43 protein-coding genes and 1 pseudogene (1 of these 44 cut by a window edge) are annotated in these 48,417 nt (G+C 73.3%); 32 read left to right on the forward strand and 12 right to left on the reverse strand.

Going from position 1 to position 48,417, the window contains the following annotated elements:
- Both ACFY2K_RS17695 and ACFY2K_RS17700 read left to right on the forward strand, forming a co-directional pair.
- On the forward strand, positions 1-1,064 hold the 3' portion of the coding sequence (locus ACFY2K_RS17695; RefSeq protein WP_380644885.1) for a GDSL-type esterase/lipase family protein. It extends 79 nt beyond the left edge of the window; 1,064 of the gene's 1,143 nt are visible here — the last part of the coding sequence; its start codon lies beyond the left edge, outside the window; it ends in the stop codon at positions 1,062-1,064.
- Positions 1,065-1,136: 72 nt separating this feature from the next.
- Positions 1,137-2,000: an LLM class flavin-dependent oxidoreductase gene (locus ACFY2K_RS17700; protein ID WP_380594934.1), complete on the forward strand. Its 864-nt coding sequence runs from the start codon at positions 1,137-1,139 to the stop codon at positions 1,998-2,000.
- Between the two features lie 42 nt (positions 2,001-2,042).
- Here the strand turns inward: ACFY2K_RS17700 and ACFY2K_RS17705 are convergent, their stop codons facing one another.
- From ACFY2K_RS17705 to tpx, 3 genes are all read right to left on the reverse strand, one after another.
- Entirely contained in the window at positions 2,043-3,164 is a 1,122-nt protein-coding gene (locus ACFY2K_RS17705) for an NADAR family protein (protein ID WP_380644886.1), read from the reverse strand.
- A gap of 154 nt (positions 3,165-3,318) precedes the next feature.
- Entirely contained in the window at positions 3,319-3,972 is a 654-nt protein-coding gene (locus ACFY2K_RS17710; protein ID WP_387712311.1) for a GNAT family N-acetyltransferase, read from the reverse strand.
- Between the two features lie 163 nt (positions 3,973-4,135).
- The gene (gene tpx / locus ACFY2K_RS17715) at positions 4,136-4,636 is read right to left on the reverse strand and encodes a thiol peroxidase (RefSeq protein WP_387712314.1); all 501 of its coding nucleotides are present in this window, start codon (positions 4,634-4,636) and stop codon (positions 4,136-4,138) included.
- 212 nt (positions 4,637-4,848) lie between these two features.
- On the opposite strand from tpx, the gene ACFY2K_RS17720 reads away from it, so the two are divergent.
- The 3 genes from ACFY2K_RS17720 (at position 4,849) to ACFY2K_RS17730 (ending at position 7,585) form a co-directional block, all read left to right on the forward strand.
- Positions 4,849-5,400 (forward strand): DivIVA domain-containing protein, encoded by a 552-nt coding sequence (locus ACFY2K_RS17720; RefSeq protein WP_387712317.1) that lies wholly within the window; start codon positions 4,849-4,851, stop codon positions 5,398-5,400.
- Positions 5,401-6,054: 654 nt separating this feature from the next.
- Positions 6,055-6,939 (forward strand): hypothetical protein, encoded by an 885-nt coding sequence (locus tag ACFY2K_RS17725; RefSeq protein ID WP_380595156.1) that lies wholly within the window; start codon positions 6,055-6,057, stop codon positions 6,937-6,939.
- A gap of 67 nt (positions 6,940-7,006) precedes the next feature.
- The gene (locus tag ACFY2K_RS17730; RefSeq protein ID WP_380522790.1) at positions 7,007-7,585 is read left to right on the forward strand and encodes a hypothetical protein; all 579 of its coding nucleotides are present in this window, start codon (positions 7,007-7,009) and stop codon (positions 7,583-7,585) included.
- Between the two features lie 63 nt (positions 7,586-7,648).
- On the opposite strand, the gene ACFY2K_RS17735 is transcribed toward ACFY2K_RS17730, so the two are convergent.
- On the reverse strand, positions 7,649-8,254 hold the full coding sequence (locus tag ACFY2K_RS17735) for a hypothetical protein (protein WP_387712320.1): 606 nt from the start codon (positions 8,252-8,254) through the stop codon (positions 7,649-7,651).
- Positions 8,255-8,511: 257 nt separating this feature from the next.
- On the opposite strand from ACFY2K_RS17735, the gene ACFY2K_RS17740 reads away from it, so the two are divergent.
- Both ACFY2K_RS17740 and ACFY2K_RS17745 read left to right on the forward strand, forming a co-directional pair.
- Positions 8,512-8,952 (forward strand): hypothetical protein, encoded by a 441-nt coding sequence (locus ACFY2K_RS17740; RefSeq protein ID WP_380595162.1) that lies wholly within the window; start codon positions 8,512-8,514, stop codon positions 8,950-8,952.
- A 393-nt stretch (positions 8,953-9,345) separates the two neighbouring features.
- A complete protein-coding gene (locus tag ACFY2K_RS17745) occupies positions 9,346-10,440 on the forward strand; it encodes a hypothetical protein (RefSeq protein WP_380522793.1) in 1,095 nt (364 codons plus the stop codon).
- A 32-nt stretch (positions 10,441-10,472) separates the two neighbouring features.
- On the opposite strand, the gene ACFY2K_RS17750 is transcribed toward ACFY2K_RS17745, so the two are convergent.
- Both ACFY2K_RS17750 and ACFY2K_RS17755 read right to left on the reverse strand, forming a co-directional pair.
- Entirely contained in the window at positions 10,473-11,660 is a 1,188-nt protein-coding gene (locus tag ACFY2K_RS17750; RefSeq protein WP_387712323.1) for a protein-L-isoaspartate O-methyltransferase, read from the reverse strand.
- Positions 11,661-11,931: 271 nt separating this feature from the next.
- Positions 11,932-12,396, reverse strand: a complete 465-nt coding sequence (locus tag ACFY2K_RS17755) for a DUF6924 domain-containing protein (protein WP_387712326.1) — start codon at positions 12,394-12,396, stop codon at positions 11,932-11,934.
- 176 nt (positions 12,397-12,572) lie between these two features.
- Between ACFY2K_RS17755 and ACFY2K_RS17760 the strand changes: the two genes are divergently transcribed.
- Positions 12,573-13,007: a hypothetical protein gene (locus tag ACFY2K_RS17760; protein ID WP_387712329.1), complete on the forward strand. Its 435-nt coding sequence runs from the start codon at positions 12,573-12,575 to the stop codon at positions 13,005-13,007.
- Between the two features lie 230 nt (positions 13,008-13,237).
- On the opposite strand, the gene ACFY2K_RS17765 is transcribed toward ACFY2K_RS17760, so the two are convergent.
- The gene (locus tag ACFY2K_RS17765) at positions 13,238-13,411 is read right to left on the reverse strand and encodes a hypothetical protein (RefSeq protein WP_380522797.1); all 174 of its coding nucleotides are present in this window, start codon (positions 13,409-13,411) and stop codon (positions 13,238-13,240) included.
- Positions 13,412-13,674: 263 nt separating this feature from the next.
- Here ACFY2K_RS17765 and ACFY2K_RS17770 point away from each other — a divergent pair.
- The 6 genes and pseudogenes from ACFY2K_RS17770 to ACFY2K_RS17795 form a co-directional block, all read left to right on the forward strand.
- Positions 13,675-13,950: pseudogene (locus ACFY2K_RS17770) on the forward strand (PIG-L deacetylase family protein); the annotation flags it as partial.
- A gap of 247 nt (positions 13,951-14,197) precedes the next feature.
- On the forward strand, positions 14,198-14,701 hold the full coding sequence (locus tag ACFY2K_RS17775; RefSeq protein WP_380522859.1) for a hypothetical protein: 504 nt from the start codon (positions 14,198-14,200) through the stop codon (positions 14,699-14,701).
- Positions 14,671-16,089: a hypothetical protein gene (locus ACFY2K_RS17780; protein WP_387712391.1), complete on the forward strand. Its 1,419-nt coding sequence runs from the start codon at positions 14,671-14,673 to the stop codon at positions 16,087-16,089. The genes ACFY2K_RS17775 and ACFY2K_RS17780 overlap by 31 nt, the downstream gene beginning before the upstream one ends.
- 8 nt (positions 16,090-16,097) lie before the next feature.
- Complete coding sequence (locus ACFY2K_RS17785; RefSeq protein WP_387712332.1) at positions 16,098-17,636, forward strand: VWA domain-containing protein; 1,539 nt, start codon at positions 16,098-16,100, stop codon at positions 17,634-17,636.
- A gap of 62 nt (positions 17,637-17,698) precedes the next feature.
- Positions 17,699-18,814 carry an AAA family ATPase gene (locus ACFY2K_RS17790; RefSeq protein WP_387712335.1) on the forward strand — a complete coding sequence of 372 codons (1,116 nt, stop codon included), beginning with the start codon at positions 17,699-17,701 and terminating at the stop codon, positions 18,812-18,814.
- A complete protein-coding gene (locus ACFY2K_RS17795; RefSeq protein WP_387712337.1) occupies positions 18,811-21,678 on the forward strand; it encodes a hypothetical protein in 2,868 nt (955 codons plus the stop codon). Before ACFY2K_RS17790 ends, ACFY2K_RS17795 begins: the two co-directional genes overlap by 4 nt.
- 111 nt (positions 21,679-21,789) lie before the next feature.
- Here the strand turns inward: ACFY2K_RS17795 and ACFY2K_RS17800 are convergent, their stop codons facing one another.
- Positions 21,790-22,878, reverse strand: coding sequence for an alcohol dehydrogenase catalytic domain-containing protein (locus ACFY2K_RS17800; RefSeq protein WP_387712340.1), 1,089 nt, complete (start codon positions 22,876-22,878; stop codon positions 21,790-21,792).
- 140 nt (positions 22,879-23,018) lie between these two features.
- Here ACFY2K_RS17800 and ACFY2K_RS17805 point away from each other — a divergent pair, with 140 nt between their 5' ends.
- The 5 genes from ACFY2K_RS17805 to ACFY2K_RS17825 all read left to right on the forward strand — a co-directional run bounded on the left by ACFY2K_RS17805 (position 23,019) and on the right by ACFY2K_RS17825 (position 30,094).
- A complete protein-coding gene (locus tag ACFY2K_RS17805; protein WP_387712343.1) occupies positions 23,019-23,912 on the forward strand; it encodes a LysR family transcriptional regulator in 894 nt (297 codons plus the stop codon).
- 292 nt (positions 23,913-24,204) lie between these two features.
- Positions 24,205-25,188: an ABC transporter permease gene (locus ACFY2K_RS17810; protein ID WP_375893758.1), complete on the forward strand. Its 984-nt coding sequence runs from the start codon at positions 24,205-24,207 to the stop codon at positions 25,186-25,188.
- Between the two features lies 1 nt (position 25,189).
- Positions 25,190-26,158, forward strand: a complete 969-nt coding sequence (locus ACFY2K_RS17815; RefSeq protein ID WP_387712346.1) for an ABC transporter permease — start codon at positions 25,190-25,192, stop codon at positions 26,156-26,158.
- The gene (locus tag ACFY2K_RS17820) at positions 26,155-28,326 is read left to right on the forward strand and encodes a dipeptide ABC transporter ATP-binding protein (protein ID WP_387712349.1); all 2,172 of its coding nucleotides are present in this window, start codon (positions 26,155-26,157) and stop codon (positions 28,324-28,326) included. Before ACFY2K_RS17815 ends, ACFY2K_RS17820 begins: the two co-directional genes overlap by 4 nt.
- Before the next feature lie 67 nt (positions 28,327-28,393).
- The gene (locus ACFY2K_RS17825) at positions 28,394-30,094 is read left to right on the forward strand and encodes an ABC transporter family substrate-binding protein (protein ID WP_375893765.1); all 1,701 of its coding nucleotides are present in this window, start codon (positions 28,394-28,396) and stop codon (positions 30,092-30,094) included.
- Positions 30,095-30,228: 134 nt separating this feature from the next.
- On the opposite strand, the gene ACFY2K_RS17830 is transcribed toward ACFY2K_RS17825, so the two are convergent.
- Positions 30,229-30,897 carry a hypothetical protein gene (locus tag ACFY2K_RS17830; RefSeq protein WP_380643913.1) on the reverse strand — a complete coding sequence of 223 codons (669 nt, stop codon included), beginning with the start codon at positions 30,895-30,897 and terminating at the stop codon, positions 30,229-30,231.
- 275 nt (positions 30,898-31,172) lie between these two features.
- Here ACFY2K_RS17830 and ACFY2K_RS17835 point away from each other — a divergent pair, with 275 nt between their 5' ends.
- The 4 genes from ACFY2K_RS17835 (at position 31,173) to ACFY2K_RS17850 (ending at position 35,004) form a co-directional block, all read left to right on the forward strand.
- Positions 31,173-31,826: a restriction endonuclease gene (locus ACFY2K_RS17835; protein WP_380593277.1), complete on the forward strand. Its 654-nt coding sequence runs from the start codon at positions 31,173-31,175 to the stop codon at positions 31,824-31,826.
- A gap of 102 nt (positions 31,827-31,928) precedes the next feature.
- Positions 31,929-32,663: a hypothetical protein gene (locus tag ACFY2K_RS17840; protein WP_387712354.1), complete on the forward strand. Its 735-nt coding sequence runs from the start codon at positions 31,929-31,931 to the stop codon at positions 32,661-32,663.
- Positions 32,660-33,964, forward strand: a complete 1,305-nt coding sequence (locus ACFY2K_RS17845; protein ID WP_387712356.1) for a nucleotidyl transferase AbiEii/AbiGii toxin family protein — start codon at positions 32,660-32,662, stop codon at positions 33,962-33,964. The genes ACFY2K_RS17840 and ACFY2K_RS17845 overlap by 4 nt, the downstream gene beginning before the upstream one ends.
- 65 nt (positions 33,965-34,029) lie before the next feature.
- A complete protein-coding gene (locus ACFY2K_RS17850) occupies positions 34,030-35,004 on the forward strand; it encodes a hypothetical protein (RefSeq protein WP_387712359.1) in 975 nt (324 codons plus the stop codon).
- 70 nt (positions 35,005-35,074) lie between these two features.
- On the opposite strand, the gene ACFY2K_RS17855 is transcribed toward ACFY2K_RS17850, so the two are convergent.
- Complete coding sequence (locus ACFY2K_RS17855) at positions 35,075-35,824, reverse strand: FadR/GntR family transcriptional regulator (protein ID WP_375893777.1); 750 nt, start codon at positions 35,822-35,824, stop codon at positions 35,075-35,077.
- Between the two features lie 399 nt (positions 35,825-36,223).
- Between ACFY2K_RS17855 and ACFY2K_RS17860 the strand changes: the two genes are divergently transcribed.
- The 8 genes from ACFY2K_RS17860 to ACFY2K_RS17895 all read left to right on the forward strand — a co-directional run bounded on the left by ACFY2K_RS17860 (position 36,224) and on the right by ACFY2K_RS17895 (position 45,524).
- Complete coding sequence (locus tag ACFY2K_RS17860) at positions 36,224-37,762, forward strand: amino acid permease (protein WP_387712394.1); 1,539 nt, start codon at positions 36,224-36,226, stop codon at positions 37,760-37,762.
- Entirely contained in the window at positions 37,759-39,117 is a 1,359-nt protein-coding gene (locus ACFY2K_RS17865) for a glutamine synthetase family protein (protein WP_375893782.1), read from the forward strand. Before ACFY2K_RS17860 ends, ACFY2K_RS17865 begins: the two co-directional genes overlap by 4 nt.
- Positions 39,114-39,899, forward strand: coding sequence for a gamma-glutamyl-gamma-aminobutyrate hydrolase family protein (locus ACFY2K_RS17870; RefSeq protein WP_387712363.1), 786 nt, complete (start codon positions 39,114-39,116; stop codon positions 39,897-39,899). The genes ACFY2K_RS17865 and ACFY2K_RS17870 overlap by 4 nt, the downstream gene beginning before the upstream one ends.
- Positions 39,896-41,269, forward strand: a complete 1,374-nt coding sequence (locus tag ACFY2K_RS17875; protein ID WP_375893787.1) for an aldehyde dehydrogenase family protein — start codon at positions 39,896-39,898, stop codon at positions 41,267-41,269. Before ACFY2K_RS17870 ends, ACFY2K_RS17875 begins: the two co-directional genes overlap by 4 nt.
- A gap of 5 nt (positions 41,270-41,274) precedes the next feature.
- Positions 41,275-42,042, forward strand: coding sequence for a 3-oxoacyl-ACP reductase (locus ACFY2K_RS17880; RefSeq protein WP_375893790.1), 768 nt, complete (start codon positions 41,275-41,277; stop codon positions 42,040-42,042).
- Between the two features lie 232 nt (positions 42,043-42,274).
- Complete coding sequence (locus ACFY2K_RS17885; protein WP_387712367.1) at positions 42,275-43,471, forward strand: hypothetical protein; 1,197 nt, start codon at positions 42,275-42,277, stop codon at positions 43,469-43,471.
- A 104-nt stretch (positions 43,472-43,575) separates the two neighbouring features.
- Positions 43,576-44,187 carry a winged helix-turn-helix domain-containing protein gene (locus ACFY2K_RS17890; RefSeq protein ID WP_380522811.1) on the forward strand — a complete coding sequence of 204 codons (612 nt, stop codon included), beginning with the start codon at positions 43,576-43,578 and terminating at the stop codon, positions 44,185-44,187.
- Positions 44,184-45,524, forward strand: a complete 1,341-nt coding sequence (locus ACFY2K_RS17895) for an MFS transporter (protein ID WP_387712370.1) — start codon at positions 44,184-44,186, stop codon at positions 45,522-45,524. The genes ACFY2K_RS17890 and ACFY2K_RS17895 overlap by 4 nt, the downstream gene beginning before the upstream one ends.
- A 43-nt stretch (positions 45,525-45,567) precedes the next feature.
- Here ACFY2K_RS17895 and ACFY2K_RS17900 read toward each other — a convergent pair whose 3' ends face one another.
- Positions 45,568-47,595 carry a HelD family protein gene (locus ACFY2K_RS17900; RefSeq protein WP_380643920.1) on the reverse strand — a complete coding sequence of 676 codons (2,028 nt, stop codon included), beginning with the start codon at positions 47,593-47,595 and terminating at the stop codon, positions 45,568-45,570.
- A gap of 366 nt (positions 47,596-47,961) precedes the next feature.
- Between ACFY2K_RS17900 and ACFY2K_RS17905 the strand changes: the two genes are divergently transcribed.
- Positions 47,962-48,099 carry a hypothetical protein gene (locus ACFY2K_RS17905; protein ID WP_380522814.1) on the forward strand — a complete coding sequence of 46 codons (138 nt, stop codon included), beginning with the start codon at positions 47,962-47,964 and terminating at the stop codon, positions 48,097-48,099.
- Positions 48,100-48,139: 40 nt separating this feature from the next.
- On the opposite strand, the gene ACFY2K_RS17910 is transcribed toward ACFY2K_RS17905, so the two are convergent.
- Entirely contained in the window at positions 48,140-48,415 is a 276-nt protein-coding gene (locus ACFY2K_RS17910; protein ID WP_387712375.1) for an ArsR/SmtB family transcription factor, read from the reverse strand.
- Positions 48,416-48,417: the final 2 nt, after the last annotated feature.

Genomic DNA, 48,417 nt, shown 5'->3' on the forward strand with positions numbered 1-48,417 from the left:
ACCGACTGCCCGCCCGCGCCCGCCGCCAGATCCCCGACGAACAGCTCGCGATGGCCCAGTCCCAGCCCTCCGGCGTCCGGCTCACCTTTCGAACCCGCGCCACCACGCTGGCACTGCACACCGTCCCCACCAAGCGCGCCTACCCCGGCGTGCCCGACCTGCCCGACGGTGTCTACGACCTCCTCGTCGACGGCCGGCAGACCGCCGAGACGACCGTCCCCGGCGGCAACCTGCGCACCATCGACCTCGCCACCGGCCGCACCACCTTCACCGAAGGCCCGCCCGGTACCGCCCACTTCACCGGCCTGCCGGCCCGCGACAAGACCGTCGAGATCTGGCTCCCGCACACCGAGACCACCGAACTCATCGCCCTCGACTCCGACGCGCCCCTCACCCCCGTGGCCGCCGGAACCCGCAACCGCTGGCTGCACCACGGCAGTTCCATCAGCCACGGCTCCAACGCCACCCACCCCACCGGGACCTGGCCCGCCCTCGTGGCCCTCGCCGCCGGCCTCGACCTCACCAACCTCGGCTTCGGCGGCAGCGCCCTGCTCGACCTCTTCACCGCCCGTGCCATCCGCGACACCCCCGCCGACCTGATCAGCCTCAAGCTCGGCATCAACGTGGTCAACGCCGACGCGATGCGCCTGCGCGCCTTCACCCCGGCCGTCCACGGCTTCCTCGACACCATCCGCGACGGCCACCCCACCACCCCCCTCCTGGTCGTCTCCCCGATCCTCTGCCCCGTCCAGGAGCACACCCCCGGCCCGCTCGCCCCCGACTTCACCGGCGGCACCCTCCGCTTCCGCGCCACCGGCGAGCCCGGCCCCGGCCGCCTCACCCTCACCGTGGTCCGCGACGAACTGGCCCGCATCGTCGAAGCCCGGGTCGCGGACGGCGACCCCAACCTCCACTACCTCGACGGCCGCGCCCTGTACGGCGAGCCCGACCACGAGATCCACCCGCACCCCGACGCCGTCCACCCCACCCCCGAGGCCCACCGCCTGATCGCCACCCGCTTCACCGGCCTCGCCCTCACCCCGGGCGGCCCCCTGGCACCCTGACCCCCTGACCCGCCCGACCCCGCCGGTCCGAATTCGATTGCCACGTCGCGGTCGGCCGCGCATCCTGCTGGGATGCGGTTCTCCGTGAACATCCCCAACTTCGGCGACTTCGCCGACCCCCGCAACGTCGCGACCGTGGCCGCCGCCGCCGAACAGGCGGGCTGGGACGGGCTCTTCGTCTGGGACCACGTCCTGCACCGACGGCACCAGGGCCGCCCCTTCGGGGACCCCTGGATGCTGCTGACCGCCGCCGCGCTGGCCACCTCCCGGATCCGACTGGGTACCCTGCTCACCCCGGTCCCTCGCTACCGTCCGCAGCAACTCGCCCGCCAGGTGGCCACCTTGGACCACCTCAGCGGCGGCCGGGCGATCTTCGCCGCAGGCCTGGGCGGTCCGCTCGACGACGAGTACCGCAGCTTCGGCGACCCCGCCGAGCCGCGCGTCCTCGCCGAACGGCTCGACGAGGGGCTGGAGTTGCTGGGCCGCTTCTGGTCCGGCGAGCCGGTGGACCACCACGGCCGGCACTACGAGGTCCGCGACGTGACGCTGGTGCCCGCCACCGTGCAGCAGCCCCGTCCGCCGGTGTGGATCGGCGGCTTCTGGCCGCGCCGCGCGCCCATGCGGCGGGCAGCACGGTGGGACGGCGCGGTGCCGCTCTTCGAGACGGCCCGGCACGGTCACCCGCCGGACGTGACGGAGGTACGGGAGCTGGTCGGCTACGTGTGCGAGCACCGTACGACCGGGGCCGAGCGCCCCTTCGAGTTCGTGCTCGGCGGCGCCACGCCCCTGCACCCGGCCAGGGCCAAGGACGTGGTCGGCCCGCTGCACGACGCCGGCGCCACCTGGTGGGACGAGCGGCAGCTCCAGACCGGCCCCGACCTCGACCGCCTCCCCCCGGTCCTCCGCCGCATCGAGGCGGGGCCGCCGGTCATCTGACCGGTGCCGCCGGGGATCCCCGGAACTCCTCACCCGATCCGGTCACAGCCCGGGGATCCCGGCCCGCCGTGCGTGCAGCTCGGAACGGACGAGTTCGAGGAGACGCCCCGTCCAGTTGCGCCCCTGGCCGGCGTTGTCGCCCCAGAAGGCCGAGTGCAGGTCGTCGTAGACCAGGGTGCCGTCGCCCGTCGCCAGCAGGATCTCGGCCAGCTCGGGATGCTGCTCGTACTTGGCGCGCAGCAGCCGCGTCATGACGGCGGTCCGCAGGTGCTCCCAGCCCTCGCGGCGGGGCGCCCCGGCTGCCACCTTGCGTGCGGCGGAGGCGGTCCCGGCCGTCGCGACCGCGGCCCGGACCTCGGGTTGAGCCACCGACAAGGCCCAGTAGGCGTGGGTGACGGACGGGTAGCCGGTCTCTCCCACCGTGATCGGAGCGGGGTAGTCGTTGCGCAGCCCGAGCCTGCCGGGATCCTCCACCGGCTCGTTCGGGGACAAGCGGCAGAGCCGGACCGCCGGGGCGTGCGACGCCACCGGCCCGTCCGCCGGGACACGGGCGGGCCGCTCGGCACTCCAGGCCGCCCGCCCCTCGAAGTACGCGAGGGCGCGGTCGTAGACCTCCTGCGTGACCGGCGGTTCGCCCGGCAGGTAGGTGCGGCCGCCCGGCCCGGCCACCAGCGCGCGCAGCGGGGCGTCCTTCCGATCCATGTCGCCCAGCACCCGGCACCGCTGCGGGGCCGGCACGGCCATGAACGCCGCCCGGGCCGCGGCCCGGTTCTCCTCGGTCCGGGCGGCGAGGAAGACCTCGACGGCGGCCAGGCACCGGCGGGTCGAGTCGGGCCGCCCGTTCAGCAGGTCGACGGTGTCGCGGACCTCGGCGACCAACTGCTCCGGAGTCCGCCAGCTCCGCGGCCCGCTGAACCTCCACTCCGCCAGCTCGTCCGCGGAGGCCTCCCCACCCTCGGGCAGGCTGGTGGCCACCCACCCGGTGCGCACCTTCTCCTCGAACTCCTCGACGGTGACCAGGCCCCCGCAGTCGATGAGCCCGTCCGCATAGATGAAGAGGTCGATGAGGAAGTGGTGGCCGCCGTTGCGGATGAACACGTGCCGCCAGGTGCCGGGGACGCGGACGCCGTCCACCGTGCGATGGGTGATCCATTTGCCGAACATCCCGAGATTGTCCACGACCCCGACCCCGGCCCCGGCCCCGGCCCCGACCGCAGCCGCAGCCGGAGTGAGCACCTGGCCGGCCGCGGCTGTCCCACCTGCTCCCGCCCACCCGCACGCCGAGGCGCCGAGCCGTTCGAACCTGCCCCGTGAGGGATCACGCGCCCGCTGACAGTCCGAACATCGACCGGCAGGGCGCCAGCCCGCTGACCGAGACGGGGACTTCGGCATGGGCCTCCCAGCGGTCGCGGGTGAGCCGGAGCCGCCTGTTCGTCACGGGCCCGCCGCGCACCACGTGACGGTCGACGCCGTCGAGCTCATAGCCGTGCTTCCGGGACACGGCGAACGAGGAGGCATTGTGCTCGAAGGCCCCCGATGTCGCCTCCAGCGCGTCCAGGCCGGCGAAGGCCAGGTGCAGGACGGCGGCGCGCATCTCGGTGCCGATCCCTTGCCGCTGGTGGCGCACACCGAGCCAGGAGGCCGTGGTGACCTCCCGCAGGACGGCGAAGTCCCGGGCGGCGATGGTCTGCAGGCCGACGACCCGGCCGTTCTCGAAGACCGCCAGGTTCAGGGCCCAGTCGCCCGGTGACCAGTTCCCCCGGCACAACCAGTGGTGCTGCACCACGGACCGTGCCCGTTCGGCCGGAGGAAGGTCGGTCCACGGCACGAGGAAGGGCATGCGGTCCGGCTGGTGGACGCCCTCTGCGGCCAGGTCGGCCAGCTGGGCCAGCTCGCGGTCGGTGGGGAGCCGGAGCTCCAGGCGGGGAGTGTCCAGGCGCAGCCCCAGCAGCGGCCAGTGATCGATCAACATGCGCCATTGTCGAGGACGGCGGCGGCTGCGGTCACCTGGTTTCCGGGGCCCGGAGCGGCGGTGAGGGCTCAGCGGCCCTGCCTGCGGGAACAGGCAGGGCCCGCCTCGTGCCGCTGTGGGTGGCGGTGCGGGGCGGGCCCGTGGTGCGTGGGGTGTGCGGGGTTTAGCTGAGGGCGGCGAGGGCGGCCTCGTAGTCGGGCTCGTCGGCGATCTCGCCGACGAGCTCGGTGTGCAGGACGGTGTCGTTCTCGTCGAGGACGACGACGGCGCGGGCGGTGAGGCCGGCGAGGGGGCCGTTGTTGATGGCGACGCCGTAGGTGTCGTGGAAGTCGCGTCCGCGCAGGGTGGAGAGGGTCTTGACGTTGTCGAGGCCTTCGGCGCCGCAGAAGCGGGCCTGGGCGAAGGGGAGGTCGGCGGAGATGCAGAGCACGACGGTGTTGTCGAGCGAGCCGGCCTTGGCGTTGAAGGTGCGCACGGAGGTGGCGCAGGTGGGGGTGTCGATGCTGGGGAAGATGTTGAGGACCTTGCGGCGGCCGGCGAAGTCCTGGAGCGAGGTGTCCGCGAGGCCCTCGCCGACCAGCGTGAACGCGGGGGCCTGGCTGCCGGCGGCGGGCAGTACGCCGCCGATCTCGACCGGGTTCCCCTTGAGCGTGACCTGAGCCATGAAAAGCCTCCTACCAGCGGTGTACGACTGACAACGCCGTCGATCCTACTGCCCGCACCCCGCGCCCGACGCGGGGTGACCGAGGAGCGGACACCCTCCCGTGCCGCGCTGGCGGAGTCGGCCCGATTCTGGGCCTGAGGCCGGTGGGCGGGGCTGTGCGATGCTGACGGGGCGGCAGACGGCTGAGGCCGGTGGGACAGGGGGAGGGGCGGATGGCCGAGGGCGGCGGGAGCGGGTTCGACGTGGTGCGGCGCGGCTACGAGTGCGCGGAGGTGGACGCCTACCTGGCCCTGGCGCCCTCCCGGCGCCCGGACGCCCCGGGTTTCACCATCGCCCGGCGCGGCTACGACCGGGCGCAGGTCGACCGCGCGCTGGCCGCCGCACCTGCTGGTGCGGTGCCCGTGGACGCGGTCGCCCGGCGCGGGTTCGACCTGGTGAGCTGGGGCTACGAGCGGTCCGAGGTGGATGCCTACCTGGAGTCGGCGTCGGGGCCGGGGCGGCGTGCGGGCGGGCCGCGGTTCCGCGTCGTGCGGCGCGGCTACCACCCCGCGCAGGTCGACCTGGTGGCGGTGGGCGTGGTGCCGGTGTTCGCCACGGCGTGGCGGGGCTACGACCCGGCACAGGTGGACGCCCACCTGGCGCAGGCCGCGCATCGGCGCCCGGCGGCCGCGGTGTTCGCGGTGGTGCCCCGGGGCTACCGGCGTGCGCAGGTGGACGGCTACCTGGGGGCGTACGGTCCGGGCGGCACGGTCGCGCCGTCCTGAGGACCGCCGGGCCGCCCGCCGGGCCGACTGCCGAGCCACCGGCGGTTGTGCGAATTCGGTGACGCATCGTCAGTTCCGCGTGGTCTACTGCGTGCCGGATCGTTCGCGCACAAGTCGCCGCGAGGAGTGGACCGTTCGATGAACGCCGTATGCCCGGGGTGCGCCGCCGGGGAGCACGCCCTGCCCGTGCCCGAGGCCCTGGAGGACGCGGCCGCGGCCGCCGTGGACCCGGCGGAGGCCACCCCGCGAGCCCAATTCCCTTGAGGCCCGCGCGGACCGTCCAGGATGCGGCGGGCCTGGCGAGGGGTCAGCGGGCGGAGGACGAGGCATTCGGTGACCAGGTCATCCATGCCCGCTTCCTGCCACCCGCCGTCCGCACCCGCAGCCGCATCATTCGTGTGCGCGCCGCGGGGCAGGCCTGTTAGCTTGCCCGCCTTGGCTTGCCTGCCGATGGGCGGCGGGCGCCTGGGGAGTGGGGGACGGCGGGTGTCGACGGTGGACTGGTGGCCGGTCCGGGGGAAGGTGTGCTCCCTGGCTTGGGAGGGCGGCGAGTTGATCGATCCGGTCGGCGGTGGTCGGCGGTGGAGCGCGGACGGGACGGAGCGTCCCGGCCGAGCTGTCGCCGCCGCTTTCGGCCCCGGGTTCGACCGGGCAGTGGTCTCGCCCTCGGGGCGCTACGCCGTCGTCCACGAGGAGCGGGGTACCAGGGGTGTGGTCGTCGGCCTCGACGGACGGGGCGTGCTGCGCGAGCTCGCCCGGGCCGACCACTGCGCCGACGCCTACGACTACCCGGTCGCGCTCGGCGCGCTGCCCGACGGCCGCGAGGTGCTCGTCCACTGCCCCGAGGAGTACAACGTGCTCCAGATCGAGGAGTTGGAGTCCGGACGGCGCCTCACCGGAGGTGCCCGGGAGCCCGTGGACATCTTCCACTCGCGGCCGGCGGTGAGCCCGGACGGCCGGTACCTGCTGGTGACGGGGTGGGTGTGGCACCCCTACGGTGTCGCGGAGGTGTACGACCTCGCGGCGGCGCTCGCCGATCCGGCGGTGCTGGACGGCGACGGGGTTCTCCCGGCGTCCCCCGAGACCGACGCCGAAGTGGTCTCCGGCTGCTGGCTGGACGCCGACCGGTTGGCGATCGCCACAACGGGCGAGCTCGACTACCTGGTCGACGACGGAGCCGACGACGGGGCCGACGAGTCCGGCTGCGCGGCGGCCCCGGCCGCTGGAGCGAACCACCTCGGAGTGTGGTCGATGTCGGCCCGGCGCTGGCTGCACCACAGCCCCTTGGACCACCGCGCCGGCACCCTGCTCGGCCGGGGCGGCTCCGCCCAGGTGGTCTCGCTCCACGGGCACCCCCGCCTGCTCGACGCCGCGACCGGCACCCTGGTCGCCGAGTGGCCCGAGGTGACGCTCACACGGCGGAACGGCAGCTACGGCGCCGAGCACATCCCGACCCCCGTCGCCGCGCTCAGCCCGGACGGCCGCCGCCTCGCCGTCGCCCAGGACAAGGGCATCGCCCTGATCGACCTGCCGGACTGACCTGGCTGACCGGACTGACCGGGCCGGCCGCACGGAGGTGTCGGAGGGCGTGGCTAGCATCCCCGGCATGGGCTACACCACTGACTTCACCGGCCGGGTCGCCGTCACCCCACCGCTCAACCCGGCCGAGATCGCGTACCTGCGGAAGTTCGCCGGCACCCGCCGCATGGACCGTGCCGGCGGCCCCTACTACGTCGACGGGAGCGGCTACGCGGGGCAGGGCCGCGACGCCGACATCCGCGACTTCGACAAGCCCCCGGCGGGTCAGCCCGGCCTCTGGTGCCGCTGGGTGCCGACGGCGGACGGTTCGGCGATCGAGTGGAGCCAGGTGGAGAAGTTCTACGACGCGCCCGAGTGGATGACCTATCTGATCGACCACTTCTTGAAGCCCCGCGCCCATGCCCAAGGCACGCCCGGTTTCGAGGAGTTCACGTTCGACCACGTGGCCGACGGCACGATCGACGCACAGGGGGAGGAGCCCTGGGACACCTGGCAGCTCCTGGTGCGCGGCAACGAGGTCTCCGTCTCCGCGGCCGAACTCCCGGACCCGGCCTGGCTGTGCGGGGGGTGCCGGGAGCCCGTCGCCGACGAGGACGCCGGGTGCTGCCCGGGCGCGGAGCCGATGCCGGTGTTCCCGGAGCCGTGACGTCCGGGGCACCCGGGCGTCCCTCGCCCCCGCCGCGCTGCGCGCCCGCCCGGGTGGCAGCCCTCAGCTGTACGGGCTCCAGCGCCCGAAGCGGGCCAGCAGGTGGCGGGCGCCGTCCTCGTCCGGGCCGAGTGCGGCGGCCGTCGCCGCGAGGCCCAGGTCCCGCCGGGCGTCGTGGGCGGGCCAGTACGCGGTCCGCTCCGCGGTCACCTCCAGCAACCGGGCGGCCCGCAGCGCCGCCAACGGGGAGTTCTGCGCCAGCTTCTCGATGGCCTCGCCCAGGCCCTGCAGCACCTCGGCGAGGTCCTCGGGCAGGGCCACGGCCGACTTCTCGACCTCGACGGTGTGCTGGTCCCACTCCTGCTCGCAGGTGTCCGCCGGCTCCGCGGCCGCTTCGCCGAGCCGCTGTTCCCCGATCTGCCCCCAGTCGAGCGGGTGCTCGGGGCCGGACCAGCCGCAGGAGCACACGGCGCGCAGGGCGTGCGCGCGCGGGGCGAGGCGTGAGTGCCCGTCGTACACGGTCCACTGCGCGGTGGTCAGTCCGGCCCCGTGCTCCGTCATCATGATGTACGCGGGTTTCGGCACGGTCCCGTCGGCGAGGAGCACGCCGACCGACCCGGTGTGCGAGGCCCCGAACTCGTCCGTCGTCCATGTCTCTTGCTTGACCACGACGAGCCTGCCTCTCCAGTGGTCCGCCTACGCGGAACGCCCGACCCCGGGCGCGGCACCGACGATCCCGCAGCAGGGGCTCGCGGACCACCGAAACCGCGAAACGCCGCCCATCCGTGTCACCTTCGGGGACACTCCCCGCGGGAACGGTCAGCCGGCTGCCTACGGCGCGCGTTCGGAGCAGAAGGTCGACAGCGAAGGCGGCTGGCACAAGAATGCCAACGCGGCGGAGAGCTCGAAGACCACAGTGAGGTTTGATGAAGCCGATACGGATCTACCCGAAGTACCAGCGGTTGTTCCTCGTGGCGGGCGGGCTGGTGTTCCTTTCAATCGCGGTCGCCGGTGTGATCATCACCCCGATCGGTTCCAAGGTGTTCTACTCGTTCGTGCTGGTGTTCTCGGTGGTCTGGTGTCACCAGGGTGCCCGGCTGGGACTGGTCATCGGGCCCCAGGGCATCGTCGAGCGCTCGATGGGACGTCCGAACCGCATCTCCTGGCAGGACATCGAGGACGTCAGGGTCGAGGGCGGGACGAACGCCGGGGTGGCCGCAGTCGTGATGATCGCGCTGACCGTCCGCGGTGGTGACGTCCTGCTGCTGCGGGGAACGGCGCGGTACGACCGGAAGGGCGTCGAGCAGACCCGCCGTCGGATCCTTGCCATGCGGGCCGCCGCCCTGGGAACTCCGGTGGAATCGTAGGGCTTTCAGAGTCCGGGAAACGGCCACGGGCCGTCCGGGAAGCGATCTCCCACCCGCGTCGCATGCTGCGCCCACCCCTCTCCTGAACCCCGGGGTTGTTGCTGACCTCGGGCGGGTTCGGTGACTGCGGATCGGGCGGCGGGACCTCCAAGACCCCCGACCGGGTAAAGCTGAGGCGGGGCGGTGCACCGTGCCGGTACGATCCTGCTCGCCGCGCACCCAGGTGCGGGGGCGGGGGGATCGGGGCGAGGTGTGTCCGCGCCGCCTTCGTGCCTTCACGCCTTCGTGTCTTGTGCCTCCTTCGGTGCCCGGTGCCCGGTGCCGGGTGCCCGCTCACGGGCCGCTCGGTGCGGGTGAGCGGCGCCTCTCCCCGTCCCGCTAGGAAAGCAGTTCATGGTCTTCTCGCTTGTGGTGCTCGTCGTGCTCGTGGTGCTCGTCGCCGTCGTGGGCAAAGTGATCGTCTCGCAGCGCGCCCGGGAACGGCGGAGCCTCCTGGAGACCGAGCTGTGGCGCAGGCTGGCCCCGCGCGAGCAGCTCGTGGTCAAGGGGGACGAGCCGTCTGCGGAGTTGGCGGCCGTGCTCGATGGGGCCGGGGGCGGTGACTGGCGGGCGGCGGCGAAGTACCTGGCCGAAGCCGAAGCCGGAGCCGACAGCGGTGCTGACAGCCGCGCCAACCGGCGCTGGATGCGGATGGAGCCGCTCAGCACGGCGGCCTCCAAGGAGGACGACTGGCTGCGGCGGTGGCGCGAGGAGGAGCCGCGCGACGCGGCGGCCGCCCTGCTGCAGACCGACGCACTGGTGCAGCTCGCCTGGGAGATCCGCACCGGCAGGTACGCCTCCGAGGTGACCAGGGAGCAGGCTCGCGGGTTCCACCGCGTACTGGGGGAGGCGGAGCAGGCCGCGCGGGAGGCCGTCGAGCTGGCTCCGGCCGAGGACCCCAACCCCTGGGTGGCGCAGATCGCGATCGCCATGGGACTGGGCCGGTCGAACGAGGACTTCCGTCAGCTGTGGGCCGAGGTGACGGCCCGTGACCCGCACCACCTGCGGGCGCACGAGGGCGCGCTGCAGTACTGGTGCGCCAAGTGGCACGGCAGCAACGAGCTGATGCACGCCTTCGTCGACGCCGCGCTCGCCGACGCACCGGCCGGCAGCCTGCTGACCAGCCTGCGGGTGCGGGCGCTCTTCGAGCAGTACACCCGCGACAGCGCCGGGGCGGCCGCCTACCGGACGCCGGAGTTCACCGCGGCCGTGGACGCTCTGCTGGCCGATCTGGAGCAGGCCGATCCGGCGCACCCGCAGCTCCAGGCCGCCCGGGGCTGGGCCGCCTGGTCACTGGTCATGAACGCCCGGGTGGCGCACGCCTTCGAGATGTTCGAGGTGATGGGCCGTGAGGTGGCCGGCCCCTGGAGCGCCTACGAGGACCCGCAGACGGCCTTCCACCGGATGCGCACGATCGCCGTGGACGCGATCGCCCGGGCGACGGTCTGACCTGCACCGGTCGGGCACAGGTCGGGCGCCGGTCAGTGTCCTGCCGACACCGACCGTCCGATCGGCCAGCGCGGTCCGTCCGGGCCGCCCTGCCACGCCCACTGGGAGTCGGGGGTGACGGTGATGCCGTAGTCGTACCGGTCCGGGCGGCCGAGCTCCTCCCACGCGGACCGGGCGGCCGTCACCTCGTCGCCGATGCGGCGCGGCCCGCCCTGGTACAGCATCACGGAGCCGTCGCCGCGCGCGGTGAACGCGGCCCACGACCGGTCGCCGTCGTGGACCCAGGCGTTGACGCCGTCCTCGTCCCGGCCGGTGAGCAGTGCCGCGTCCGGTACGGCCACGCGCAGGGCGAAGCGCAGGTCCCAGTCGTTCTCCAACGCGCCCAGCTCGTACGCCGGGAGCAGGCGCTCCGCGTCCGGTTCGGCCGTGCCGCCGCGCACCGCGGTGTAGGCGGCGTGGCCGGCGGGTGCCGGGGTGGGGGCGGTGCGGTCGGCCATGAACTGGGCGAGGCCCTGGACCCAGCCGGTCGCGCTCCTGCCGTCGTCGGCGACGACGAGGGCGACGTGCCCCAACAGGCCCCAGGGGTAGACGATCCGGCCGCCCGGCCGTACCGCCTCCACCCAGGCCCACGGGACGGCCTCCACCGCGTAGGTGGCGTGGATCCGGTCGACGGGCATCCCGCCGGGCGCCCCGCCGCCGGTCGCGTTGCCGGTCACCACCTCGACGGAAAGACCGGCGGCCGCCAGACGGCGGCGGGCGGCGGCGGCCAGGTGCTCGTCCACCTCGCTGGAGACCACCAGCCCGGGACCGGCCCGCCACGCGGCCAGCGCCGCCGTCCACCCCTGCCCGGTGCCGATGTCCCACACCCGGTGGCCGGGTTCCAGGCGGAGGCTGTCCAGCATGTCCGCTACGACGGACGGCGCGGACAGCGACGAGGACGGCAACGACGGCGCCGACAGGCTGCTGCCGACCTGGGTGACGGCCGCGTCGTGGACGCCGGCGAACAGCTCGTCCGCCCACCCGCGCCGGTCCGTCGTACGGTCGAGCGGCACATAGGCCCGGCCGTCCCAGCGCCACAGCCGGTCCGGCGCGAACCGGTCGCGCGGCACCGCCGCCATGGCCTCGCGCACCCACGGGGACGCGGTCGGCCACGCCCCGTCGCGCTCCATCACCGCGTCCAGGTGCGCCCGGCGACCCGCCAGGTCCTCGTCGTCCGTCACCGTGCGCTACTTGCGGCGCGTGCCGGTGCCCGGCGGCGGGGGCGGGACCTGCCCGTCGTTGTTCCCGGGCGGCGGGGTGCCCGTTCCGGGGTCCGGCGCCGGCTTCTCGTGCTTGCCCATGCGGGTTCCCTTCGGTCGCGTAGGGGACACGGTCGGCCGCTCATCCTCGCCCACCCCGGTGCCGCACGGTAGTGGGCGCGCGGGAGCGCCCACGGGGCGCGCGCCGCGGCGCCGCGCCCGCCACGGGCCCGGCGGCCGGTTCCGGTTCCGGTCAGAAGGACCGGAAGATGCCGTCCTGGTCGTCCTGCGCGGCCCTGGCGAACTCCTCGAAGCCCATGTTGGCGATGCTCAGGTTCGCGTGGATCTCGTGGACGCCGGTCGGGAGGGTGCGGAAGGAACGGCCGTACCTGGTCGTCACGGCGTAATCCCCGTCCTCACGCCGGACGGCGGTGACCGCGAGGAGCGTGCGGGGCGCGGACCGCATCGTCGTGCGGTCGGCGAGGAAGACGACGCTCGGGTGCTCGCCGGAGCGGACCTCTGCTGCCACCTCGTCGGCAGTCGCGTCCGCCCAGGCGGGGTCGTCGACGAAGTGGACGAGCGACTCGTAGCACCGGTCTCCCCAGGGCTTGCCCAGTTCCGTCACCACCGCCCGCCAGCCGGCCTCGTCGTGGTAGTCGGTGCGGATGACCAGGGCGTCGAATCCGCCGTGGTCGGCGACACCGGGCAACGTCCTCATGGGGGGCTCCCTCCCTCGGAGCCGACCGCCGATCCGCGGTCGGGACAGCTCCGTACGGTCCAGTCTCCCGCGGAGCACCGACAGCAAGGGCAGACGGCCCGCGGAGGGAGTGTGCTTCAACCGGGCCCGAGCTCCGGTAAGGTCAACACCCCTCGACTACAGGATGATTGACGGTGATGCACGTGCAGAGGTACGGCCGAACCGAGCTCGAATGGGACGAGTTGACCGAGGCCGGTTGCGACTACCTGGCCGAGGTCGCCAGAGGCGGCGGCATGACGACCTACACCAAGTTGAACGCGGCTCTGGTGGAGCGGACGGGGCAGCCCGGATTCGACTTCTCGCAGGCCGGGCACCGGGCGGCCGTCGGCCACCTGCTGGGCCTCGTCACGGCAGCCTGCCGTACCGGGAAGGAGCCGATGCTCTCCGCGCTGGTCCAGTACGAAGGGCTGAACGACGCCGGCCCCGGGTTCTACCGCCTGGCGCAGGAACTCGGGCTCCTGTCGCTCGGCGCTTCGAAGGCGGAGAAGGAGAAGTTCTGGACCGACCAGGTGCGAGCCCTGTACGCCGTGCACCCCCGTGCCACCGGCCCGGCCGCCGGCGGGAAGTACTAGGGCCTGTCCGGCGGATCTTGCCAGGCGCGCGACGCCGGGCATCCCGCCTGGACGCACGCCCGAATCGCCCAAGTACGTCCAGTACGAGGCCGACTCGGCGCACGCCCAGCCGGGCGCCCAACGCCGCGCGCTGATCTGCCAAGATCCGCCGGACAGGCCCTAGCGGCGCGGAGGCAGGACCCCGGGGTCCTGCCGGTCCGTTCGACGGCACTGTCCGTGGGCTCCTGGGCTCAGAAGAGGGTGGGCTCTGCCCCGTCTGCCCCGCCGAGTCCCGGGAGGGCGTCCTGCCGGACGACGGCGTCGGCCAGCGGCACCTGCTTCATGCTGCCTTCGCAGAGGATGAGGGAGCGGCGGTCCCGCTTGTGGTCATGGATGACGCCGTAACCGGCACGGCGGGTCGGCATGAGGGCTACCGGCCGTTCGCAGGCCGGGCACTGAACTCTCGGGGCACGCATACGCACAGGTTGCCCGGTGCCACTGACAATGACCAGGGGCGTGCGGATGCGGGCACCGACCCTACCCGTCCTCGTCCTCCTCCTCGGGCTCGGACTCGGTGGTTCACCAGAGGCGCGGCCCGGATCGCGTCGACATCGCCCTGCCACCGCAGTTGTGCCACGTCCCCGGTGCGGTCAACCGGGCCACGCCGCAACCCCAAGAGGAGGAATCCGTGTCCCTGCCCAGCCTGCTCGTCGTGATGGCGGACCCCGACGACGAGTCGCTCGCGGCCGGGGGCGTACTCGCCCAGCACGCCGATGCCGGAGCCCGGACCACCGTCGTCACCGCGACCTGGGAGCAAGGGACCCAGCGCGCAAGGGAGTTGCCCGAGGCGGTCCGGATCCTCGGAGCGGGCGAGCCCCGGCTGCTCGGCTGGGCCGACCACCGGGTTCCCGACTCCGCCCCCGGACGGCCGCGGTTGTGCGACGCGACGTTGGACGCGGTGGTCGGTCAAGGGGCGACGGGCGTCGTGCCGTGGACGCGTGGACGCGGACGGGGGAGAGCTCGATTCCGCCGGGAGCTGACGGGCCGTCCCCGCCAGTACGGGCGTCGACGTCCTTCCGCGGCGCCGAGTGATGAGCCGAGCCGGCCCGGCGGGTCCGGTTGTCGGTGGTGACCACTACGTTCATCACCACAAGCGCTGCCGCCCTGTCGTGGCGCGCTGTCCCCCCAACCCCATTGGAGATGGTGTGCTTCTGCCTGCCTGGGAAGGTTCGAGTACGGTCCGGGTGGTTCCGCCCGCCCGGCCCCGCAAGCTCGCGAAGGTGCCGTTCGTGCAGTTGGCGGACGGTCGGCTGCAGGGTGTGGTGTCCAGCGGTTCGGACATCGGCCGGGTCTACGTGTCGGCCGTCGAGGCCGGTTCCTTCGCGTTCTCGTGCAGCACCAACAACAACCGTCCGTGCGGCGGCGCCCGGGGTGGCTACTGCAAGCACCTGGAGGCGCTGGTCGGCGAGGCGGTGGTGCAGTTCGGCGGTGACCGTGTCGCCCGTTACCTGCGGGTGGACACCGGTACGGAGGAGGCCACCGCCCGGGTCATCACCGGTGCCATGAGCGCCACCCGCCCGGTGAAGGCCGCCGAGTCGCCTGCGGCGGCGGTGTTCACCCGGTTCCTGAACCACCTGGAGTACCTGGAGTTCGAGCCGGTGACCACTCCGCTGCCGGACCTGCACTGGTTCCCGACCACCCGGGCGGTGGCGTGATGCGCACCGACCTCCTCCACGCGCCGGTCGGCGGCCTCGACGAGGCGCTCGCCGTCGTCGACGCCTTCGACCGGGCGATGTCCGACGGCCTGGTGCGGCCCCGGCCGGCCCAGGCCCAGGCGCTGGCCGAGCTCGCGGGGGCCGTCGCGGACTCGCCGCTGGCCGCCCTCGTCGCCGAGGCCGCCGAGAAGGCGGCCGCCGGCACCGCGGACGAGGGCCACCTGCTGGCCCTGGCGGCCGCCCGTACCGCTCTGCTCGGTGCGGCCCACGACGCGCTCCACGGTGTCGTGGGCGGGGCGACCGGTCGTACCACCGCCCTGTGGACGGTGCCCGCCGAGGGCCCGGGCGGCGCGTCGAACGTGCTCACCGCGGTCCGCGCCTGGCTCGCGGACCTGGCCCGTACCGGCTGGCTCGGCATGGACCACGACCTCGTGTCGGCCTCGGCGCAGCTCGTCTCCGCGATGCTCCCGGACCCGCAGCTGCGTCGCCTCGCCGTCCTGCTGGACGGGTTCGCGGGCGAACTCGCCGCGTCCTGCCCGGGAGCGAGTCTGGAACGCGTCCCGGTCCGCCGCTGGGCCGACCTGTGGTCGCGGGCCCTGCTGCTGACGACTCCCGGTGCGGGCACCGTCCCTGACCCGCAGACGGTCACCGGACGGCTGCTGCCGCTCGGCGTCGACCTGCACGAGCACGCGACGGCCGCGCAGGCCCAGGTCCACGCCGTGTTCGAGCCGGCCGACGGTTCCGCTCCCCGCCTGGTCCGGGCGTCGGTGTCGGTCCCGAAGCCGGACAGCGTCCTGGGCGCCGGGGTCTGGCAGCTGCTGCGCCCCCGGATGTCGCTCCTGGCGGCGGCGGGCGAGGGCCGCGCCGTGACGGTGACGGACATGCCGCTCACCGCCGAGGGCGACCTGCTGTGGAGCGACGGCCTCGCCCGCACCGCGGCCGAGGCCGACCCGTTCGCCACCGCCCGGGTCGTGCTGCCCACCGCCGTGGGCGCGCCGGTCGCGCCGTTGGAGCGCCACCCGGTACGCCTGGCCGAGCCGGTCTTCCTGGAGGGCTACACCGCCCTGGAGCAGGACGGGGTGCTGACCTTCGACCTGGCCGGCCACCCGCTCGCCGTCGACACCGACCGCATCCCGGTGGCGGGCCCGCTCACGCCGCAGGCGGTGGCCGCGTCCACCGCGTGCATCGGCCTGCTGCGCTGGGACGCCGGGGCCTTCGTCCTCCAGCCGCTGGCCGTCGAATCCACCGTCAAGCGCCGGACGGTGGGCCTGCACGCCGGTGCGTGGGCGGGCGGCACCACCGACAAGAGCGGCGGCAAGGCCGAGGCGGCAGCGACCGAGACGGTGACCGTGCTGCGCGAGCGCGCCGGCAAGCTGCTGCGGAAGTGAACGGACCCATGACCTCCTCCTCCACCTCCTTCACCACCTCCTTCACCACCACCGACGGGAACGGCGGTGCTCTCGCGGACCCCGAGGGGAACCGCCGACAGGTGCTGTACTGGCAGCTGCTGGCGCGCCTGTTCGACCCGGCGGAGCAGCCCGCGCTGGAGACGGCGAGTCTGGCCGTCGTCGAGGACCTGGGCCTGCCCGCGGGCCTGCTGGACCCTCGTACGTCCGTGGACTCGCTCGTCCAGCGCCACCCCGGCCTGGCAGCGGAGTTCGACGGCCTCCTGGTGCCGGGTGCCGACGCCGACCTCGAAACCGACGCTGACGACGCCGCCGCCGACACTGACACCGAAACCGATGCCGCCGCCGTAGGCCCGGTCGGGGCCCGCGACCGGGCCGCCGAGGTCCGGCGCGCGGCCCTGTACTCCAAGATCCTCCTCAACGCCCTCGCCACCGGCTCCGGCACGGTGACCGCGGGCCAGCTCTCCCGCTGGCAGTCCGACGCGGGATGGCTGGAGCGCGCCCTCGGCTGCAAGCCCGGGGAACTGCGCGCCGGCCGCCACGCAGGCCTCGGCCGTCAGACAGGCCTCGGCCGTCACGCCGGCACCGGCATCGGCACCCCCGGGACCCCCGGCACCCCGGACCTGTCCACGCTGATCCCCGTGATCGGCCCCGAACTCGCCGCCATCGAGGCCGATCTGGTCAAGCGGATGCGCCTGCGCGAAGTCCTCGCGGACAGCAGGCTCGCCGCCCGCCTCACCCCGAGCATGTCGCTGATCGAGCAGCTGCTGCACGACAAGGGCAACCTCGACGGCACCGCGCTCGCCAACGCCAAGGCCCTGATCCGCCGGTTCGTCGACGAGGTCGCCGAGGTGCTGCGCACCCAGGTCGAGAAGGCCACGGCGGGGGAGCTGGACCGCTCGGTGCCGCCGAAGCGGGTGTGGCGCAACCTCGACCTCAAGCGCACGGTCGAGAAGAACCTCGTCAACTGGAGCCCCGACGACGAGCGGCTCTACGTCGACCGGCTCTACTACCGGCACACCACCCGCAAGACGACGCCGCAGCGCCTGATCGTGGTCGTGGACCAGTCCGGCTCGATGGTCGACTCCATGGTCAACTGCACCATCCTCGCCTCGATCTTCGCCGGCCTGCCCAAGGTCGACGTCCACCTGGTGGCGTACGACACCCGGGCCGTCGACCTCACCCCGTGGGTCCACGACCCGTTCGAGACGCTGCTGCGCACCCAGCTCGGCGGCGGCACCGACGGTACGGTCGCCATGGCCCTCGCCCAGCCGAAGATCGCCGAGCCGGTCAACACCGTCGTCGTGTGGATCTCCGACTTCTACGAGTGGCGCGGCGAGGAGCTGTTCGCGCAGATGGCCGCCGTGCACCGCTCCGGCGTGAAGTTCATCCCGGTCGGCTCGGTCACGAGTGCGGGCCGGGGCAGCGTCAACCCGTGGTTCCGCCAGCGGTTCAAGGACCAGGGCACCCCGGTGCTCTCCGGCCACATCAACAAGCTGGTCCACGAGCTCAAGACGTTCCTGACCTGAGCGCCGCACCGCGCCGCACCCGTTCATCCCCCATTCCCACGCCGCAGAAAGGCTCCTGCCCGATGTCCGACATGCTCCGCGCCCCCGCCGAGACCAAGTACGCCGATGAGCTGGACTACCTGGAGTCGGTCGACTCCGGCCCGAAGCCGTCCACGTGGCGGCTGTCCCCGAAGATGATCCGCACCTTCGTCCTCGGCTCCGAGCCCTCCGACGGCATGGAGCGCGAGGTGGCCCAGAAGTGGTTCGGCGAGCGCAGCGTGGTCGAGCGGGCGATCGTCACGCTCGCCTCCGACCGCGGCCTGCTGCTGCTCGGCGACCCCGGCACCGGCAAGAGCTGGCTCGCCGAGCTGCTGGCCGCCGCCGTGTGCCGCAACTCCACCCAGGTCGTGCAGGGTACCGCCGGCACCACCGAGGACCACATCAAGTACTCGTGGAACGTGTCCATGGTGATCGCCAAGGGCCAGTCGCGCGCGTCCATGATCCCCTCGCCGATCATGACCGCGATGGAGACCGGCACGATCGGACGCTTCGAGGAGCTCACCCGCTCCACCAGCGACGTCCAGGACGCGCTGATCTCCATCCTCTCCGAGAAGTACGTGTCGGTGCCCGAGTTGAAGGGCGAGGACGGCACGGTGTTCGCCAAGCCCGGCTTCGCGGTGATCGCCACCGCCAACAGCCGCGACCGCGGCGTCAACGACCTGTCGTCGGCGCTCAAGCGGCGCTTCAACTTCGTCCAGATCCCGGTGGTGACGGACAAGCGGAGCGAGGCGGAGATCGTCCGCTTCCGCACCGAGGAGCTGCTGCGCCGCCACCAGATCGAACTGGACGTGCCGCCCACCCTGCTGGACGTACTGCTGCGCTCCTTCGAGGACCTGCGCGCCGTCGCGACGGCGGCGGGCAGCGACGACGAGCGGCTGGAGTCGGCCCTGTCCACCGCCGAGCAGATCGGCGTACTGGAGGACGCCATCCTGCACAGCGACTTCTTCGGCGAGCGCGCGCTCACCGCCCACGCCCTCGGCTCCTCCCTGGTCGCCTCGCTCAGCCGTCGCGCGCCCGAGGACACCAGCATCCTCACCAAGTACCTGGCCAACACCGTCCACCAGCGCAGTGAGCAGGAGGGCGGCGAGTGGCCGCAGTTCCTCGCCGCCGGCCTGGACACCCTCAAGGCGCTCGCATGAGCCGCGCCAGCACCCGGGTGCCCGCCACCGGCGGGCACCCCGGCCCCGACACGTTCAGCGCGCTGCGGAGCCAACTCGACGCGGCTGCCGCCGAGTTCGCCGACGGCCCGGGCGCCCTGGACGGCATCCTCCGCGGCCTCGTGAGCGACGTCGAGCGTGCCCTGCGCGAGCCGCTGGAGATCTTCCCGGTCTGCCACCACTCGCCGGCCTCCGCCACCGCCATGGCCCGCCACCTGCGTGCCCGGCAGCCGAGGACGGTCTTCCTCGAACTGTGCGAGGACATGGCCCCGTTGCTCACCGAGCTGCGCAACTGCCGCCTGCCGGTGGCCGTCCAGGCCTTCGCCACCCGGATCGACGGGTTCCCCGCCGACTGGGCGCCGCTGTCCGTGGTCGCGCCGATCACCGAGGCCTCCGCCGAGTACCAGGCCATCGCGTACGCGTTGGAGACGCCCGGCGTGGACCTGGTCCTCGTCGACCGGTCCTCGGACCACGTCTTCCAGTGGCAGCCCCGCCCGGACGCCCCGGACAGCGTGGACGGCTCGGACGCCGCCGAGGCCGCGGCGGCCGCCGCCGCCCAGGCCGACGTGGGCGCGGCTGCCCCCCAGGAGGCCGCACTGCACGGCGACGCGGTCGGCGTCGAACTGGGCGACCTGCGGCCCCGCTTCGCCGACCTCGAACGGCACCTGCTCCGCCACGGCAAGGTGCGGCACTGGTCGGAGTGGTGGCACCAGTACGTCGAGGGGCCGCTCGGCGACGCCGACCACGACACCTACCGGCAGGTCATGTTCCTGATCGGCAGCCTCTTCCGCCGCCTGGCGCCCGGAGATCCGGGCCGTGTGCGGGTGGACGAGGACCGCGAGCGGTACATGTGGACCCGCATCCGCGAGCACCTGGCCGCCACCGGCGCCGACCCGGCGCAGAGCGTCTACGTCTGCGGCGCCTTCCACGCCGCCAGCCGGGTCGAGGAGTTCGGCCTCCACGGCACCGACACCTTCGCCGTGCCCCCGCGCACCGCCACCGAGTGGCAGTACGGCCTGATCCCCTCCAGTCACACCGCCATCGAGAGGCAGTTCGGCCTCGAAGGCGGGTCGGTGTCGATCGCCGCCGCCCAGTGGGAGAAGAACCTCAAGCGCACCCGGGTCCAGCCCTACCGGCTCAAGGGCCAGGCCGGTGCCGGGGCGAAGGCCACCCGCGCCCGCAAGGCGGTCGCCGCCGTCCCCGCCGCGGAGGGCGACAGCACCGACAAGCTGGCCGGATTCCTGCAACGACCGCCCGCCCTCGACCAGTTGGACCAGGAGGAACTGCTCGGCTGGTCCGTGGAGATCGTGCGAGCGGCCCGCCGCAACGGCTACCTCGCCTCCACCGCCGACGCCATCGCCGTGTACGAGACGTCCATCCTCCTCGCGGGCATGCGCGACCGCGCCCGCCCGACCCCGTACGACTTCCAGGACGCGGCCGTCACCTGCATCGAGAAGGAGACCGTGCCCGGCCGGCGCGATGTCCGGCGCCTGGTCGAGATCATGATGGGCGGCGACCGGATCGGCCAGGTCGGCTACGAGTCGCTGCCCCCGCTGGCCCGCGACGTCCACGACCGCCTCGCCCCGCTCGGCCTCAACCTCCAGGCCCGCGGCGTCAAGCGCGCGCTGCTTGACATCAAGTCCCAGCCCGACCTGCGCCCCTGCTCCGACGTGCTCTGGATGCTGCGCCACCTGATCCCCGACGCCGCCCGCCCGATCATGGGCGAGCGCACCCTCGGCGACGAACCCAAGCAGGAGTCCTGGGACCTCTCGCTCGGCACCCACCAGCGCGCCCTGATCGAGCTCGGCTACGAAGGCGTCACGCTCGAACAGGTCCTCGAACAGCGCCTGCGCCGGGAGGCCAACGCCCCGCAGGCCAATGCCGCCGTCGTCCTGCGGACCGTGGAGGACGCCACCCTGTACCTCGGCAGCCGGCGGCTCGCCGACGAACTCGGCGCCCGCGCCCTCCAGGTGCTGACCACCGAGCGCAGCGTCGACGGCGCCCCCGAGGTGCTGCGCCGGGTCCGGAAGCTGCTGGCGTTCTACCGCACCGGTGAGCCGGTCCTGCCCCGGTGGATCGAGCGGTTCGCCGAGGCCGGGTACGCCCACTACTGCGCCCTGCTCCCCACCGCGTTCACCGACGAGACGGCGACGGTGCGCCAGGTCGCGGCCATGCTGAGCTTCCTGTTCAGCATGGAGGGCCTGGCCCTGTCCCTGGGCGGGGACCGCGCCCAACTCGAACTCGCCGTCGCCCGGTCCGACCCGCAGGACCAGGCCAAGCGCGCCCTGCTGTGGGCCGCGCGGGTCCACCTCGGCCACCTCACCCGCCAGGACCTGCGCGAGCGCTGCGACGAACTGCTCGGCAACCCGCTCCTGCTGCCCGCCTACCCGCGCTACCTCAGCGGGCTGCTCCACGCGCTGGAGCCGGTGCCCAGCCTGGTCGACCTCGTCGTCGAGGCGGTCTCGCACGCCTTCGCCCGCCTGCCCGACCCGGTCCTGCTGCCCTGGTTGCCGACCCTGATCACCACCCTGCGCAGCGGCGGCGCCGAGCTCGCCCCGAAGCTCACCAAGGAAGCCGGACGCATCTTCCCCGGCCGACTCGCCGAACTGGACACCTGGGTGCCGCCGTGGCTCGCACCGGCGCCCCAGCCGGTCCGGCCCGGCGGCGGCACCGCTGGCCGGGGCTCCGCCCTGCTCGCAGCGCACCCCGCCGGTTGCGACGCGCTCGCCGCCCTCCTGGGCTGCGACGGGTCCTGGACGGCGCCGCAGACCCCGGCGGGCTCGGCGCTCCTCGGCCGGCACCCCGAGACGGCCGCCGCCCTGGCGTCCCTGCTCGGCGCCGCCTGAGCGGACGGAGGGCGGACGGAGAGCGGACGGACGCCGACGCTGACGGCGCGGGGGCGGTCCCGCCGGTTACGGACCGCCCCCCGTGCCGTCGCCACCGGCCCACGACACCCGTCAGCGCGCCGACGGGACGAGGACGGTGCGCTCGAACGGGCCGCCGTGCGAGGCGGCGTACGCGACGGCCTCGTTGACCGCGTCGAGGCCGAACGACCGGACCCGTTCGGGGGCGAGGTCCAGGGCGCCCGAGGCGAGCAGCCGGATGATGCCGACGTTCGCCGTGCGCGGGTACATCCACTGGCCGCGCACGGTGACCGAGTTGCGCATGAGCCACGGGTAGGGGAGGGCGAGGTCGTCGCCGCCGAGCATGCCGACACCGCCCATGAGGACCACGCGCCCGTACTCGCGCACGGTCATGGCCGCCATGCGCGCGACCGAGCTGGGTGCGCTCGGCGGCAGCAGGTCGAGCACCATGTCGATCGAGCCGTCGCCCGCCGCGGCCATCGCCGCGCGGTCGTCGGCCTCGTCCCCGGTGAGCGGGACGGGGCGCACCCGGGGGCCGAACCGGTCGGCGAGGAGGTCGAGCGCGGCCCGGTTGCGGCCGGGGGCGACCACCCGGCCCGCCCCCATCGCCAGCGCGAGCGCGACCGCGCTGCTGCCGAGGTTGCCGGTCGCCCCGCTGACGAGCAGCGTCTCACCGGCCGCGAGCCCGCCGGCCAGCAGCCCGCCGTACGGGATGACGTGCACGCCGAGCGCGGCCCAGCGGGCCGGGTCGTCCCCGGCCGCCGGGGGCAGCGGGTACACGTTCTCCGTCGGGACCCGCATGAGCTCGGCGAAGGACCCGTCGTGCAGGTACCGGGCGAGCCGCGCGCCGCCCTCGCCGCGCGAGCTCCAGCCCTGGAGGGTGATGTCGGGCGTCAGGGCGTCGTCCCGGGAGCGCACCGTGCAGTCGCACCACACCAGGTCGCCGACCCGCAGCCGGGTGGCGTCCGGGCCCACCTGGACGACGCGTGCCACGCCGCCGATGCCGGGCACGACGGGAGGCACGAGGGGGTACTTCCGCTCGCCGCCGAACACCTCGGCCGCGTACGGGGCCACGTAGGAGGCGAGCACCCGGACCACCACCTCGCCGCCGTCGGCCTCGGGGTCGGGCACCTCCCGCACCGTGAGCGGGGCACCGAACCGTGTCAGGACTGCTGCTCGCACGTGTGAGCCTCCATGGTCGTCTTCGTCTTCGGACGCCTTCGTCTTCGGACGTCTCCGTCCGTGCTCGTCGTGATCGACCCTAGGAGCCCGACGGGTATGCGGGAAGCGACGATCGAGCATGTCTGGTATGCGTATGCGGCATGGACGTCTCCAGTACCGGCCTGCGGGTCCTGCGACAGATCGCGGAGTCCGGCAGCTTCACCGCGGCCGCCGCCCGGCTCGGCTACACCCAGTCGGCGGTGTCACGCCAGGTCGCCTCCCTCGAACGGAGCGCGGGCACCGCCCTGTTCGAACGCCGCCCCGACGGAGTGCGGCTCACTCCCGCGGGCCTGACCCTGCTGCGCCACGCCCGGACGATCCTGGACAGCCTGGCCGCGGCCGAGCGCGACCTCACCGGCACCGCCCCGCAGGCCGAAGTGCTGCGGATCGGACTGTTCCTGAGCGCGGGCGCGGGCCTCCTGCCCCCTGCGCTCGCCCGCCTCGCGGCAACCGACCCGCAGATCACGGTCACGACCACCGAGGGCGCCACGCCTGCCCTGGTCCGGGCCCTGCGCGCGGGCTCGATCGACCTCGCCGTGCTGTCCTCCCGCCCGCCCCACCGCCCCTTGGACGGCGAGTCGCCGCGCCTGCACGTCGAGACCGTCGCGGACACCGAGCTGCTCCTCGCGGCGCCTTCGACCGGAGGGTTCGCCGGCCGCACCGCGGTGCACGTCGACGAACTGCTCGACGCCCGGTGGATCGCCACCCCCGCGTCCGGCTCCGAGCCGCTGCTCGGCGTCTGGCCCGGCCTGCCCGGCCGGCCGCGCATCGTCCACTCCGCGCGCGACTGGCTGACGAAGCTCCACCTGGTCGCCGGCGGCTTCGGGGTGACGACGGTGCCCGCCCGGCTCGCGCCGCTGCTGCCGTCCGGGGTGAGCCTGCTGCGCGTCGAAGGCGCCCCGCCCGAGATCCGCCGGATCCTGGTGGCCCGACTCCCCGGCCGCCCGACCCCGACCGTCACGGCCGTCACCCGGGCCATCGTCGCCACCGCCTGATCCGGGTGGGCACCCCAGCCCCCCCGAGCCCCCCCGAGCCCCCCGACCCCCGTGAATGTGAACGGACGATGGGGCGCGATGCCCCTCTGCTGCGGGGGTGTTTCGTTCTCATGTCCATGTCCCCTGGTCACTGGCGCTACGACACCAGTCGTACACAGACTCGGATCCGCACGACCGTGCCGTCCGACTCCGTCCGACTCCCAGCTCCAGGAAGTTCTGCCGCCATGCGCACCTCCCTCAGACCCGACGTCCCCCAGGCGCTTCCGCCGCACCTGGTGGGGAGGTGCGCTCCGTGCTCCGGTACGTGACCCGCAGGGCGGCGGGCTGGCTCCTGGTGATCGCCGTGGCCACCAACGCCACCTACTTCCTGGCCAGTTGGTTCCTCGACCCGCGCTCGAACTTCAAGGAACTGCGCCCGGTCCGCACCGAGGAGCAGCTGTCCCGGGCCCTGGCCCCGTACAACCTCGACCCGCACGAACCGCTGCTCCACCGCTGGTGGGACTGGCTGACCGGCGTGGTCCTGCACTTCGACTGGGGCCGTTCCCCGGTCGGGGTCGAGGTGAACGGGGAGATCGGCTACCGCTCCCTGGTCAGCGCCGAGTTGGTGATCGGTGCGACGGTCCTGTCGGTCGTCGTCGGTGTCGCGCTCGCGGTCCACACCGCCTCGCGCCAGTACGGCTGGCGGGACCGGGCGGCCCAGGCCGTGTCCATGGCGCTGTTCAACGTCCCGGTGTCCATCGCCGCCCTCGCACTGGTGCTGCTGGCCATCCGGCTGAACGAGCAGGCCGGCTGGCACTTCCTGTACGTCGCGGGGGAGAACTCGCCCGACGTGGAAGGGTTCTGGGCGACGCTCGGTGACCGGCTGCTGCACCTGATCCTGCCGACGCTGACGCTCACCCTGACGGGGTACGTGGGCTACCACCTCACCCAGCGCTCCCTGCTGCTGGACGTCATCGGCTCCGACTTCGTGCGCACCGCCCGGGCCACCGGGCTCACCCGCGCCCAGGCGATCCGCCGGCACGCCCTGCGCACCGCACTGATCCCCACCGCCCAGTCCGTGGCGTTCAGCATCCCGGCGGTCTTCACCGGCGCGGTCCTCACGGAGACGATCTTCGGCTGGAACGGCATGGGCCAGTACTTCATCCAGACCATCAGCAAGAACGACGTGCACGGCACGGTGGCGACCGCCGCCTTCGCCGCCGCCCTGACGGCGGTCGGCGCGATCCTCGCGGACATCGCCACCGTCCTCCTCGACCCGAGAGTGCGGGTGAACTGAGATGGCCGTCCCCGTGAGCCCCGACGCGACCTCCGAGGGCGCGCTCGCCACGGCAGCCGCACCCGCCACCGGCAGGCCCGACGTGCCCGACGTGCCCGACGGGCGCTACCTGGGCCGGCGCCGCCTCTACCTGCGGCGCTTCCTGCGCAACCGGACCGCCGTCGCCGGCGTGGTGATCTTCCTGCTGCTGGTGCTGTTCAGCGCGCTCGGCGACCTCCTCACCCCGTACGGCTACGCCGACGCCGACTTCTCGGCACTGACCCAGGCCCCCAGCACCGAGCACTGGTTCGGCACCAACCAGGGCGGCAACGACGTCTACGCCGCCGTCGTGCACGGCCTCCAGCGCTCGCTGGTGATCGCGGTGAGCGTGTCCGTGCTGACCGTCGCCATCGCCGCGGTCGTGGGCGCGGGCGCGGCCTACCTCGGCGGCCGGGTGGAGAAGGCCACCCTCGCCGTCATCCACTTCCTGCTCATCGTGCCCTCCTTCCTCGTCCTCGCCCTGGTCTCGCACCGGCTGGCGGGCGACTGGCGGGTCCTCATCCTGGTCCTGACGGTGTTCGGCTGGATGTCCACCGCGCGCGTGGTCTGGTCGGTGTCGACGTCCCTGCGCGAGCGCGACTACGTGCGCGCCGCCGAGTACATGGGCGTGCGCCCCCTGCGCATCGTGCTGCGCCACATCATCCCGAACCTGGGCTCCCTGCTCATCGTCAACCTCACCCTGGGCGTGGTCTCCACCGTGCTCAGCGAGACCGCCCTGTCGTTCCTCGGCTTCGGCGTGCAGACCCCGGACGTGTCGCTGGGCACGATGCTCGCCGACGGCGCGGGCACCATCACCAGCGCTCCCTGGCTCTTCGCCTTCCCCGCCGGGCTGACCGTCCTGCTCACCGTCTCGATGACCTTCGTCGGCGACGGCCTGCGCGACGCCCTCGACCCCACGTCCACCACCGGCGCGGCAGGAGCCCGACGATGACCTTCGCACCCGCCCGCCGTACCGGGCCCGCAGCGGCTCCCGCGGCCGCCCCGACGGCCGATCCGACACCCGCCCCCGCGCCCGCACCCGTGCCCGCCCCCGTCCTCTCCGTACGCGACCTGCGCGTCTCCTTCCCCTCCGAGGCCGGCCCGGTGGAGGCCGTGCGCGGCATCGACTTCGACCTGCTGCCCGGGCGCACCCTGGGCATCGTCGGCGAGTCCGGCTCGGGCAAGTCCGCCACCGCCCTCGCCGTCATGGGCCTGCTTCCGCCCACCGCGCGCCTCGGCGGCCGGATCCTGCTGGGTGGCCGCGACCTCGCGGCGATGGACGACAAGGCCCTCTCCCGGGTGCGCGGCAAGGACATCGGCATGGTCTTCCAGGACCCGATGTCCGCGCTCACGCCCATCTACAGCGTCGGCCGGCTGCTCTCCCAGGCCCTGCGCGTGCACCGGGACCTCACGAAGCAGGACGCGTGGGAGCAGGCGGTGGAACTGCTCGACCTGGTCGGCATCCCCGACCCGCGCGAACGCGCCAAGTCCTTCCCCCACGAGTTCTCCGGCGGCATGCGCCAACGCGTCGTCATCGCCCTGGCCATCGCCAACAAGCCCTCGGTCCTCGTCGCCGACGAACCCACCACGGCACTCGACGTCACCGTCCAGGCCCAGATCCTGGACGTGCTGCGCCTGGCCCAGCGCGAGACCGGCGCCGGCCTCGTCCTGATCACCCACGACCTGGGCGTGGTGGCGGGCCACGCCGACGAGGTCGCCGTCATGTACGCGGGGCGGATCGTCGAGCACGCGAGCGTCGACGAGCTCTTCCGCCGCCCCACGATGCCGTACACCGCCCGCCTGCTGGCCAGCGTCCCCACTGTGGACAGCGGCGTCGAACGGCCCCTGATCCCGGTCGGCGGGGAGCCGCCGTCCCTGGTCGGCCTGCCCGGCGGCTGCCCCTTCGCGCCCCGCTGCGCGGTCGCCCAGGACGTGTGCCGGACCACCGAACCGGTCCTGACCGCCCCCGGCCTGACCACCCCTGGCCCGACCACCGTGAGCGGGCAGCAGCACAGCCGTGTCGCCTGCCACCGCGCGCAGGAGATCGCCGACGGAACCCTCGACCCGGCCGGGGAGGCCGCCCTCGTACCGCCGGCCGGCGGCGCCGGGGAGCGGACCGTCGGCGAGGTGGTCCTGCGGGTGGAGGACCTGGTCAAGACGTTCCCCGTCACCAAGGGCGCCCTCCTCAAGCGCCGGGTGGGCACCCTGCACGCCGTCAACCAGGTCAGCTTCGAGGTGCGCGCGGGCGAGACCCTGGCCCTGGTGGGGGAGTCCGGCAGCGGCAAGACCACCACCCTGCGCGAGGTGCTGCGGCTGCGCGCCCCCGAGGGCGGCCGCATCGAGGTGGCCGGCACCGACGTCGCCACCCTCCACGCTGCGGTCCAGGTGCGCGAGCTGCGGCGCGACGTCCAGATCGTCCTCCAGGACCCGACGGACGCCCTCGACCCCCGCCTGACCGTCTTCGACCTGCTGGCCGAACCGCTCCAGGCCGCCGGCGCCGACCGGGCGGCCATCCGCTCCCGGGCCACCCGGCTGCTGGACGTGGTGGGCCTGGACCGCGCCATGGGCGACCGCTTCCCCGCCGCCCTGTCCGGCGGCCAGCGCCAGCGCGTCGGCATCGCCCGTGCCCTGGCCCGGGAGCCGAAGCTGCTGGCCCTGGACGAGCCGCTGTCCGCGCTGGACGTCTCCGTGCAGGCCGAGATCATCAACCTGCTCACCCGGCTCAAGCGCGAACTGGGCCTGGCCTACCTGCTGGTGGCCCACGACCTGGCCGTGGTGCGCTACGTCTCCGACCGCATCGCGGTGATGTACCTCGGGCACATCGTCGAGTCCGGCGCCACCGAGGAGATCTTCGCCCGGCCCCGGCACCCGTACACCAAGGCCCTGCTGTCGGCGATCCCGGTGCCCGACCCGGCACGCGAGCGCCACCGCGAGCGCATCGTCCTCGCGGGCGAGCAGCCCAGTGCCACCCGCCTCCCGGAGGGCTGCGTGTTCGTCGACCGCTGCCCGCTGTACCGGGAGGCGGACGAGGCCGTACGGACCCGCTGCCGCACCGAGCGGCCGGCGACCGCCGCCGCCCCGGACGGCTCCGACCACCAGTACGCCTGCCACGCGGTCTGACCCCGCACCGGCAGCACCCGCCCCTTCCCCTGTTCACCGATCCCACCGATTCCCACAAGGACATCCCATGCGTCGGAAGCTCGCTCTGCCCCTCGCGCTCGTCGCGGCCGTCACGGTCGCGGCCACCGCGTGCTCCTCCTCGTCCTCCTCCGGTGGTTCCTCCTCCGCCGGAGGCGCCGGGCAGAACGCCAAGAACGCCGCCAAGGTCGCGTCCTCGGTCACCGACTACAACCCGCAGCCGTACGACAACGTCAAGGACGGCGGCACCTACACCACCGCGGGCACCTTCGACGAGCAGGGCAACCCCTTCAACGTCAACGGGACCCTGAACTCCGTGCGGATCTGGTCCTGGTACAACGCCGACGCCATCACCTACTCGCCCACCGGCGAGGTCCAGTACAACCCGGACTACTACAGCGACGTGAAGGTCTCCGTCGAGGGCGGCGACCAGAAGGTCGTCATCACCCTCAACCCCAAGGCCGTGTTCAACGACGGGACCCCCATCGACTGGCGGGCCATCGAGGCCACCTGGAAGGCCAACAACGGCTCGAACAAGGACTACGCGGCCAACTCCACCGACGGCTACGACCGCATCACCTCCGTCACCCGGGGCGCGGACGACAAGCAGGCGGTCATCGCCTTCAAGGGCGTCAACCCCTCCTGGTCGGCGCTGTTCACCACCTTCCTGCACCCCGAGGCCGCCACCGTCGACAACTTCAACAAGGCGTACGTCAAGACGGCCCACCCCGAGTGGGGCACCGGACCGTACACCGTCGGCACCTGGGATGCCCACTCCGGCAACATCACCTTCGTGCGCAACCCCAACTGGTGGGGCAGGAAGGGCAAGCTGGACAAGCGGGTCTACGTCAACCTGGAGAGCGGCGCCTCGATCAACGCCTTCAAGAACGGCGAACTCGACTACACCTCCGCCGTGGACGCGGAGAACCTCAAGCAGGTGAAGGCCGTCAAGGACGCCGAGATCCGCAGCGGCGGCAGCCCCTTCGAGTACTCGCTGTACCTCAACACCAAGTCCCCGCTCCTCGGTGACCTCCAGGTCCGCAAGGCGGTGCAGGAGAGCATCGACCGCCCGCAGATAGCGAAGATCCAGTTCCAGGGCCTGGACTACACCGAGCCGCTGCCCGGCTCCGCCGTGCTCTACAGCTTCCAGCAGGGCTACCAGGACAACGTCGCCGCCGTGTTGAAGTACGCCCCGGACGAGGCCCGGAAGACCCTGGACGCGGCCGGCTGGACGCCCGGTCCGGACGGCATCCGCACCAAGGACGGCAAGCAGCTCGCACTCGGCTACACCCTGCTCGGCGACGACCCGATCGAGAAGGCCACCGCCTCCGCGCTCACCGCGATGCTCAAGGGCGTCGGCGTGAAGCTGGACATCAACAAGGTCTCCTCGAACGACTTCTCCAAGGTGCTCAGTGAGCGCCGCTTCGACCTGTTCATCTCCGGCAACCGCTCGACCGACCCCTTCGGCGCCCGCAACCTGTGCGACTTCTACTGCTCGGACCGCGACTCCAACATCACCGGCGCCGGCACCCCCGAGCTGGACCAGGAGATCCGCGCCACCGGCCAGATCGCCGACCTCGGGCAGCAGATCGAGGCCGTCAACAAGGTCGAGCAGAAGGCCCTCCAGCAGTACGCCTTCCTGCCGCTCTACAGCGGCCCCTCCACCTACGGCATCAAGAAGGGCCTCGCCAACGTCGGCGCCACCATCTTCTACAGCCCGCTGCCCGAGACCATCGGCTGGCAGAAGTAGCAACCCCACCCGCCTGCGCGTCCACCGCGACCGCTACCGCGACCGCTACCGCCACGGCTACTGGTCGGCGGTCCCGATGCGGTGGACGCGCAGGCCCCGGCGCCGGGGCTCCGACGCGGACACGACGCGCCGGATCAGGGCCCCTGCCACACGCTCACCTGGAGGGTGACGTAGGTCGGCGAGTTCTCGTTGACGGACGTCACCTGGACGCCCGCGATCAGTCCCGGCCGCTCGAGGATGCAGAAGACGGACCCGGGCGTGCTGGGCGCACCGGTGATGAACTGGGTCCCCGTGGAGCAGGCCTGGTAGGTCGGCGTGCTCCCGTTCGGCAGGGCGAGCATCCTCTCCGACGTGCCGGCTTCGATCTGCTGCCCTCCCTGGTCCGCCTTCCACGAGATGTCCCCGCTGGAGTTGGTGGCGCCGACGATGTCGGGCTGCGTGGGCTTCTGGGGCCCCAGCGGTGCGTAGTAGAGCGCGGGGAGTTGGAAGCTGTACGACCCGCGCAGTGTCCCGGCGGCGCCGGTCGGCCCGGGTGACACGGGTGACACGGTGGCGGTGTCGGAGACCGAGGGCACCGGAGGCACCGGGGCCGTCGGGGGAGCGGGAGAGGGCGACCTCCACTCGGTCTGCGTCACCGTCACCGTCGGGCTCGGCGTGGCGGCTTGGGTGCCACCGTAGAAGGCCCCGCCGATCGCCGTCACCAGAGCCGCGGCCGCGGTGATGATCCCCGGCAGTGTGGTGAAGAAGGTGACGAAGCGGGTCGGCCCCCCGGGGCCGGTTGGTGAGTCCTGGTCCGACGTCATTTGCGGCCCCCTCGGGCATTGTGATGCACCGTCAGCAACGCGGAGCATAGCCCTCCGGGCGCGTCCGGAAGCCGGCAGTTGCCGATCCGTGACTACCCGCTGTCGCTGCCGTTGCCGCTCTGCCACCTGGCCCGGAACGCGCGGCTCTCCGGTCGCCGGCCGCCCGGATCCGGTCAACTCGGTACCGCGCTCGGCGGAATTCACCGAGATCGCAGGCGGCCGGGTGCCGGTGGACCCTACGCTCGCACGAACACTGTGGCGCGAAGGGGGATGCCGTGGCCCGTGGACCTGTCCGGCGACGCCGGTCGACCGCTGCGCGCCGGGCGCGTCGGCTGCGGCAGGCGCGGGACAACGCGGTGCTGCTGGGCGTGGCGGCCGTGATCGTCCTCGTGCTGCTCTCGGTGGCGGTGCGCTGGCTGGCCCAGCACCTGCTGCTGGTGGCCCTGCTCCTCCTCGCGGGCGCGGGGGCGGGCGTCGCCGTGCTGCGTACGCGCGTCCGGGCGCGGCAGCGCGAGCTGGACACGCGGGCGGCCCAACTGCGGCACATCGGGCCGTTCCTGGCGATGAGCCCGAAGGCGTTCGAGCACGCGCTGGCCGACCTGTGCCGGCGGGACGGCTGCACCAAGGTCTCGGTGGTCGGCGGAGCCGGGGACCTCGCGGCGGACGTGCTGGCCACCACCCCCACCGGACAGCGGATCCTGATCCAGGCCAAGCGCTACGGACCGCGGACGTTCGTCGGCTCCCAGGACGTCCAGCGCGTCAACGGCACCTACCGCGACGTGCACCGCTGCGACCTGGCCGCCGTGGTGACGACCAGCTCGTTCACCAAGGCCGCCGCCGCATTCTGCGCACAGGTCGGCATCCGCGCCGTCGACCGCCGCTCCCTCGCCCGCTGGGCGGAGGGCACGGGCGTCCCACCCTGGGCGTGACCCGCCCGGCCGACGCCGACGACGGCCACGGAGGCCGTCCCCGGACTCACCGCCCGTGACCAGCGCGGGCCGTTGTCAGAGGCGCTTGGCAGGATGATCCCCATGCTCGCCATCCACCCTGACCAGTACCTTGACGACCGGCCCGCGCGGCCCGCTCCCCCCACCGTCCGGGGAGGCTTCGAGGTGCACCTGACCGTCGGGCCCGGCGCGGCCGACGCACTGGCCGCGTGGGCCGACGGTCACGGACTGAAGTTCACCCACATCCTGCTGGAGCGCGGTACGTCGCCCTCGCAGCCGATGCTCACCCTGCGCGCCGACGGCACGCTGGAGGAGGTCGCCGTCCTGACCGCCCGGGTCCGGGGCCGGGCCGAGCGGGCCGGATTCACCGTTCTGCGGGCGAAGATCGAGGCCACGCCGTGGGCGGAGGGTGTCCCGGCCTCGGACGAGGACGCCGCCTCGCACGGGGCCGGCCGCTACTTCGAGCACCACGTCAAGCTGTTGCTGCCGACTGGGATCCGGGCGGCCGACCCCGCCCGCTTCGCCGAGCTCACCGCACTGGCCGTCCGGCACGGCGCGCACCTGTCGCGCAACCCGCGCCGGACGCGCGAGGACGGCCGGCGCGAGTGGTTCGTGACCCAGCGGTGCCGCCTGGTCGGCCTGGACACCGCGGGCCGCCGGTTGGACGCGCTGCTGCGGGACCTCGCCGCCGACGGTCGCGAAGTGGCCTCGGTGGAGCGCGAGTTCGTCGTCGTCGACAGTGACGAGACCCTGGACGCGGGATGGATCACCGAGCCCGGGCACAGCGCCCGGCCGTACGGAGCAGGAGAGTCGACATGACCGAGGACCAGTCCCAGCCCCGACCCGATGCGCCCGTGGCATGGGAGGACCTGCGGTACGGCCCCTGGCGGGGGGTCCTGCTGCCCAAGCAGCCGCCGTCGGAGGACGTCCGGGTGGATCGGGAGCTGCCCAGGAGCCTCCGCCCGATCGACGACGAGACGGTGACCCAGCAGCCGGTCTTCGACCCCGCCCTCGCCGGGTACGCCCGCGCCCTCCGGCCCAGCGAGCCAGCGTTCGCCGACCCCGGGCTCGCCGAACGCTGGCTCACCGCGCGGCGCGAGGCGCTCGACACCGTGCTGTCCGCCGTCGCCGGCTCGCCGTGGGCCGAACACCTGGTGCTGCGCGGAAGCGTCCTGCTGCGGGCCTGGTACGGCGAACAGGCCCGTGAGCCCGGTGACCTGGACTTCGTGGTCCGCCCGGTGGACTGGCAACTGGAGGACGAGCGCACGGAGCGCATGCTCGGCGAACTCGCCACCGCCGCCGAACGCCTCTCGGGCGAGGTGCGGCTGCACGCGGACCAGGCGCTCAGCGACGAGATCTGGACGTACAGCAGGATCCCCGGGCGCAGGCTCGTGCTGCCGTGGTCGGCGCCGGGCGTCCCGGGCGGGAGCGTCCAACTCGACTTCGTCTTCACCGAGCACCTGCCCGTCGCACCGCAGTCCTACCGGCTCCCGGGCGTCACCGGACCGCTGCTCGGCGCGACGCCGGAGCTCTCCCTCGCGTGGAAGCTCCTGTGGCTGGTGTCCGACAACCACCCCCAGGGCAAGGACCTCTACGACGCGGTCCTGCTCTCCCGCACCGCCGAGGTTCCTTACGCGCTGCTGCGGCAGGTCTTCACCCAGTCCGACGAGTCCTGGTCGCGCCGGCCGGTCCTCCCGGAGCAGATCAGCGGACTGGAGGTCGACTGGGAGGAATTCGCCAAGGACCACCCGCAGTTCGCCGAGCCCGTCGAGGAGTACCCGGCCCACCTGCTCGCCGCGCTCCACCCGACCTTCGCCGACCGCGGCGAGTACGCCCTGCGCGCCCGGTGGCTGGCCCCGCTGATCGAGGAACTGCGGGACGTGCTGGCGAGCGAGGGCATGGAGGAGGTCCAGCAACGGATGGCCCGCCTCCACATGCTCCCGGACAACACCCTGGTGATCACCTGCGAACTCCTCGGCGGCGACCTCACCGCTGCCGACCGCGCCGTCGCCGACCACGTCGGAGTCCCGCCGCGCCGGATGACCCACCTCCTCGCGGAGGCCGCCTCGCGCTACGCGGTCGAGCTCGCGCGCGACGGCCGGGCGAGCGCCGCCGGCTGAGGCCGTCTGTCGGTGCCAGCGGTCATCATCGCGGTCGTCATGATCACCGGATCAGGAGGTCCCCGTTGTCCGCGTTGAACGACTTCGCCACCTGGGAGCCGCTGCTGCGGCTCCTCCGGTCCGCCCACGCGGAGAAGCTCGCCGCACCGGGCGGGTACGTGGCGGGGGTGATCGGTCGCGGTTCGTCCACCGTGCCGTTGAAGTGGCGGAGTCCGGAGCCCGGGCGTGCCAGTCTGCTGTCGGACTACCAGGCGCAGCACGACGCGATCCGGCGAGTGCGGGCCGTGGTCCCTGACACGGGTTCGGGGGGCGTCGCCTTCACGGTGGAGATCGCACCGGAGGGGAGGGCGGTGCTGCGCCTGTTCGATCTGGGGCCTGCGGCCGGTTCAGGTCCGGGCAACGCCCATCCGAGGGTTCTGGTGCGGGTGGAGGGTGCCGTGCCGGAGCCGTGGCGGCGCCGGCCCGAGCCGGTGCCCGGGGTGCGGTCGGCTCCGTCCGTGGATCCGGAGGCGCTGGAGCGGACGCTGCGCGAGCGGATACCCGGGGCGATCGGTGCGACCGAGGAGGAGATCGCCGCCGCGGAGGCCCGTCTGGGGGTGGCGCGCGCCCCCGTCCTCGCCCTGCCCCGTCTGCGCACCCTCAGCGCTTCCCCGGGGACCCTCGCCGACCCCAGGGAGGTCGGCCGGTTGAGCGGGCTGGAGTTCGTGGCACTCACCCCGGAGGACTGGCGCGTGCTCCTCGACGCGGGGGCCGTCCCGCAGAGCCTGTCGGCGGCTGCCATCACGGTGAACGGGGACCGCGATCCGCGCCGGACCATCGCCCTGGCGAACGAGATCCTGGCCCTCTGGGACCGCCCCCTGATCACGGAGACCGTCGTCCACGGAGACCTCGGGCCCCTGCCGACCATCGGCCCGGAGTCGACGGCGGGCCGGGGAGGTGAGCCGCAGCCGCCCCGACCGGCGGGGGAGAGGCAGGGGCTGGGGCGTGTCCTGCCCGGTCTCCCGGGCACCCCTGAGCCCGGGCCCGAGACGGACGAGTAGTCGGGCACGCCTGGGAGCCTGATCCACGACGGCCGACCGGTCCGGACGGCCGATCGGCCCGGGGGCGGTGTCAGGCCAGGAAGGCGCGGAGGAGGGAGGCCGTTGCGGCGAGGTGTTCCTCGGTGGCGCGGCGGGCGGCGGCGCCGTCGCCGGTGAGGATGGCGTGGACCATGGCCCGGTGCTGTTCGGCGGCGTGCTCGATGTTGCGGTCCAGCATGGGGATCGCGTTGAGCAGGTCGTTGAGGCGCATCCTGGCCTCGGCGATGGCCGCGGCGAGGGCGGGGGAGCCGGTGAGCTCGCCGATGGCGAGGTGGAAGCGGGAGTCCAGCTGGCGGTACTGCTCGGCGGGGGCCGCGTCCAGCTCGGTGAGCCGGTCCTCCAGGTGGGCGCGCTGTTCGGGGGAGAGGGGGCGCCGGGCGGCGGCCTCGGCGGCGCCGACCTCCAGGACCTGCCGGTAGGTCAGGGCGTCCTCCAGGGCGCCGCCGAGGTCGCGGGCGGCGCGACGCAGGTCGGCGACGTCCGGTTCGGGCATCCGGTAGGTGACGAAGGTGCCGCCGTAGCGGCCGCGGCGGGGTTCGACGCAGTCGGCCTGCTGGAGCGTGCGGAGTGCCTCGCGCAGGGTCTCGCGGCTGACGCCGAGCCGGGCGGCGAGGTCGCGTTCGGCGGGCAGCCGGTCGCCGGGGCGGAAGACGCCGAGCTTGATCGCCTGGAGCAGCCGTTCGACGGTCTCCTCGAAGGCGTTGCCGGTCCGGATCGGGCGGAAGATCGCCCCGGCCTCCCAGTCGAGCCGTGCCTGCTCACGTGTTACGTCCACGTCCACGCCGGAATCGTACCTGCGATCGGATCTCCCGCACTCGTTCCCGTCCCGCCCTTGACGTGGCCACCGTCCAGCCGGAACGATGCTGCTCACCCACCCAATGGTCTGACTTTAGACCATTGAAGAGCCGTCCGACCGTCGAACCCGCCGGGGCGGGTGCGCCACGCCGCCGTGGCCGCGCGCACCCCGGCACACCCTCAACCCCCAGGGGTGCCCATGACCGACGCACGCTCACCCGACCACCCTGGCCCCGCCGTGTTTCCGGTGGATTCCTCCCCCGTTTCCGCTGACGGATCCCTCGCGCCCGCCGAGGAATCCCCCGTTCCCGCCGAGGGATCCCCGGTCTCCGCCGACGAACAACGCCTCCGCGAGCTGGGCTACACCCAGGAGCTGGCCCGCTCGATGTCGGGCTTCTCCAACTTCGCCGTCTCCTTCTCCATCGTCTCGGTGCTGTCCGGCTGCCTGACCCTCTACGGGACGGGCATGAAGACCGGCGGCCCGGCCCTGATCATCTGGGGCTGGCCGGTGGTCGGCCTGCTGACGCTCTGCGTCGGCCTCGCGATGGCCGAGATCTGCTCCAGCTACCCGACGGCCGGCGGGCTCTACTACTGGTCCGCGAAGCTGACCCGCAGCCGTGGCAGCGGCCCGGCCTGGAGCTGGTTCACCGGCTGGTTCAACTTCCTCGGCCAGGTCGCGGTGACCGCCAGCGTCGACTACGGCGCCGCCTTCTTCACCAACGCGTTCCTCGAACTGCGCTTCGGCGTCGCGGCCACCCCCGCGCACACCATGGAGATCTTCGCGGTCATCCTGCTGGCGCACGGCCTGCTCAACACCTTCGGGGTGCGCCTGGTCGCCGTCCTCAACAGCGTCTCCGTGTGGTGGCACCTGGTCGGCGTCGCGATCATCGTCGGCGCGCTCGCGCTGCTCCCCGAGCGGCACGCCTCCGCCTCCTTCGTGCTCACCGAGTTCGTCAACCGGACCGGCTTCCACAGCCAGTTCTACGTCGCGATGCTCGGCCTGCTGATGGCCCAGTACACCCTCACCGGCTACGACGCCTCCGCGCACATGACCGAGGAGACCCAGGACGCCGCCCGCTCCGGCCCGCGCGGCATCGTCAACGCGATCACCGTCTCCCTGGTGGCGGGCTGGATCCTGCTGCTCGGCATCACCTTCGCGATCCGCGACTACGACGGCGCGCTCAACAGCGACACCCAGGTCCCGCCCGCGCAGATCTTCATCGACGCGATCGGCTCCGGCGGCGCCCAGTTCCTGCTGCTCATCGTCATCGGCGCCCAGTTCTTCTGCGGCATGGCCTCCGTCACCGCCAACTCCCGCATGATCTACGCCTTCTCCCGCGACGGCGCGCTGCCCGGCTCCCGGCTCTGGCACCGCATCTCCCCGCGCACCCAGACCCCGACCAACGCGGTCTGGCTGGCCACCGGCGGCGCCCTGCTGCTCGGACTGCCCGCGCTCTGGAACAACACCGCCTACACGGCCGTGACCTCGATCTCCGTGATCGGCCTCTACATCTCCTACGTCATCCCGGTGTACCTGCGGCTGCGCCAGGGCGAGGACTTCCCGCGCGGCCCCTGGCACCTGGGCCGCTGGAGCCGGCCGATCGGCGTCGTCGCCGTCGTCTGGACGGCGGTGATCACCGTCCTGTTCATGCTGCCCACCGCCAGCCCGATCACCGTCGACAGCTTCAACTACACCCCGGTCGCCGTGGCCGTCGTGGTCGGCTTCGCGGGCGTCTGGTGGCTCGCCTCCGCCCGGAACTGGTTCACCGGGCCGCACGTCGGCGCCGCGCCGTCCGCGATGTCCCCGCTGTCGGGCCTCGACACACCGCACGTCCTCGACACACCGCACGTCCTCGACACACCGCACGTCCACGGCACCCCGTCCGCCCCCGGCACCCGGGACACCGAACAGGAGACCCGATGACCACCCCCCGGCTCACCCTCGACGAGCTGCGCACCCTCGTCGCCGACGGGTCCGTCGACACCGTCGTGCTCGCCATGACCGACATGCAGGGCCGCCTCCAGGGCAAGCGCGTCGCCGCCCAGTACTTCCTCGACGACGTCGTGACCGGCGCCGCGGAGGGCTGCGGCTACCTGCTGGCCGTCGACGTCGACATGAACACCGTCGACGGCTACGAGGTCTCCTCCTGGGAGAACGGCTACGGCGACCTGACGCTGCGCCCCGACCTCGCCACCCTGCGGTCCGTCCCCTGGCACCCGGCCACCGTCATGGTCCAGTGCGACGTCGTCCAGCACGACGGCACCCCGGTCGCCGTCTCCCCGCGCCAGGTCCTCCAGCGCCAGCTCGACCGCCTGGCCGGCTACGGCTGGCAGGCCCAGGCCGCCACCGAGCTGGAGTTCATCGTCTTCCGGGACAGCTACGAACAGGCCTGGGACAAGGACTACACCCGGCTCACCCCGGCCAACCAGTACAACGTCGACTACTCCATCCTCGGCACCGGGCGCATCGAGCCGCTCCTGCGCCGCCTGCGCAACGGCATGGCCGGCGCCGGCCTCACCGTCGAGTCCGCCAAGGGCGAGTGCAACCTCGGCCAGCACGAGATCGCCTTCAAGTACGCCGACGCCCTCACCACCTGCGACAACCACGCCGTCTACAAGACCGGCGCCAAGGAGATCGCCGCCCAGGAGGGCTGCAGCCTCACGTTCATGGCGAAGTACGACGAACGCGAGGGCAACTCCTGCCACATCCACCTGAGCCTGCGCGACGAGCAGGGCGCCCCGGTGTTCGCCGGCGACCGCCCGTACGGCTTCTCCCGCACCATGGAGCACTTCCTCGCCGGCCAGCTCGCCTGTCTCGCCGACTTCGCCCTGCTGTTCGCCCCCACCGTCAACTCCTACAAGCGCTACGTCCCCGGCAGCTTCGCGCCCACCGCCATCGCCTGGGGCCGCGACAACCGCACCTGCGCCCTGCGCGTCGTCGGGCACGGGCAGTCGCTGCGCTTCGAGAACCGCGTCCCCGGCGGGGACGTCAACCCCTACCTCGCGGTCGCCGCCCTGATCGCCGCCGGACTGCACGGCGTCGAGCAACAGCTCGAACTACAGCCGGAGTTCACCGGCAACGCCTACGCCTCCGACGCACCCCGGGTGCCCGCCACCCTGCGCGACGCGGTCGACGCCTTCGAGCGCAGCGCCGTCGCCACCGAGGCCTTCGGCAAGGACGTCGTCCGGCACTACACCCACGCGGGGCGCACCGAACTCGCCTCCTACCAAAGGGCGGTGACCGACTGGGAGCGGCGCCGCGGATTCGAGCGGCTGTGACCCACGAGGACCGCCGACCGCCCCTCATCGGCATCAGCAGCTACCAGGACGCCGCCGCCTGGTCGGTCTGGAACCAGCGCGCCTCGCTCGTGCCCCAGACGTACGTCGACAGCGTCGTCCGCGCGGGCGGCATCCCGGTGCTGCTGCCGCCCCAGCCCGGCGGGGCCGGCCACCTGCTCGACGCCCTCGACGGACTCGTCCTCGCCGGCGGACCGGACGTCGACCCGGCCCGCTACGCGGCGGCCCCCGATCCGCGCACCGGCGCGCCCCACCACGCCCGCGACGACTGGGAGAGCCGGCTGCTGCGGGCCGCCCTCGCCCGGGACCTGCCGGTGCTCGGGGTCTGCCGCGGCATGCAGCTGCTCAACGTCGAACTCGGCGGCACCCTCGTCCAGCACCTGCCCGACGACAGCCACCAGCGCGTCCCCGCCCGCTTCGTCCGCCACCGGGTCGACGTCGTCGACGGCAGTCGGCTCGCCGCCGTGCTGGGGCCCGCCACCGAGGTCTCCTGCTACCACCACCAGGCCGTCGACCGGATCGGCAGCGGACTCCAGGTCACCGCGCACAGTGCCGATGGAACGGTCGAGGCGCTCGAACTGCCCGGTCACCGCTTCGCCCTGGGCGTCCAGTGGCACCCGGAGACCGACCCCGACGACCTGCGCCTGTTCCACACCTTCATCAACGCCGCCCGGACAGCCGGCCGGACAGCCGGCCGGACCACCGGCCGGACCGGCGGCGCGCCCGCCGGCCGAGGCACCACCCAGAGGGAGAGCCCCCGATGACCGAACCGGACCTCTTCGAGGTCGTCAACCCCGCCACCGAGGAGGTGATCACCACCGTCGAACTGGCCGGCCTCGCCGAGACCGACGCCGCCGTCGCCCGCGCCCGCGCCGCCTTCGACACCTGGCGCCGGGTGGCCCCCGCCGACCGCGCCCGGCTGCTGCGCGCCTTCGCCGCCGCCGTCGACGCCGACCGCGAGCACCTCGCCGCCCTGGAGGTCGCCAACGCCGGCCACACCATCGGCAACGCCCGCTGGGAGGCGGGCAACGCGCGGGACGTCATCGAGTACTACGCCGCCGCCCCCGAGCGGCTGTTCGGCCGGCAGATCCCCGTCGCCGGCGGCATCGACGTCACCTTCCAGGAACCGATCGGCGTCGTCGGGGTCATCGTGCCCTGGAACTTCCCGATGCCGATCGCCGCCTGGGCCCTCGCCCCGGCGCTCGCCGCCGGCAACACCGTCATCGTCAAACCGGCCGAGCTCACCCCGCTCACCGCGCTGCGCCTGGCCGAACTCGCCCTGGCGGCCGGCATCCCCGAGGGCGTGCTCCAGGTCCTGCCCGGCCGCGGACCGGTCGTCGGCGGGCGCTTCGTCACCCACCCCGACGTGCGCAAGGTCGTCTTCACCGGCTCGACCGGTGTCGGCAAGGGGATCATGGCGGGCTGCGCCGCCCAGGTGAAGCCCGTCACCCTCGAACTCGGCGGCAAGAGCGCCAACATCGTCTTCGCCGACGCCGACCTCGCCAAGGCCGCCGCGACCGCGCCCTACGCCGTCTTCGACAACGCCGGCCAGGACTGCTGCGCCCGCTCCCGGATCCTGGTCGAGGCCTCCGCCTTCGACGACTTCATGGCGCTCCTGGAGCCGGCCGTGCGCGGCGTGCGGGTCGGCGACCCGGCCGACGAGAAGACCGAGATGGGTCCGCTGATCTCGGCCGCCCACCGCGAGCGGGTCGCCTCGTACGTCCCGGACGCCTCGGCCGTCGCCATCCGGGGCAACGCCCCCGACGGGCCCGGCTTCTGGTACCCGCCGACCGTCCTCGCGCCCGTGCGGCACGACGACCGCGCCTTCACCGAGGAGATCTTCGGCCCGGTCGTCGCCGTCGTCCCGTTCCGCGACGAGGAGGACGCGCTGCGGATCGCCAACGCCACCGAGTACGGCCTGTCCGGCTCCATCTGGACCAGGGACCTCGGCCGCGCGCTGCGCGTCTCGCGCGGCGTCGAGGCCGGCAACCTCTCCGTCAACTCGCACTCCTCGGTGCGCTACACCACGCCGTTCGGCGGCTTCAAGCAGTCCGGCCTCGGCCGCGAGCTCGGCCCGGACGCCCTCGACGCCTTCACCCAGACCAAGAACGTCTTCATCTCCACGGAGGAATGATCACCATGACCCAGCGACTCGACGGCCGCGTGGCCGTGATCACCGGCGCCGGCAGCGGCATCGGCCTGGCGACCGCCCGCCGCTTCGCCGCCGAGGGCGCGAAGGTGGTCTGCGTCGACCTCGACGCCGAGACCGGCGCCAAGGCCGCGAACGAGGTCGGCGGCCTGTTCATCCAGGCCGACGTCACCGACGAGGCCGCGGTGCGCGACCTCTTCCAGCGGACCGTCGACGAGTACGGCCGCCTCGACATCACCTTCAACAACGCGGGCATCTCCCCGCCGGACGACGACTCCATCCTCACCACCGGCCTGGAGGCCTGGAAGCGCGTCCAGGAGGTCAACCTCACCAGCGTCTACCTGTGCTGCAAGTACGCGATCCCGCACATGCAGCGCCAGGGCAAGGGCTCGATCATCAACACGGCGTCGTTCGTCGCCGTGATGGGCGCGGCGACCTCGCAGATCTCCTACAGCGCCTCCAAGGGCGGCGTGCTGGCCATGTCGCGCGAGCTGGGCGTGCAGTTCGCCCGCGAGGGCATCCGGGTCAACGCCCTGTGCCCGGGCCCGGTGAACACCCCGCTGCTCCAGGAGCTCTTCGCCAAGGACCCGGAGCGCGCCGCCCGCCGCCTGGTGCACATCCCGCTGGGCCGCTTCGCCGAGCCCGAGGAGATCGCCGCCGCGGTGGCCTTCCTCGCCTCCGACGACTCCTCGTTCATGACCGCCAACACCTTCCTCGTCGACGGCGGCATCTCCGGCGCGTACGTGACCCCGCAGTAGCGGGGCGCCGCCCTCGGGACTCCGGACCCCGGGGGTCGGACCCCGGGATCCCGGATCCCGGCTCCGGGTGCCTGACTCCGGATTCCGCTGCGCCCGTGCCGCGAATCGTGAAGACTGGGTGAAGTTCCCGTGCGCCGAACGGTGTGGCGTACGGGAACTCTCCATGCGAAACATGACACAGCATCAGCACAGTGCCATTCCGCGGAAGTCCACGAGACGAGGAACGCACGTCATGAGCATCGGCATCCGAGCCCTGCGGTCCGCAGCCGCCACCACCGTCGCCCTGGCCGCCGTCGGCGCCCTCGCGCTGGGTACGGCCGGCAGCGCGACGGCCGACACCGATCCGGCGGCCGGCGTGGCCGTCGACCTGCCCCTGCCGCCCGGCGCCGTCGGGAGCGATCCCGCCGCGGTCAACGACGACGGGGTGATCGTCGGCTACGTCACCGATCCGCAGAACCAGGACCGTCCGGTCCGCTGGAACGCGGACCTCAGCGCCACGACACTCCCCCTGCTGCCCGGGGACCCGAGCGGCCGCGCCGTGGCCGTCGCCGCCGACGGTGCCGCCGTCGGCTACTCGGGGAACCACACGGTGCGCTGGGCCCCCGACGGCACGGTCTCCGCACTGCCGCTGCTGCCCGCGGACACCGGCGGCTGGGGCTACATCTACGCGATGAGCCGCACCGGTACGGCGGTCGGGCACTCCGCGGCCGGGACGGCCTCCCACGCGGTGAAGTGGGGCCCGGACTGCCGGGCCGTCCCGCTCGCCCCGCTGAGCGGGGACGTCAACAGCACCGCCGTCTCGGTCAACGCCTCGGGCGCGGTGGCCGGCCTGTCCTACTCGGCCTCCGGCGTCGCCCACCCCGTGAAGTGGAGCCCGGACGGCACCCCCACCGCGCTCGACCCGGCCTCGGCCTACCGCGGCGTCTGGGTCGTCCAGATCAACGACGCCGGCACCGTGCTCGGGAAGGGCACGCCGACCGGCGCCGCGAACGACCAGTGGCGTTCCATGACCTGGAACACCGACGGCACCGTCACGGACCTGGGCCGGCACTCCACGGCGACGGCCCTCAACGCCGGCGGCACGGTCGTCGGCAAGCAGGGCGGGGCGGACGGCATCGACTACACCGCCACGAGCTGGAGCCCGGCCGGCGCCGCCACCACGATCGGCGCCGACTACGAGTACACGACGGCCGTCGCCGTCAACGACGCCGGCGTCTCCGTCGGGTACACCGGGACGAAGGTGCCGCAGGCGCAGGAGCGCCACGCCCTCCGCTGGGGCGCCGACGGGGCCCTGACGGAACTGGACGTGGCGCCGGAGGGCTACTCCTACCCCGTGGCCGTCAACAACGCCGGCCTGGCGGTCGGGGTCCGGATCGGCTCCTCGGCGTCGACCGGTTCGACGCGGGTGGCGGTGATCTGGCGGCCGTAGCCGCCGCGGGGGACAGGGACGAGGGTCAGGGCCTGGGGCCGGGGGCGTGCAGCCTCCGGCCCCGACCCTTGTAAAGAGTTCTTTCTAAAGATAGCTTTACATGCATGCCCGAGGAGAACTCACCGCGTTCCATCCGCCTCACCGACCCCCGCGCCCTGCGCGCCTACGCCCACCCGACCCGGCTGGTGCTGGTCGGCCTGCTGCGCCGGGACGGCCCGATGACGGCCACCCAGGCCGCCGAAGCCACCGGCGAGAGCGTCGCCAGCTGCTCCTTCCACCTGCGCCAGCTGGCGAAGTACGGCCTGGTGGAGGAGGCCGGGGGCGGGCGGGGGCGGGAGAAGCCGTGGCAGGCCACCGCCATGTTCACCAGCTGGGACTCCGGCGCCATCGCGGACCCGGCGGCGGCCGCCGCCACGGAGGCGCTCCAACTGGCCATCGCCGAGCGCTACTTCGAGCTCACCACGCGCTGGGTCCAAGGGCAGGCCCAGGAGCCGGCCGAGTGGCGGCAGGCCGCGCAGTTCGGCGACACCCTCCTGCACCTGACGGCAGCCGAGCTGGAGGAGCTGGGCGGGCGGATCCAGGACCTGATGCGGCCCTACCTGGAACGGCTCGACGACGCGGGCAAGCGCCCCGAGGGCTCCCGGCCGGTCACCGTGCTGCAACTGGCCTTCCCCACCCGCGCCGACGGCCGGAGCGAGCAGGAGCCGACCCCGTGACCGCGCCCGCCCCCGACCGGCCCGCCCCGGACCGGGCACCGGCGGCACCTGACCGGACCCCCGCCGGGACGCGGATGCGCTGGTTGCCGGTCCTGCTCCGGGAACGGGCCTTCCGCCGCTACTGGACCGGTCAGACGATATCCGGCCTCGGCGACCAGATCTCCTCCCTCGCGATACCGCTCGTCGCGGTCCTCGCCGTGCACGCCGACGCCCTCCAGATGGGCTACCTCGCCGCCGCGACCTGGCTGCCCAACCTGCTCTTCGCGCTCCACGCGGGCGTCTGGGCCGACCGCCGCAGCCACCGGCGCCGGGTCATGATCGCCGCCGACCTCGGCCGGTTCGCCCTCGTCGCCACCATCCCGCTGGCCTACGCCTTCGACGCGCTCACCCTCGCCCAGCTGTACGCGGTGGCCCTGACGGCCGGGACCCTCTCGGTCCTCTTCGACGTCTGCGACGCACCGCTGTTCAACGCCCTCGTCCCGCCCGACCGGTACGTCGAGGGGCACTCGCTGGTCAGCGGCAGCCGCGCCATGGCCCAGGTGGCCGGGCCGAGCATCGGCGGAGTGCTGGTGCAGGTCCTCTCCGCGCCGCTCGCCCTGCTGGCCGACGCGCTCTCCTACGCGGCCTCGGCCTTCGCCCTGTCCCGCATCGCCCCCGTCGAACCCCCGGCGGAACGCAAGGCCCGGGGCCAACTCGCCGAAGGCGCACGGTTCATGCTCGGTTCGCCGATGATGCGCGCCTCGCTCGCCGCCACCGCCACCGCCAACTTCTTCACCTTCATGCTGACCGCCCTGCTCGTGCTGTACGCCACCACCGTGCTGCGCCTCGACCCCGGCCTGCTCGGCGCGGTGCTGGGCGCCGGGGCCGTCGGCGGACTCCTGGGGGCCCTCTGCGCCACCGCCGTCACCAGGCGCATAGGCGTGGGGCCGACCTTCATCCTCGGCACCGCCCTCTACCCCGCCTCCCTGCTGCTGATCCCCGCCGCGCACGGGACCACCCCCGTCGTCCTCGCGCTTCTCTTCGCGGCCGAGTTCGGCGCCGGACTCGGAGTGATGTGGCTGGACGTCGCCGGGGCCTCCATCTTCGCCGCGATCATCCCGGACAACCTGCGCTCCCGCGTCTTCGGCGCCTACCGCTGCGTCAACTTCGGCACCCGCCCGCTCGGTTCCCTCGTCGGCGGCGCCCTCGCCGCCACCATCGGCCTGCGCCCCACCCTGTGGGTGGCCGCCATCGGCGCCCTCACCTCCGTCCTCTGGCTCCTGCCCTCCCCGATCCGCCGACTCCGCGACCTGCCCACCCCGGCCGGCCAGGGTGAGGGTGTGTCAGACTCGCCCTGAGGGCGGCCGCCGAGCCCGCGGCGGCGACGGGGGCGCCGAGCCGTCAGGCGGGCCCGACGGTGACCGTGCAGAGGCGCTTGGTGGCCCGGGTCAGGGCCACGTACAGGTCCCGCTCCCCGCCGGGGCGGGCCGTGACGATCTCCTCGGGGTGCAGCACGACGACCCCGTCGAACTCCAGGCCGCGTGCCTCGGACGCCGGCACGATCCGCGCGTGGTCGGCGACGCCCCGGGCCGTCAGCTCGCCCACCCTGGCGTCCGCGCAGACCACTCCCAGGAGCTCGCCCGGGTGCGCGGCGCCCTGGGCGCGGAGCTCCTGGACGACGGCGGTGGCCAGCTCGTCCGCCGGCGCGGTCACGGTGCGGGGGAGCTCACCGCTGCGCAGTGAGCGGGTGGGCCGCTGGTCCGGGGCGATCCGGGCCAGCAGGTCCCGGACGCTCTCCAGGATCTCCTGGGTGGTGCGGTAACTCACGGTCAGGTCGTGCAGCTTGAACCGCGGTCCGACGTGGGGGCTCAGCGCCTCCTTCCAGTCGCGCGCCGTCGCGACCGGGCCCGCCTGGGCGAAGTCGCCCACCAGCGTCATCGCCCGCGCCGGGCAGCGGCGGACGATCATCCGCCACTGCATGGCGGTCAGTTCCTGCGCCTCGTCGACGACGACGTGCCCGTACGTCCGCTCGGGCGGGCCGTCGACCAGGCTCGCGGCCTCGTCCAGCAACGGCCCATCGGCGTCGGTCCACGGGCCGTCCGGGTCGCGGAGCAGCAGGGACCGCTCCGGCGCGGTGAGGTGGGGCAGGTGTGCGGCGAGCGCGTCGGCGTCCGTCAGGAGCGCGTTCACGAGGTCACCGGGGACCAGCCGCGGCCACAGCAGCTCGACCGCCCGGTCCACACCGGCATCGTCGAGGAGATCGGCCCGGACGGCGTCCAGGTCCAGTTCGTGGGCCGGACCGGGGTCGGCCGCACCTTCGGCGCGGTTGCGGCCCGCCCCCGTGAACTTGTCGAGGTCCAGGCCCGTCATCGCGGCGGCATCGGCGTCGATCTGCTCCAGGAGGTCGCCCATGTCCCGTTGCATCGCGTCGGTGACGGCGTCGACCAGGAGCTCCGTGAACACCCGGCGCGCGGGGTTGTGCCCCGGTACGGCCGCGACGGCGGCGTCGCGTGCCGTGGCGACCTCCTCGGCGGACAGGTGGACCACCTCCCGTCCGACCCGCACCGTGAAGTCACCGGCGGGGGCCTGGCGGGCGCGCAGCAGGCCGGCCAGGGCGTCGGCGAGGTCGGTGCCGCCCTTGAGGCGCGCGGTGTCGAACCGGTCCACCGCGTCCGTGGGTACCCCGGCCAGCTCCCGGCAGGTCGCCAGGACGACGTCGTTCTCGCCGAGGGAGGGAAGGACCTGGGAGATGTAGTCGAGGAACCGGGCGTTCGGGCCCAGCACCAGGACACCCTCCTCCGCGGCCCGCGGGAACGCGTACAGGACGTAGGCCGCCCGGTGCAGGGCGACCACCGTCTTGCCGGTGCCGGGCCCGCCCTGCACCACGGTCACCCCTCGGTGGGGGGAACGGACGATCTCGTCCTGCTCGGCCTGCAGCGTCGCGACGGCCGCGTGCATCCGGCCCGTACGCCGTGCCGACAGGGCCTCCGTCAACGGGCCGTCGCCGACGACGTCCTCGTCGGTCGGTGCGCTCCCGTCCAGCAGTTCGTCGTTCACCGAGACGACCGTGCGCTCCTCCAGACGCAGGTGCCGGCGCCGCCGCAGGCCCATCGGGTGGACCGGCGTCGCCTCGTAGAAGGGCCGCGCCGCGTTCGCGCGCCAGTCCACGAGCAGGGGCAGCTCGTCCTCCTCCGTGTGCAGCCCGATCCGCCCGATGCGCAGGGCCGTGCCGTCCGCCCAGTCGATCCGCCCGAAGACCAGCCCCCGTTCGGCACCCTCCAGCCGGCCGATCTCCTTGGCCAGCCGCTCGGCGGCGATTTCCCGCTCGTACGCCTCACCGGCGCCGTCCGCCGGGGCATTCAGCACACGCGCCCGCTGCGCCCGCGCCTCGGAAAGGCGCCCGGCGAGGAACTCGTACAGGGAGGACACATAATCCCGCTCCGCGTCAACTGCGAGCGTGGAAGGGTCATTCGTCGTCTTCGACATCTTCGACAACTTCGGCAACAGGGAGCTCCTTCGATTCGAGCCATACCATACGGTCGGATTTCCTCGAAGGTAAGTCTTGACTTGTACGGTGCAGACATGTCCCTGTGACTGAATTCCATCACTTTGTCAATCGCCAATTAGGTATCCGGAAAAGGGGAATTCGGGAGCATTCTCGCGACCCTGGTCGACCTCCTGGGCAAACCGATCGCCGAGGCGGACGCCCTCTGCATCCCCACCGCCGGACACGGGGGCCCGTACGGGGATCCGCACGGGCCATGGCGTTTCATCAGTGGGCAGTCCCCCAATCCCATGACCGAGTTGGGGTGGAAGTCGGTGGGCGTACTGGAGCTCACCGCCCTGCCCGGCATCGACACGGAATGCTGGGTTTCCTGGGTCCGCGAGGCGGACGCCCTTCTTGTCAACGGCGGCGACGCGCCCGGCCCCTGACCCCCGGCCCGGAGACGCTGGGGCCGGAGGCCAGGGGATTTCAGGGAATGTCGTGGGCTTCGGTGTCGGCGGCCGCGATGACTGCGGTCAGGAGGCCGGGGAAGCGTTGTTCGAGTTCCTCGGTGCGGAGGGTGTTCATTTTCGTGGTGCCGACGTAGTACTGCCGCACCACTCCGGCCGCGCGCAGGACGGAGAAGTGGTGGCTGGAGGTGGACCGTCCGACGGGTAGGTCGAAGGAGCCGCAGCTCAGGTCAGCGCCCGAGTGGGCGAGGGTGTGCACCACTTTGCGCCTCGCCGGGTCGGCGAGGGCCTCCAACA

This window comes from Kitasatospora sp. NPDC001309, assembly GCF_042896295.1.
Taxonomy (GTDB): Bacteria; Actinomycetota; Actinomycetes; order Streptomycetales; family Streptomycetaceae; genus Kitasatospora.

Coding starts and splice junctions, on each gene's coding strand:
- ACFY2K_RS17700 (WP_380594934.1), top strand. CDS start 1,137: ATGCGGTTCTCCGTGAACATCCCCAACTTCGGCGACTTCGCCGACCCC.
- ACFY2K_RS17705 (WP_380644886.1), bottom strand. CDS start 3,164: ATGTTCGGCAAATGGATCACCCATCGCACGGTGGACGGCGTCCGCGTC.
- ACFY2K_RS17710 (WP_387712311.1), bottom strand. CDS start 3,972: ATGTTGATCGATCACTGGCCGCTGCTGGGGCTGCGCCTGGACACTCCC.
- tpx (WP_387712314.1), bottom strand. CDS start 4,636: ATGGCTCAGGTCACGCTCAAGGGGAACCCGGTCGAGATCGGCGGCGTA.
- ACFY2K_RS17720 (WP_387712317.1), top strand. CDS start 4,849: ATGGCCGAGGGCGGCGGGAGCGGGTTCGACGTGGTGCGGCGCGGCTAC.
- ACFY2K_RS17730 (WP_380522790.1), top strand. CDS start 7,007: ATGGGCTACACCACTGACTTCACCGGCCGGGTCGCCGTCACCCCACCG.
- ACFY2K_RS17740 (WP_380595162.1), top strand. CDS start 8,512: ATGAAGCCGATACGGATCTACCCGAAGTACCAGCGGTTGTTCCTCGTG.
- ACFY2K_RS17745 (WP_380522793.1), top strand. CDS start 9,346: ATGGTCTTCTCGCTTGTGGTGCTCGTCGTGCTCGTGGTGCTCGTCGCC.
- ACFY2K_RS17755 (WP_387712326.1), bottom strand. CDS start 12,396: ATGAGGACGTTGCCCGGTGTCGCCGACCACGGCGGATTCGACGCCCTG.
- ACFY2K_RS17760 (WP_387712329.1), top strand. CDS start 12,573: ATGCACGTGCAGAGGTACGGCCGAACCGAGCTCGAATGGGACGAGTTG.
- ACFY2K_RS17765 (WP_380522797.1), bottom strand. CDS start 13,411: ATGCCGACCCGCCGTGCCGGTTACGGCGTCATCCATGACCACAAGCGG.
- ACFY2K_RS17785 (WP_387712332.1), top strand. CDS start 16,098: ATGACCTCCTCCTCCACCTCCTTCACCACCTCCTTCACCACCACCGAC.
- ACFY2K_RS17790 (WP_387712335.1), top strand. CDS start 17,699: ATGTCCGACATGCTCCGCGCCCCCGCCGAGACCAAGTACGCCGATGAG.
- ACFY2K_RS17795 (WP_387712337.1), top strand. CDS start 18,811: ATGAGCCGCGCCAGCACCCGGGTGCCCGCCACCGGCGGGCACCCCGGC.
- ACFY2K_RS17805 (WP_387712343.1), top strand. CDS start 23,019: ATGGACGTCTCCAGTACCGGCCTGCGGGTCCTGCGACAGATCGCGGAG.
- ACFY2K_RS17815 (WP_387712346.1), top strand. CDS start 25,190: ATGGCCGTCCCCGTGAGCCCCGACGCGACCTCCGAGGGCGCGCTCGCC.
- ACFY2K_RS17820 (WP_387712349.1), top strand. CDS start 26,155: ATGACCTTCGCACCCGCCCGCCGTACCGGGCCCGCAGCGGCTCCCGCG.
- ACFY2K_RS17825 (WP_375893765.1), top strand. CDS start 28,394: ATGCGTCGGAAGCTCGCTCTGCCCCTCGCGCTCGTCGCGGCCGTCACG.
- ACFY2K_RS17830 (WP_380643913.1), bottom strand. CDS start 30,897: ATGACGTCGGACCAGGACTCACCAACCGGCCCCGGGGGGCCGACCCGC.
- ACFY2K_RS17840 (WP_387712354.1), top strand. CDS start 31,929: ATGCTCGCCATCCACCCTGACCAGTACCTTGACGACCGGCCCGCGCGG.
- ACFY2K_RS17845 (WP_387712356.1), top strand. CDS start 32,660: ATGACCGAGGACCAGTCCCAGCCCCGACCCGATGCGCCCGTGGCATGG.
- ACFY2K_RS17860 (WP_387712394.1), top strand. CDS start 36,224: ATGTCGGGCTTCTCCAACTTCGCCGTCTCCTTCTCCATCGTCTCGGTG.
- ACFY2K_RS17865 (WP_375893782.1), top strand. CDS start 37,759: ATGACCACCCCCCGGCTCACCCTCGACGAGCTGCGCACCCTCGTCGCC.
- ACFY2K_RS17875 (WP_375893787.1), top strand. CDS start 39,896: ATGACCGAACCGGACCTCTTCGAGGTCGTCAACCCCGCCACCGAGGAG.
- ACFY2K_RS17880 (WP_375893790.1), top strand. CDS start 41,275: ATGACCCAGCGACTCGACGGCCGCGTGGCCGTGATCACCGGCGCCGGC.
- ACFY2K_RS17885 (WP_387712367.1), top strand. CDS start 42,275: ATGAGCATCGGCATCCGAGCCCTGCGGTCCGCAGCCGCCACCACCGTC.
- ACFY2K_RS17890 (WP_380522811.1), top strand. CDS start 43,576: ATGCCCGAGGAGAACTCACCGCGTTCCATCCGCCTCACCGACCCCCGC.
- ACFY2K_RS17905 (WP_380522814.1), top strand. CDS start 47,962: ATGACCGAGTTGGGGTGGAAGTCGGTGGGCGTACTGGAGCTCACCGCC.